The organism is Clostridium magnum DSM 2767 (assembly GCF_001623875.1).
Classification (GTDB): Bacteria; Bacillota; Clostridia; order Clostridiales; family Clostridiaceae; genus Clostridium_AM; species Clostridium_AM magnum.
Genome location: NZ_LWAE01000006.1, coordinates 115,343 through 173,013, shown reverse-complemented (window position 1 = coordinate 173,013; position 57,671 = coordinate 115,343). Strand labels below are relative to the sequence as shown.

Annotated in this window: 59 protein-coding genes (1 of these 59 cut by a window edge); 5 read left to right on the top strand and 54 right to left on the bottom strand. The window is 31.5% G+C overall.

The features are described from left to right. From atpD to CLMAG_RS21675, 21 genes are all read right to left on the bottom strand, one after another. Positions 1-1,011, bottom strand: partial view of a F0F1 ATP synthase subunit beta gene (gene atpD / locus CLMAG_RS21775; RefSeq protein WP_066627473.1) — the 5' portion only. It extends 384 nt beyond the left edge of the window; only the first 1,011 of its 1,395 coding nucleotides appear in the window; it begins with the start codon at positions 1,009-1,011; its stop codon lies off the left edge, out of view. Positions 1,012-1,023: 12 nt separating this feature from the next. After that, positions 1,024-1,875: an ATP synthase F1 subunit gamma gene (atpG, locus tag CLMAG_RS21770; protein ID WP_066627469.1), complete on the bottom strand. Its 852-nt coding sequence runs from the start codon at positions 1,873-1,875 to the stop codon at positions 1,024-1,026. 29 nt (positions 1,876-1,904) lie between these two features. Next, complete coding sequence (atpA, locus tag CLMAG_RS21765; protein ID WP_066627467.1) at positions 1,905-3,419, bottom strand: F0F1 ATP synthase subunit alpha; 1,515 nt, start codon at positions 3,417-3,419, stop codon at positions 1,905-1,907. 10 nt (positions 3,420-3,429) lie between these two features. Then, the gene (locus CLMAG_RS21760) at positions 3,430-3,969 is read right to left on the bottom strand and encodes a F0F1 ATP synthase subunit delta (RefSeq protein ID WP_066627465.1); all 540 of its coding nucleotides are present in this window, start codon (positions 3,967-3,969) and stop codon (positions 3,430-3,432) included. Between the two features lie 2 nt (positions 3,970-3,971). Further along, positions 3,972-4,451 (bottom strand): F0F1 ATP synthase subunit B, encoded by a 480-nt coding sequence (locus CLMAG_RS21755; RefSeq protein WP_066627463.1) that lies wholly within the window; start codon positions 4,449-4,451, stop codon positions 3,972-3,974. Positions 4,452-4,507: 56 nt separating this feature from the next. Continuing rightward, the gene (atpE, locus tag CLMAG_RS21750; protein ID WP_066627461.1) at positions 4,508-4,756 is read right to left on the bottom strand and encodes an ATP synthase F0 subunit C; all 249 of its coding nucleotides are present in this window, start codon (positions 4,754-4,756) and stop codon (positions 4,508-4,510) included. A 33-nt stretch (positions 4,757-4,789) separates the two neighbouring features. After that, on the bottom strand, positions 4,790-5,470 hold the full coding sequence (locus CLMAG_RS21745; protein ID WP_066627459.1) for a F0F1 ATP synthase subunit A: 681 nt from the start codon (positions 5,468-5,470) through the stop codon (positions 4,790-4,792). 4 nt (positions 5,471-5,474) lie between these two features. After that, a complete protein-coding gene (locus CLMAG_RS21740) occupies positions 5,475-5,846 on the bottom strand; it encodes an ATP synthase subunit I (protein ID WP_066627455.1) in 372 nt (123 codons plus the stop codon). Positions 5,847-6,305: 459 nt separating this feature from the next. Continuing rightward, entirely contained in the window at positions 6,306-7,454 is a 1,149-nt protein-coding gene (gene wecB, locus CLMAG_RS21735) for a non-hydrolyzing UDP-N-acetylglucosamine 2-epimerase (RefSeq protein ID WP_066627454.1), read from the bottom strand. Between the two features lie 59 nt (positions 7,455-7,513). Next, complete coding sequence (locus CLMAG_RS21730; RefSeq protein WP_066627452.1) at positions 7,514-8,542, bottom strand: MraY family glycosyltransferase; 1,029 nt, start codon at positions 8,540-8,542, stop codon at positions 7,514-7,516. A 123-nt stretch (positions 8,543-8,665) separates the two neighbouring features. Beyond that, a complete protein-coding gene (locus CLMAG_RS21725; protein ID WP_066627450.1) occupies positions 8,666-9,154 on the bottom strand; it encodes a deoxycytidylate deaminase in 489 nt (162 codons plus the stop codon). A gap of 169 nt (positions 9,155-9,323) precedes the next feature. Beyond that, entirely contained in the window at positions 9,324-9,953 is a 630-nt protein-coding gene (gene upp, locus CLMAG_RS21720) for a uracil phosphoribosyltransferase (RefSeq protein WP_066627448.1), read from the bottom strand. 202 nt (positions 9,954-10,155) lie between these two features. Then, entirely contained in the window at positions 10,156-10,605 is a 450-nt protein-coding gene (gene rpiB, locus CLMAG_RS21715; protein WP_066627445.1) for a ribose 5-phosphate isomerase B, read from the bottom strand. 114 nt (positions 10,606-10,719) lie between these two features. Next, positions 10,720-11,166: a low molecular weight protein arginine phosphatase gene (locus tag CLMAG_RS21710; protein WP_066627443.1), complete on the bottom strand. Its 447-nt coding sequence runs from the start codon at positions 11,164-11,166 to the stop codon at positions 10,720-10,722. A 20-nt stretch (positions 11,167-11,186) separates the two neighbouring features. After that, positions 11,187-12,239 carry an L-threonylcarbamoyladenylate synthase gene (locus tag CLMAG_RS21705; RefSeq protein ID WP_066627441.1) on the bottom strand — a complete coding sequence of 351 codons (1,053 nt, stop codon included), beginning with the start codon at positions 12,237-12,239 and terminating at the stop codon, positions 11,187-11,189. 170 nt (positions 12,240-12,409) lie between these two features. Beyond that, positions 12,410-13,132 carry a ZIP family metal transporter gene (locus tag CLMAG_RS21700; RefSeq protein WP_066627439.1) on the bottom strand — a complete coding sequence of 241 codons (723 nt, stop codon included), beginning with the start codon at positions 13,130-13,132 and terminating at the stop codon, positions 12,410-12,412. Positions 13,133-13,195: 63 nt separating this feature from the next. After that, entirely contained in the window at positions 13,196-13,804 is a 609-nt protein-coding gene (locus tag CLMAG_RS21695; protein ID WP_066627437.1) for a hypothetical protein, read from the bottom strand. 176 nt (positions 13,805-13,980) lie between these two features. After that, positions 13,981-15,057: a peptide chain release factor 1 gene (gene prfA / locus CLMAG_RS21690; protein ID WP_066627435.1), complete on the bottom strand. Its 1,077-nt coding sequence runs from the start codon at positions 15,055-15,057 to the stop codon at positions 13,981-13,983. Between the two features lie 63 nt (positions 15,058-15,120). Further along, positions 15,121-15,996: a peptide chain release factor N(5)-glutamine methyltransferase gene (gene prmC, locus CLMAG_RS21685; RefSeq protein WP_066627433.1), complete on the bottom strand. Its 876-nt coding sequence runs from the start codon at positions 15,994-15,996 to the stop codon at positions 15,121-15,123. Next, on the bottom strand, positions 15,996-16,907 hold the full coding sequence (locus tag CLMAG_RS21680) for a DUF1385 domain-containing protein (RefSeq protein ID WP_066627431.1): 912 nt from the start codon (positions 16,905-16,907) through the stop codon (positions 15,996-15,998). Before CLMAG_RS21680 ends, prmC begins: the two co-directional genes overlap by 1 nt. A 14-nt stretch (positions 16,908-16,921) precedes the next feature. Further along, positions 16,922-17,530, bottom strand: coding sequence for a thymidine kinase (locus CLMAG_RS21675; RefSeq protein ID WP_066627429.1), 609 nt, complete (start codon positions 17,528-17,530; stop codon positions 16,922-16,924). 204 nt (positions 17,531-17,734) lie between these two features. Here CLMAG_RS21675 and rpmE point away from each other — a divergent pair, with 204 nt between their 5' ends. Next, on the top strand, positions 17,735-17,947 hold the full coding sequence (gene rpmE / locus CLMAG_RS21670) for a 50S ribosomal protein L31 (RefSeq protein ID WP_066627427.1): 213 nt from the start codon (positions 17,735-17,737) through the stop codon (positions 17,945-17,947). Between the two features lie 201 nt (positions 17,948-18,148). Here rpmE and rho read toward each other — a convergent pair whose 3' ends face one another. The 7 genes from rho to ypeB all read right to left on the bottom strand — a co-directional run bounded on the left by rho (position 18,149) and on the right by ypeB (position 25,974). Continuing rightward, positions 18,149-19,624, bottom strand: coding sequence for a transcription termination factor Rho (gene rho / locus CLMAG_RS21665; RefSeq protein WP_066627424.1), 1,476 nt, complete (start codon positions 19,622-19,624; stop codon positions 18,149-18,151). A gap of 360 nt (positions 19,625-19,984) precedes the next feature. Beyond that, a complete protein-coding gene (locus CLMAG_RS21660; RefSeq protein WP_066627420.1) occupies positions 19,985-20,329 on the bottom strand; it encodes a hypothetical protein in 345 nt (114 codons plus the stop codon). Between the two features lie 374 nt (positions 20,330-20,703). Then, on the bottom strand, positions 20,704-22,317 hold the full coding sequence (locus CLMAG_RS21655; RefSeq protein ID WP_066627417.1) for a CTP synthase: 1,614 nt from the start codon (positions 22,315-22,317) through the stop codon (positions 20,704-20,706). 228 nt (positions 22,318-22,545) lie between these two features. Next, entirely contained in the window at positions 22,546-22,857 is a 312-nt protein-coding gene (locus tag CLMAG_RS21650) for a ribose-5-phosphate isomerase (protein ID WP_066627410.1), read from the bottom strand. 211 nt (positions 22,858-23,068) lie between these two features. Continuing rightward, on the bottom strand, positions 23,069-23,488 hold the full coding sequence (locus tag CLMAG_RS21645; protein WP_066627407.1) for a YwiB family protein: 420 nt from the start codon (positions 23,486-23,488) through the stop codon (positions 23,069-23,071). Positions 23,489-23,520: 32 nt separating this feature from the next. Continuing rightward, positions 23,521-24,507, bottom strand: a complete 987-nt coding sequence (locus CLMAG_RS21640; protein WP_066627403.1) for a queuosine synthesis — start codon at positions 24,505-24,507, stop codon at positions 23,521-23,523. A 93-nt stretch (positions 24,508-24,600) separates the two neighbouring features. After that, the gene (gene ypeB / locus CLMAG_RS21635; protein ID WP_066627400.1) at positions 24,601-25,974 is read right to left on the bottom strand and encodes a germination protein YpeB; all 1,374 of its coding nucleotides are present in this window, start codon (positions 25,972-25,974) and stop codon (positions 24,601-24,603) included. A gap of 378 nt (positions 25,975-26,352) precedes the next feature. Between ypeB and CLMAG_RS21630 the strand changes: the two genes are divergently transcribed. Beyond that, positions 26,353-27,597: an MGDG synthase family glycosyltransferase gene (locus tag CLMAG_RS21630; protein ID WP_066627391.1), complete on the top strand. Its 1,245-nt coding sequence runs from the start codon at positions 26,353-26,355 to the stop codon at positions 27,595-27,597. A 166-nt stretch (positions 27,598-27,763) separates the two neighbouring features. Here CLMAG_RS21630 and spoIIR read toward each other — a convergent pair whose 3' ends face one another. From spoIIR to CLMAG_RS21570, 12 genes are all read right to left on the bottom strand, one after another. Continuing rightward, positions 27,764-28,414, bottom strand: a complete 651-nt coding sequence (spoIIR, locus tag CLMAG_RS21625) for a stage II sporulation protein R (protein ID WP_066627389.1) — start codon at positions 28,412-28,414, stop codon at positions 27,764-27,766. Between the two features lie 89 nt (positions 28,415-28,503). After that, the gene (locus tag CLMAG_RS33075; RefSeq protein WP_066627387.1) at positions 28,504-29,679 is read right to left on the bottom strand and encodes a Ger(x)C family spore germination protein; all 1,176 of its coding nucleotides are present in this window, start codon (positions 29,677-29,679) and stop codon (positions 28,504-28,506) included. A 3-nt stretch (positions 29,680-29,682) separates the two neighbouring features. Continuing rightward, on the bottom strand, positions 29,683-30,783 hold the full coding sequence (locus CLMAG_RS33070; protein ID WP_169809812.1) for a GerAB/ArcD/ProY family transporter: 1,101 nt from the start codon (positions 30,781-30,783) through the stop codon (positions 29,683-29,685). A 16-nt stretch (positions 30,784-30,799) separates the two neighbouring features. Then, positions 30,800-32,260, bottom strand: coding sequence for a spore germination protein (locus CLMAG_RS21610; RefSeq protein WP_066627382.1), 1,461 nt, complete (start codon positions 32,258-32,260; stop codon positions 30,800-30,802). A gap of 32 nt (positions 32,261-32,292) precedes the next feature. Further along, the gene (locus CLMAG_RS21605; protein ID WP_066627804.1) at positions 32,293-32,487 is read right to left on the bottom strand and encodes a CLC_0170 family protein; all 195 of its coding nucleotides are present in this window, start codon (positions 32,485-32,487) and stop codon (positions 32,293-32,295) included. 226 nt (positions 32,488-32,713) lie between these two features. Continuing rightward, entirely contained in the window at positions 32,714-33,556 is an 843-nt protein-coding gene (ispE, locus tag CLMAG_RS21600; RefSeq protein WP_066627379.1) for a 4-(cytidine 5'-diphospho)-2-C-methyl-D-erythritol kinase, read from the bottom strand. A 195-nt stretch (positions 33,557-33,751) separates the two neighbouring features. Then, positions 33,752-36,376 carry a cyanophycin synthetase gene (gene cphA, locus CLMAG_RS21595; protein WP_066627376.1) on the bottom strand — a complete coding sequence of 875 codons (2,625 nt, stop codon included), beginning with the start codon at positions 36,374-36,376 and terminating at the stop codon, positions 33,752-33,754. A 48-nt stretch (positions 36,377-36,424) separates the two neighbouring features. Further along, entirely contained in the window at positions 36,425-37,240 is an 816-nt protein-coding gene (locus CLMAG_RS21590) for a cyanophycinase (protein WP_066627374.1), read from the bottom strand. Positions 37,241-37,471: 231 nt separating this feature from the next. Continuing rightward, on the bottom strand, positions 37,472-39,034 hold the full coding sequence (locus CLMAG_RS21585; protein WP_066627367.1) for a DUF3794 and LysM peptidoglycan-binding domain-containing protein: 1,563 nt from the start codon (positions 39,032-39,034) through the stop codon (positions 37,472-37,474). 355 nt (positions 39,035-39,389) lie between these two features. Continuing rightward, positions 39,390-39,626 (bottom strand): Veg family protein, encoded by a 237-nt coding sequence (locus CLMAG_RS21580; RefSeq protein ID WP_066627362.1) that lies wholly within the window; start codon positions 39,624-39,626, stop codon positions 39,390-39,392. A 250-nt stretch (positions 39,627-39,876) separates the two neighbouring features. Then, the gene (yabG, locus tag CLMAG_RS21575) at positions 39,877-40,740 is read right to left on the bottom strand and encodes a sporulation peptidase YabG (protein WP_066627361.1); all 864 of its coding nucleotides are present in this window, start codon (positions 40,738-40,740) and stop codon (positions 39,877-39,879) included. A 165-nt stretch (positions 40,741-40,905) separates the two neighbouring features. After that, positions 40,906-41,907: a CotS family spore coat protein gene (locus CLMAG_RS21570; RefSeq protein WP_066627359.1), complete on the bottom strand. Its 1,002-nt coding sequence runs from the start codon at positions 41,905-41,907 to the stop codon at positions 40,906-40,908. A 114-nt stretch (positions 41,908-42,021) separates the two neighbouring features. Between CLMAG_RS21570 and CLMAG_RS21565 the strand changes: the two genes are divergently transcribed. Then, positions 42,022-43,146: a glycosyltransferase family 4 protein gene (locus CLMAG_RS21565; RefSeq protein ID WP_066627356.1), complete on the top strand. Its 1,125-nt coding sequence runs from the start codon at positions 42,022-42,024 to the stop codon at positions 43,144-43,146. A gap of 151 nt (positions 43,147-43,297) precedes the next feature. Next, complete coding sequence (locus CLMAG_RS21560) at positions 43,298-43,789, top strand: YajQ family cyclic di-GMP-binding protein (RefSeq protein ID WP_066627354.1); 492 nt, start codon at positions 43,298-43,300, stop codon at positions 43,787-43,789. Positions 43,790-43,845: 56 nt separating this feature from the next. Here CLMAG_RS21560 and CLMAG_RS21555 read toward each other — a convergent pair whose 3' ends face one another. From CLMAG_RS21555 to CLMAG_RS21540, 4 genes are all read right to left on the bottom strand, one after another. Then, entirely contained in the window at positions 43,846-44,865 is a 1,020-nt protein-coding gene (locus CLMAG_RS21555; protein ID WP_066627352.1) for a CotS family spore coat protein, read from the bottom strand. A gap of 12 nt (positions 44,866-44,877) precedes the next feature. After that, the gene (locus CLMAG_RS21550; protein ID WP_066627350.1) at positions 44,878-45,639 is read right to left on the bottom strand and encodes a spore coat protein; all 762 of its coding nucleotides are present in this window, start codon (positions 45,637-45,639) and stop codon (positions 44,878-44,880) included. 22 nt (positions 45,640-45,661) lie between these two features. Further along, positions 45,662-45,847 (bottom strand): hypothetical protein, encoded by a 186-nt coding sequence (locus CLMAG_RS21545; RefSeq protein ID WP_066627348.1) that lies wholly within the window; start codon positions 45,845-45,847, stop codon positions 45,662-45,664. Positions 45,848-45,991: 144 nt separating this feature from the next. After that, complete coding sequence (locus CLMAG_RS21540) at positions 45,992-46,996, bottom strand: CotS family spore coat protein (protein WP_066627346.1); 1,005 nt, start codon at positions 46,994-46,996, stop codon at positions 45,992-45,994. Between the two features lie 162 nt (positions 46,997-47,158). Between CLMAG_RS21540 and CLMAG_RS21535 the strand changes: the two genes are divergently transcribed. Continuing rightward, positions 47,159-48,277 (top strand): glycosyltransferase family 4 protein, encoded by a 1,119-nt coding sequence (locus CLMAG_RS21535; protein WP_066627344.1) that lies wholly within the window; start codon positions 47,159-47,161, stop codon positions 48,275-48,277. Between the two features lie 199 nt (positions 48,278-48,476). Here CLMAG_RS21535 and CLMAG_RS21530 read toward each other — a convergent pair whose 3' ends face one another. From CLMAG_RS21530 to putP, 10 genes are all read right to left on the bottom strand, one after another. Then, entirely contained in the window at positions 48,477-49,754 is a 1,278-nt protein-coding gene (locus tag CLMAG_RS21530) for an ABC transporter substrate-binding protein (RefSeq protein WP_066627343.1), read from the bottom strand. Positions 49,755-49,777: 23 nt separating this feature from the next. Then, positions 49,778-50,530, bottom strand: coding sequence for a nickel pincer cofactor biosynthesis protein LarB (larB, locus tag CLMAG_RS21525; RefSeq protein ID WP_066627340.1), 753 nt, complete (start codon positions 50,528-50,530; stop codon positions 49,778-49,780). Between the two features lie 33 nt (positions 50,531-50,563). Continuing rightward, a complete protein-coding gene (gene larE / locus CLMAG_RS21520; protein ID WP_066627337.1) occupies positions 50,564-51,364 on the bottom strand; it encodes an ATP-dependent sacrificial sulfur transferase LarE in 801 nt (266 codons plus the stop codon). A gap of 41 nt (positions 51,365-51,405) precedes the next feature. Next, a complete protein-coding gene (larC, locus tag CLMAG_RS21515) occupies positions 51,406-52,659 on the bottom strand; it encodes a nickel pincer cofactor biosynthesis protein LarC (protein ID WP_066627334.1) in 1,254 nt (417 codons plus the stop codon). 198 nt (positions 52,660-52,857) lie between these two features. After that, positions 52,858-53,925, bottom strand: a complete 1,068-nt coding sequence (locus tag CLMAG_RS21510; RefSeq protein ID WP_066627332.1) for a mannose-1-phosphate guanylyltransferase — start codon at positions 53,923-53,925, stop codon at positions 52,858-52,860. Positions 53,926-54,063: 138 nt separating this feature from the next. Then, a complete protein-coding gene (locus CLMAG_RS21505; RefSeq protein WP_066627330.1) occupies positions 54,064-54,315 on the bottom strand; it encodes a GIY-YIG nuclease family protein in 252 nt (83 codons plus the stop codon). A gap of 24 nt (positions 54,316-54,339) precedes the next feature. After that, positions 54,340-54,951, bottom strand: a complete 612-nt coding sequence (locus CLMAG_RS21500) for a DNA-3-methyladenine glycosylase (RefSeq protein ID WP_066627329.1) — start codon at positions 54,949-54,951, stop codon at positions 54,340-54,342. A gap of 176 nt (positions 54,952-55,127) precedes the next feature. Then, positions 55,128-55,265, bottom strand: a complete 138-nt coding sequence (locus CLMAG_RS32635) for a hypothetical protein (protein ID WP_161487018.1) — start codon at positions 55,263-55,265, stop codon at positions 55,128-55,130. A 153-nt stretch (positions 55,266-55,418) separates the two neighbouring features. Beyond that, on the bottom strand, positions 55,419-55,553 hold the full coding sequence (locus CLMAG_RS34465; protein ID WP_278331310.1) for a hypothetical protein: 135 nt from the start codon (positions 55,551-55,553) through the stop codon (positions 55,419-55,421). 231 nt (positions 55,554-55,784) lie between these two features. Beyond that, positions 55,785-57,254 carry a sodium/proline symporter PutP gene (putP, locus tag CLMAG_RS21495; protein ID WP_066627326.1) on the bottom strand — a complete coding sequence of 490 codons (1,470 nt, stop codon included), beginning with the start codon at positions 57,252-57,254 and terminating at the stop codon, positions 55,785-55,787. Between the last annotated feature and the right edge of the window lie 417 nt (positions 57,255-57,671).

The following is a 57,671-nucleotide window of genomic DNA, read 5'->3' as shown; positions in this document are numbered from 1 at the left end:
ATCAACTGCAGGGTATATACCAAGCTCTGTTATAGCTCTTGAAAGAACTGTTGTAGCATCAAGGTGAGAGAATGTAGTTGCTGGTGCTGGGTCAGTCAAGTCATCAGCAGGTACATATACAGCCTGAACGGATGTAATAGAACCTTGCTTTGTTGATGTTATTCTTTCCTGAAGAGCACCCATCTCAGTTGCAAGTGTTGGCTGATATCCAACGGCACTTGGTATTCTTCCAAGTAGCGCTGAAACCTCAGAACCAGCCTGTGTAAATCTGAATATGTTATCTATGAATAAAAGCACGTCTTGGCCTTGATCTCTGAAATATTCAGCCATAGTAAGTCCTGTTAGCGCAACTCTCATTCTTGCTCCAGGTGGCTCATTCATCTGACCAAATACCAAAGCAGTCTTGTCGATAACTCCAGATTCCTTCATTTCATAATAAAGGTCATTACCTTCTCTTGTTCTTTCTCCAACACCTGTAAATACAGATAAACCACCATGTTCTTTAGCTATATTATTTATAAGCTCTTGGATAAGAACTGTTTTACCAACGCCGGCACCACCAAATAGTCCTATCTTTCCACCTCTTTGATATGGTGCAAGAAGGTCTATAACCTTAATACCTGTTTCAAACATTTCTGGCTTAACAGATTGATCTTCGAAACTTGGTGCTGGTCTATGAATAGGATAATACTTATCCGAAACAACTTCGCCAGCTTCATCTATTGGCTGTCCTAGCATATTAAAAAGTCTTCCTAAAACTGGTTCTCCAACTGGTACAGATATTGGATTACCTGTATCCACTGCATCCATACCTCTCTTTAAACCCTCTGTTGCTTCCATAGATATAGTTCTAACAATATCGTCTCCAATATGTTGTGCAACTTCAGTTACAAGCTTCTTGTCACCCAAAGTTATTTCTATGGAATTATATATATTAGGAAGGTGTTCTGTACTGAATTTTATATCTACTACAGGTCCTATAACCTGAACAACTTTGCCCACATTTGGCATTAGTGTCCCTCCTTACTTTTGAGCTTCGGCTCCTCCGACTATTTCGGATATTTCTTGAGTTATAGCTGCTTGCCTTTCTCTGTTGTATTTAAGATTTAGCTTATCTAATAACTCATTAGCATTCTTTGTCGCTCCATCCATTGCAGCCATTCTTGAACCTTGTTCACTGGCTTTTGCATGAAGCATATAATTTAATATTTGCTGTTTTAATTGCATGACTACTACATCATCTATCATTTCATCAATAGATGGCTCGAATTTTACAAAGCGCTTATCTACTTCAGTGTCTTTATTCTCCAATGGAAGTATTTTTTCTACGTTAACCACCTGTTTTACAGTAGTGAAAAATCTTGTATATACTATATAAACTTCTCCCACTTCATTTTTGCGGTATAAATCAAGCACCTTATATGTAATGGCCTCTGCTTCCTTTAGCGTAGGTACATCAGGTATATCTACATACTCAGCTGTAGTTTGAAATTTTAATCTATTAAAGTACATTCTACCCTTTTGTCCTACTGATACTAAAAGAGAATTTTCTCTATCCTTAGATATTAGTTCTGCAGCTGCATTTACTACGATGGCATTAAATCCTCCACAAAGTCCCGTATCAGAATTAAGTGTAATATAAAGTTTTTTCCTACCTTTATTACCATGTATGTAAATACTCTTTTCCTCAGCACCTTTAACAAATTCACTAATGATAGCACTAAAGGATTTTGAGTATTTATCATTTACCTCAAGTTTGTTTCTAACCTTCCTGAGTTTAGAGGTGGCAATAAGTCCCATGGCCTTTGTTATTTTTTGGGTACTGGTTATTGATTTAATTCTTCGCTTAATCGCAACAAGTCCTGCCCCTGCCATACTTCACCTCCCGCAAAGGGAAAATTAAATTATACCTCTGCTAAAAATATTTTTTTGTATTCTTCTATAGCATCACCAAGTCTTTTACTTAAGTCATCAGATAAAGCTTTCTTTTCTACTATCTCTTGACCTATCTCCTTATGATGCGTATCCATATATTCCATGAATCCATTTTCGAATTCTCCAATTTTTTCTACTGGAACATCTAATAAATGTTCCTTAACACCTGCAAAAAGAATCATAACTTGTTTTTCTACTGGTACTGGTTTATATTGAGGTTGTTTCAATATTTCCATTAATCTCTTACCTTTTTCAAGTCTTTTCTTTGATTCTTTATCAAGGTCTGAACCAAATTGAGCAAATGCAGCAAGTTCTCTATACTGTGCAAGGTCAAGTCTTAATGATCCTGCTACCTGCTTCATAGCTTTAATTTGTGCACTACCACCAACTCTGGATACAGATATACCAGCATTAACAGCCGGTCTCTGTCCTGCATAGAATAACTCAGACTCAAGGAATATCTGGCCATCTGTTATAGAAATAACGTTAGTTGGGATATATGCAGTAACGTCTCCTGCTTGAGTTTCTATTATTGGAAGAGCTGTAAGTGATCCTCCACCAAGCTTATCAGAAAGCTTTGCAGCTCTTTCTAGAAGTCTTGAATGTACATAGAATACATCTCCAGGATACGCTTCTCTTCCTGGTGGTCTATGAAGTAATAATGACATTGCTCTATAAGCCACTGCATGCTTAGACAAATCATCATATACAATAAGTACGTCTTTTCCCTTATTCATGAAATATTCGCCCATTGTACAGCCTGCATAAGGTGCAATAAACTGTAATGGTGCTGCTTCTGAAGCTGTAGATGATACAACTATTGTGTAATCCATAGCTCCCATTTCAGTAAGATTATTAACTATATGTGCTACTGTTGACTGTTTTTGTCCTATAGCAACATATATACATATTACATCTTTACCTTTTTGATTTATTATTGTATCTGTAGCTATAGCAGTTTTACCTGTCTGTCTATCTCCTATTATAAGCTCCCTTTGACCTTTTCCAATAGGAATCATTGAGTCTATAGCTTTAAGTCCTGTTTGTAGTGGTTGCTTAACTGATTGTCTTGTTATAACCCCAGGTGCAACAAGTTCAACTGGTTTTGTTTCTGTAGTTTTAATAGGACCTTTTCCATCTATAGGCTGACCAAGTGAGTTTACAACTCTTCCTATTATATTTTCTCCAACTGGCACTTCAACAACTCTTCCAGTTCTTTTTACTATGTCCCCTTCTTTTATACCTTTTTCAGAACCTAGAAGAACGCATCCTACATTGTCCTGTTCAAGGTTTTGAGCCATAGCATATACATCGTTTGGAAACTCTAGAAGTTCTCCAGCCATACATTCATTAAGGCCATAAACTCTGGCTATACCATCACCTATTTGGATTATTGTACCTGAATCAACTGTCTCTATTTTCTTGTCATATTTCTCAATTTCTTGTTTTATAATTGAAGTTATTTCTTCAGGTTTTATGTTCATAGGCTCACCTCTAATCTCTCTTAAGCATTAATTTTTTCATCTCATCAAGCTTGGATTTTACTGTACCATCTATTACTTCATTACCGACTTGAACGTAAACTCCACCAAGTATACTTAAATCAATTTCTTCTTCTAATAATACCTTTTTACTAAATTTTGCTTCAAGTTTTTCAACCAAGCTCTTTTTTTCCTCATCTAAAAGAGCAATAACAGTTTTTACTTTAGCAATAACTGTATTACCTTTCTCAAGATGAATTTTTTCCATTTCTCTAAGTTTTCCTTCAAGTTGCAAAATTCTTCCCTTGTCTATAAGTATAAGTAAAAATGACAATAACTCATCTTCAACTTTTCCCTTAAAAAGCTGTTCAAATAATTTCTTTTTACTTGAAGTGCTCACTTGAGGATGTTTTATAAGTTCTTGGAAATTTTCATCTCCATTTATTAGAGCCACAATATTTTTTAATTGTTCTAAATACTGCTCTACTTTTCCATTTTCTTCTGCAACCCTGTAGATTGCAAGAGCGTATCTCCTATCCAAATATTCATACATAGTTAGATACCTACCTTAGCTATAAAATCCTTTATAAGTCTCCTATGTTGTTGTTCATTTACAGACTCTTCCAAAGCCTTTGAAGATAATAAAACAGCTAAGTCAACAACTTGAGTCTTTACTTCATCAGCTGCCTTTTCTTTTTCTCTTTCAGCTTCAACTTTAGCTCTTTCAATTATTGCTTCTGCTTCTTGACGAGCTTCTTGTAAAATGTCTGAGGAAACTTTATCGGCTTTTACTTTATAATCTTCTACTATAGTTTTACCTTCTTGTTTGGCCTGTCTTAACTTATCTTCATTTTCTTTTCTAAGTTCTTCAGCTTTTATTCTATCTTCTTCTGCTTTATTTATGTTAGTGATTATTTCATTCTGTCTTGAATCGATAGCATTATTAACTGGCTTAAATAGATAATGTTTTAAAATTAAGTATAGTATACCGAAGTTTATTATAGTAGCTAAAATTTTAGAAAGATGTATCTCCATCTACACAAAAGCCTCCCTTCGGGCTTAATTTTTAACAATTCTTAAGTATTCTTTGTTTATGCTTTGAATAATAGTAATAATGCAACTAGAAGTGCGTATATTGATGTTGCTTCTGATAACGCTGCACCGATAACCATTGTACTGATTATTTTACCACTTGCTTCTGGCTGTCTTGAAACACCTTCAACAGCTTTTCCAGCAGCAGTTCCACAACCTATACCTCCACCTAAACAACCTATAGCAGCTACACCTGCTCCTAATAATGCCATTCCTTTTATAAATGCTTGTGGATCAATTGTACCCATAGTTCTTACCTCCTAAATTTTTTAATTTGTTTTTTAATGTTCTTCTACTACTTTTATATTAACCATTGTTAACATAACAAATATAAACATTTGCATTCCACCGTCAAATATGTCGAAAAATGCGTGTACTGGAACCGGAATTCCAAGCTGTGCAACCCATGCTACCTTAGCTAAACTATTATAAACAAGGTCAAGTACTACTACTGCAGCTGTCATATTACCAAAAAGTCGCAGACTCAATGATACTGGGAGCACAAATCTTTCAACTAAATTTAAAGGTAACAAGAACGCAAAAGGATGTGCATATCCTTTAAGATAATGCCCAAATCCATTTTTCTTTATAGCATTTATTTGAACTATAAAAAATGTAATTATAGCCAAGCCTAAAGCTATGTTATAATCTTTTGTTGGTGGCTCAATACCTATCAGTCCTATTAAGTTCATTAACAATATAAAAATCGCTAGTGTTCCTATGTATGGTATGTAAGCAACACATTGTTCTCCCATATTATTCTTAACAAGATTATTGATAGATTCAACAACCATCTCTACTATATTTTGCTTTCTGTTAGGAATTTTTTCTAATCTTCTAGTAGCTATGATAGCTCCTAAAACTATTATAGCTGTAATTATCCACATAACTAGATAGCTTGGCGTAACGTCAAATTTATAGCCAAATAAATTTAAATAGAATAAAGGTTCAACAGTTTCCAATTAATCACTTCCCTTCATTATTTATTTTTATTCCATATAATGTTAAAGATATGAAATGACAACTATATCCTAACATATAAGCAACCACATTAAACTGATCGATTCTATAAACAAATATCGCAATGCCACAAACTACTGCAACTCTGACAATAAGTCCTATAGAAGTGCTCAGCACATACTTATTTTTATTTTTCAATAACATATACTCTGTTATTATTCCATTTACTAAGAAGTTTATAAGAGCTAGGACTAGTCCACCTAAAAATATCAAAGAATATTTCTTAAATATTAATTGAAAGAATCCAGCACATATTACCCCTATCATTATATCAAATATTATGACTTTTCCAAATACATCCCTAAGGTCATATTTCACTTTCATTTCCTCCAGTGCCGCATACCATGATAACTTATTATATAATCTAATAGAACATAAATAAAATCTTGCTTTTTGCTTATATTGTTTGTATTTTGCTTTAATCGTTCATTTTTTAACAATAATATATACTTTTATCTTCATTACTCTAATTTTATCCGAATTGCTAAATCTGTTGATATTTAAGCTATGAAAAGTTTCTTTAGAAATATTTTGAGTGTTTTTTGAATCGTTTTCATTTCAATTTCCTGTCTCAAATTTTAACAAACTTGGATGTTACTACTTCCTTATCTATTACTTTACACTATTTGTATCAATATTTCAACTATTACTATTAATTCCATGTAAATTTTTTGGATAAATTTTCTGCGATTTTGACTAAAAACTCTTATAAACTACAAGAACCTACCACTCTTAAGGAGTCGTAGGTTCTTAATTTATTATTAAAAGATAAAAATTCTAAATAAACTCTTTGTACCCACCACTCTCAAATCCAAAATGCTCCAATATAGCGGCTACTATTCTTTGTGAAGCTTCACCATCACCATATGGATTAATAGCTCTACTCATTTTATCATATTCTGTAGAGTTTTTTATCAACTCATTAGCTGTATTTACTATTGTGTTTACATCAGTTCCTACAAGCTTCACAGTTCCTGATTTAACAGCTTCTGGTCTTTCTGTTACATCTCTTAAAACAAGCACTGGTTTTCCTAAATGTGGCGCCTCCTCCTGTAACCCACCTGAATCTGTCATGATCATATGACACTTATTCATTAAATTATGAGTCTCTTTAGTATCTAGAGGAGATAGTAAATGTACTCTTTCAACTTCTCCAAGAACTTTATGCACTACATCTTTAACTACAGGGTTTAGGTGAACAAGATATACTAGCTCTACATCTTCATTTTTTTCAACTATGGTTTTTAATGCTTTACATATATTTTCTATACCTTCTCCCCAGTTTTCTCTCCTATGGGCTGTTACCATTATAACTTTTCTTTCACTATAATCTATATCATTTAATTCCTTATTACTAAACCTATAGCTATCCTCTACAGTAAATTCCATGGCATCAATTACTGTGTTTCCAGTTACAAATATATCTTTTTCACTAATCCCTTCTCTTAACAAATTATTTTTTGATCCAGAGGTTGGTGCAAAGTGTAAATCTGCTACCGCCCCTGTAAGTTTTCTATTCATTTCTTCTGGGAAAGGGAAATACTTATCATAAGTTCTAAGTCCAGCTTCTACATGTCCGACCTTTATTTTTTGGTAAAATGCAGCTAAAGCCCCTGCAAATGTTGTTGTAGTATCTCCATGTACAAGAACTAAGTCTGGCTTCTCCTGTTCAAAGATCTCTTCAAGTCCTTCTAATACTCTTGTGGTTATTCCTGTTAAGCTCTGTTTTGCCTTCATAATATTTAGATCAAAATCAGGTTTAATATTAAAAAGTTCTAATACCTGATCCAACATTTCTCTATGCTGAGCTGTTACACAAACCTTGCTTTCTATATTTTTTTCCTCATTAAGTTTCTTTACTAAAGGTGCCATTTTTATGGCTTCAGGTCTTGTTCCAAATATCGTTATAACCTTAATTTTGTTCATTTATATTACCTCCAAATTGCTAGCCCAAATCGGACAATAAACAATTAAATTTATCTTCATTATTCTCTATGTTCAAAAAAACCAAATTTCCAAGCTACTATTACAAGTACAACCATTACCATTGCTAGTAAAAAGTATGATCTCTGTGTACTTACCTGCATAGCTATTATAGCAAAGCTGCCAAGAACTGCACTTATTAGATACATTATTATAACAGCCTGTCTTTGCGTAAGTCCCATATCTAAAAGTCTATGGTGAAGATGGCCTCTATCAGCCTGCATTATAGGCCTTCCATTCAATTTTCTTCTAATCATAGCAAATAGAATATCATATATAGGTATTCCCAGTGCAAGTATTGGCACCGCTATTGCAAAAGCTGCTGCAGATTTTATTGCTCCTTCTATGGATATAGCAGCAAGCAAAAATCCTAGGAGCTGCGCTCCCGTGTCGCCCATAAATATAGTTGCCGGATTAAAATTATAGGGTAGAAAACCTAATATAGCCCCTGATAATATGACCGTCAATACAGCCGCTTCTGACCTATTATTTAATAATGCTATAATAAAAATTGTAACTGCTGAAATAAATGCAACTCCTGCGGCTAATCCATCTAATCCGTCTATCAGATTTAAGGCATTGGTAATTCCTACGACCCATACAATGGTTAATGGTATAGAGAGTATTCCTATACTTATGTACAGCTCTGAGCTACTTATTGGATTTGTAATTAGCTGTATCCTTATTCCATATATTACTAACGACAATGCTGATGCCATCTGAATTAGTAACTTATGCCAAGGCCTTATGTCAAACTTATCATCTAAAAATCCTCCAATAACTATTATTGTAGCTCCTATTATAATACCTATTTCTGATCTGGATAGGCTACCAGACTTCAGTATCAAAGTTAAAATAAATGAAAAGTATATTGCCAATCCACCAAGAAGGGGTATAGGTTTTTTATGTATTCTTCTGTTATCCTTTGGAATATCTATAACCTTCATTTTTATAGCAAATTTTTTTACAAAAGGGGTCAGTATCGCAGAAATTGCAACTGAAATTACTGCCAAAACGTATAATTCATTCATAAGTTAACCTTCCTCAATTAATATTAAGCTATACTATAATGATCTTAAGGTAGAAATTTCTCCTAATAAAATTTTACCTAACTAACTTAGCGTTAGTCTCCAATCTGAGTTAAGATCTTGGCTTCAATAGGAAGCTCCTCCTTGAAGTGAGTCATCGGTGTCAATCCAATCCTGAATACATATTTCTCTGTAATAGTTTTTCGTATCTCTTATAATTATCTTTTCAATTCCTGCATTTATTATAAATCTTTCGCACAGCGAACATGGAGATGCATTATATACATACTCTCCTGTCTTTTTCTCCTTGCCAACAAGATACATAGTTGAACCTATCATATCCTGACGCCTTGCAGATATTATTGCGTTTTGTTCAGCATGCACAGATCTACACAACTCATATCTAGTTCCTCTAGGTACATTTAATTCTTCTCTTCTGCAATATCCTAAATCACAACAGTTCTTCCGTCCTCTAGGTGCTCCCGTATAGCCTGTGGACATTATCTCATCCTGTTTCACAATTATAGCTGCAAAATTACGTCTGATACAAGTGCCTCTTTCCAATACAGTTTCACATATATCTAAATAATAATTATTTTTGTCGATTCTCTCCATTTTTACCTCCAAGCACTACTGTATTCATTCTACATAATATTCTTAAATCACTTTATTGTTTACTACTATTTTATTCTATACTAAAAATAATGTAATTAAAAGTACTTATAAGGTTTCAAGGCAGAAAAATAAGCAGTAAAATTTTCACTGCTTATTTTGAACTTAAACTTTATTTAGTTCCATATAGTCTGTCTCCAGCATCGCCTAATCCAGGAACTATATATCCATTTTCATTTAACTTTTCATCTATAGATGCAACATATACATCAACATCAGGATGATTATCTGTAACATTTTTTACACCCTCTGGTGCAGCTATTAAACACATTAATCTTATGTTTTTAGCTCCTTTTTTCTTAAGAAGAGCTATAGCATCTACTGCAGAACCGCCTGTTGCAAGCATAGGGTCTGTAACAATTACATCTCTCTCTCCTATGTCTTGAGGAAGTTTGCAGAAATACTCTACAGGCATTAATGTTTCTTCATCCCTATAAAGGCCTATATGTCCTACCTTCGCTGCTGGAATAAGTTTAGTCATACCACCAACCATTCCAAGTCCAGCTCTTAGTATTGGAACTATAGCAACCTTCTTACCTGCAAGCATTTTACACTTAGTTGTACATATCGGTGTTTCTATTTCTACCTCTTCTGTTTGTAGATCACGAGTTACTTCATATGCCATAAGCATAGCAACTTCTTCTACAAGCTCCCTAAAATCCTTAGACCCTGTGTTTTTACTTCTTATAAATGCTAATTTATGTAATATTAATGGATGTGCTATTTGTGTTACTTTACTCATTTTAAAATTCCTCCAATATGTTTATTGTACTTGTGACAATTTTTTCACTTATTATTTCTTATATGTTTAAATTTATCCGATGACTACCTGCTCTAATACTCCCATCTTCTTCAAAGCAGGAGTAAAGATCGGCTACGTCCCTGGATTCGTTCAACTAAGAATCAGGTGGAGTTTGAAACTCCATCTAATTCAAGTTTACACTTCATTTACTATACTTTTTTTCTATTTCTGAGATCTTATCTATTCTTCTTTGGTGTCTATCACCTTCAAAATTGGAATTTATGAAAGTATCAACTATATCAATTGCAAGACCTACACCTGTAACTCTTTCACCTAATGCAAGTATATTTGCATTATTATGTTCCCTGCAAGCATGTGCACTAAAAGTATCTCCGCATACCGCTGCTCTTATTCCTGGAACTTTATTCGCAGCTATACTAATTCCAATTCCTGTTCCACAGACTAAAATACCGAGGTCATAATTCTTATTTGACACCTCTTCTGCTACCTTAAGAGCAAATTCAGGATAATCACAGGATTGTTCAGTTAAAGTACCAAAGTCATTATATTCTATTCCTTTAGCTTGTAGATGTTTAACTATTTCATTCTTTAATTTAAATCCGCCATGGTCACTTCCTATTGCAATTTTCATAAAAAATACCTCCAAAATTATAAATACTAATTATTTAATTTAAATAATTTATTTTTAAAATAAATTATAAATTCACAGCGCGTAAAAAAAGAAGATAATAACATCATCTAATGCCTATATCTTCTTCAATTTGTCCAATAGCAATAAAATACTATTCTTTAATTGCTTGTAAGTCTGTCTATAAACTTCTATATTTCCACCAAATGGGTCAACTACATCAGTTTCAAGTAACACATATTCATTTAAAGAATAAATCTTAGCTTTAAATTCTGGAAATGCGTTGACTAAAAGATCTCTTATGTATGAAGTCATAGTTAAAATCAAATCTGAATTTTCTATCATTTCTTTAGTGATTTGCTTCGACTCTCTGTCATTTAAATTTAATCCAATATTTTCTTTAACTACCAATGCTGAGTTTTCAGAGGTCTTACTATCTTTTACCACAGCAATGCCTGCAGAAATAGCTTTTATATCTTCTAAGTCGCACAAACTATTAAAAATAGCTTCTGCCATACAACTTCTACAAGTATTTCCTGTACAAACAAATAGTATATTCTTCATACTTAACCTCCTGAAAATAATTAGACCTTAATAATATCAAATCCTGCAGATTTTTTTAATCTATTCATAACAGCTACCCCTACACCTTTTTCCTCAAAGGCTTCAGATATAATGACATCAACTTTTTTGTCATCAAAACTTCTAAGTGTTTCAAATAACCCTTGGGATACACTTATCATATTCTTTCTGCTTCCTAAAGATAGCACTAGACCTTTTGGATAACTATCTTTTGTCTCCTCAGTAGCCATTATACCTACCACTTCATTTCTATCTATATAATTTTGCACCATTTCGTTAATTTTTGCAATAGTTTTTTGTAAATCTCCTTGAACAATTTTTACAGTAGCTTTTGGAGCATAATGTCTATATTTCATTCCTGGAGCTTTAGGCTTTAAATCTTCATTTGGTTTTTCCATAATAGCTGGATCAATGTATGCATTTGGATCTATCTCCCTTAGCATCTCAAGAGTTATTCCACCTGGACGCAAAACACAAGTTGGCTGTACAGTACAATCTATTATTGTAGACTCTAAGCCTATATCACAAATTTCACCACCAAGAATGTAATCCACTCTTCCACTTAAATCTTCTATACATCTCTGTACATCTGTAGGACTAGGCCTTCCCGAAATATTTGCAGATGGCGCTGCTATAGGTACCTTAGCTGCCCTTATAAGTTCTCTAGCTATTACATTTGAAGGCATTCTGATTCCCACACTTGGAAGAGATGCACTTGCAGCGTCAGGAATAATAGACGACTTAGGTAAAATCATGGTCATAGGCCCTGGCCAGAATCTATTCATAAACTTAAGTGCAATCTCAGATACTTCCTCTACTAAAGGTTTTATATCCTCAAAGTCTGCAATATGAACTATTAGCGGGTTATCTTGTGGCCTCCCCTTTGCTTCGAATATCTTTTTTACAGACTCATTGTCTAAAGCATTAGCGCCAAGACCATAAACAGTTTCTGTTGGAAATGCCACAAGGCCACCATTTCTTATTATTTCCCCTGCTTCTTTTATAGAAGCTCTATCTAAACTTCCCTCATCTAACATTACTACCTTTGTATCCATACTAAATTAGCTCCCCTTTTTTTTAATAACTTTAAAACATTAATTCATGCTTAACATTTTACAATTATAGTTTAATGGAATTCCTTTTTCAAGTATATATCCAAATACCTATTTCAAGAAAAAAAGACTGCAAAACCAGTGTAAGTTTAAACAGTCTAAATTGATTTCTATTATAATAGCCTTACTATAACCAAACCCACTATAATTCCTGTTAATATGCCTACAGTACTTGTTACCCCATCCCAGAGTTTTGATGATTCCGGAAGCATTTCTCCGCATACCACATATAACATTATTCCTGATGCAAAAGAAAGGCAAGCACCTAGTACATTCATTGATATATTAGCTATGTAAGCTCCAACCCAAGTACCTATCGCTGTAGGAAAAGCAGTTATAAAAGCATAGACTAGTATTTTAGATACTTTCACTCTAGAAGCCACCAATGGTGCAGATACAGCAATTCCCTCTGGTATATCGTGAATAGAGATAATTAACGCCATCTTTATACCAAGGGTACCTCCTGCTGCAAATCCGCATCCCATTATTATCCCTTCTGGAAAATTATGAATCATAAGCCCTAAAGCTGCCATAAATGCAACTTTTGTATGTTTATTTACATTTTCCAAATTTATTTTGTTATCTACAAGGGCAATTACTATTATGCCTATTATACAAAAACTTATAGTACCAAAAAAATTCCACTTAATAATGGCTTCAGGGATTAAGTCAAATACTACTACAGATAGCATAAGCCCTCCAGCAAAGCCTATGATACCACCCAAAAGCCTATTGGAAGGCTTTTTTACTATCACTCCTAATGAAGCTCCAACCATTGTACCCATTAACGATACCATGCTGCCTATTATTACAATTCTAATCATATTTACATCCAAAAAACCACCCTATCTATAAATTACTCATATATCATATTTATTTATATATCGTTACATATATGATTAATAATACTGAGAATTTTTACGATAAAATTTTATCTTTTCTACAGCTTCTCCTGTAAAATAAGAATAGACACAGGTTTTGTATATGATATCCAAGAGAGGATATTTATTTAACCCACCTCTTTTGATTATAGTATAGTAATAATTATTCTCTGGCTGCATAACTTTAATCCTGTTGTAGTGATGTGCTACATAAGAGTATTTTTTTAGAAAATTTATACTTACAGGGAGCATTCTATCACTTCTAAACTTAGATCCTGTAATCAAGATTATTTTAAAATCTATAACTTCGCCTTTATCAGACAAAACATCTTCAACATGAACTAAAAAAACTTTCTCTGTGATTATATTAAGTTTTTTATTAGTAATTCCCAAAGATAGTCTTAATCTATATCCATCATTTTTGAATTTTAAAGATTCATTACTTGTCCTTACAAAAATCGATACAAGTATTAGAAATTCTACAATTATCATATAAACTATATAAAATATATAAAACTTTTTAGAAAGAATTAATACAGCTGGTAATGTAAAAAAGATAAAGCACATTGAGAGCAGAAATCTTTTATAAGATTTTTTTTGCTTTCTAATGGCTTTATCTATATTCATTAGTTTACCCCTTTTCTTACGATAATTGTTATATAACTTTAGATATCAATGCTACCCGATGACTACCCACTCTAACACTTTCATTTTATTCAAAATGAAAGTGAAGAGCGGCTACGTCCCTGGATTCGTTCAACTACGAATCATATGGAATTACCCCCTATGATTCAAGTTTCACATCATTGGTTGTTTCCCATAGCCTTCATCTTTTCTGCCTGTTCTGTAGTTATCAGAACATCTATTATATCATCTATATCTCCATCAAGGAATGAATCTAATTTGTATAAAGTTACTCCTACTCTATGGTCAGTAACTCTACCTTGAGGATAGTTATAAGTTCTTATTCTTTCACTTCTATCCCCTGTTCCAACCTGACTTTTTCTATCTTCAGCTATACTTGCACTTCTTTCAGCTTGAGCTCTTTCAAATAATCTTGATTTAAGAACCTTCATAGCTTTTTCTTTATTTTTAAGCTGTGATTTTTCATCCTGGCAAGATACTACAAGACCAGTTGGTAAGTGTGTGATTCTTACAGCTGAGTCTGTAGTATTAACACACTGCCCACCATGTCCTGAAGCTCTAAATACATCTATTCTTATGTCATTTTGACTAATTTCAACTTCTACATCATCAACTTCAGGCAAAACTGCTACTGTAGCTGTAGAAGTGTGTATTCTTCCACTGGATTCAGTATCAGGAACTCTTTGTACTCTGTGAGCTCCACTTTCGTATTTTAATTTACTATAGGCACCATCACCCTTTATCATAAAGACAATTTCTTTAAATCCACCGATATCTGTAGCATTTATGCTTATAGTTTCAATCTTCCAGCCTTTACGCTCAGCATATCTTGTATACATTCTTGTTAGATTTGCTGCAAATAGAGCCGCCTCGTCTCCGCCAGCTCCTCCTCTTATTTCAACAAATACGTTCTTATCATCATTAGGATCTTTAGGTAGAAGTAATATTCTTAACTCATTTTCTGTTTCTTCAATAGTAGTAGTAAGCTCTTTTATCTCTTCTTGTGCCATTTCTCTCATATCTTTATCTGTTTCATCTTTAAGCATTTCTTTAGCAGATTCTAAATCATCTTGAGCTTTTCTATATTCTCTGTATTTTACAACTAGTATTTCTAATTCTGCATGTTCTTTACATAATTTTTGCCATTCTTTCTGGTCAGCCATAACTGTTGGGTCACTTATTTTTATGGATAGTTCTTCATATTTATTTTCTATAAAGTTAAGTCTTTCTAACATACTTTTTTATCACTCCGTATAAATATTTTCACAATAAATAATTATATCACAATTCTTTTATTTCTAGCAACAAATTTCAAGCTTTCCTTTTATAACTCTATCTTTTTCAGCTAAATCCTTTATGCATTTTATCTCACCGAATCCATTTTCTTTTAATATTTCAGTTACAGCTTCCTTTTGATCATGCCCAATTTCAAATATTAATAATCCACCTTTATTTAAAAGCTGTATACTTTGAAAAGTTATCTTTCTATAAAACTCTAATCCATCTTCTCCCCCATATAAAGCTTCATAGGGTTCATAGTCTTTTACATCTTCCATTAAAGTTTCTATAACATCTGGTCTTATATAAGGAGGGTTAGATACTATCATATCAAATTTCTGCCCATTACCTATAAAACATTCTAATAAGTCACTTTTAAAAATCTGAACCCTATCACCTACAGATAATCTATTTACATTTTCTTTTGTTACCTCATAAGCTATATCAGAAATATCACAGCTCTTAATTTTAATATTATCTACAAGCTTGGCAATAGATATTCCTATTATTCCACTTCCACAACATACATCACATATATTTTTAAACTTATTTTTCTTTATTTCTTCAATTGCAGATTCTACTAAAACTTCAGTATCCGGCCTTGGAATAAGCACCCCTTCTTTAATATAAAAGGGCATCCCCATAAATTCACATTCCCCAAGCATATATTTTATGGGCATTTTATTTTTTCTTTTTTCCACAAGTTGAAAGTATTTTTCAGCCTCTAAATCACTGACCTCATACTCTCTATTTATAAGCATAAAAAGTCTGTCTTTTTCTATAACCTTCCCCAGTAAAAGCTCACAATCTAACTGATAACTGTCTATACCTACTGATTTTAAAATTTCATACCCTTTTTTTAAAAGTTCCCCAATCTTCGACTTCACCTTTTCCATTAATCCACAATCCCTTCTGCAGATTTAAGTGCAGCTATAGCAACTTCAAGCTGCTTATAATCTGGTTCTCTTGTTGTAAGCTTTTGAAGCATAAGTCCAGGATAAGCTGTAATCTTTGATAAATTACTTCCACTTTTCCCCATCCATCTTATAATTTCATAAGTTATTCCAGATACCACCGGCAAAAGTACTATCCTATATAATATTCTTTCCCAGATATTACTCCATCCAGTCAATGAAAATAGAACTATACTAACTATCATAACTAAAAACAAAAAGTTTGTACCACATCTTGGATGAAATCTATTAAATTTTTCTGCATTTTCAGGAGTAAGTTCAATTTCATTTTCATAACAAAATATAGTTTTATGCTCTGCCCCATGATACTCAAATACTCTTTTTATATCATCCATTTTTCCTATTAAAAAAATATATGCTAGAAAGATAGCTACTCTTATAATCCCCTCAATTATATTTAGCCCTACTGTATTATAAACACCAATCTTCTTAAAGATATTAGCAGCAAATGTAGGTAATATAAAGAACAATAACGTAGCTATACCTATAGATATACAAAGGGTAATGCCCATCAAGACATCATTTGATTTATCTTTAAATATACCTTCAAACCACTTATCAAATTTAGAAGGTTCTTCCTCTTCATCCTCAAAAAATGAAGCAGAATAATTTAAGGTATTTATTCCTACTATTAAGGATTCTATTAATGATACGAAACCTCTAATAATAGGCATTCCTAGCAACTTATTTCTCTTTGTAAAAGGTATACTTTCCTTTCTATCTATAACAATTTCACCATTAGATTTTCTAACAGCTGTTGCTATTCCTTTCATTCCTCTCATCATTACACCTTCAATTACAGCTTGACCTCCAACTGTAGTCTTCCTACCCATTACATCACCCCGCCTTAATCCTTCATTTTTTGTTTATCATATTTTTCTTTATATTCAAAATAGCATTTAGGACAAAGCGCCTCATACTCAACATCATCTTCTTTATCTATTGCTATTTGTTTCCCTTTAAAAATAAACTTGCCATTTACTTTTCTTCCATTTAAAAGAGCCTTTTTTCCGCACTGGCATATAGTTTTTAACTCTTCAAGACTATGGGCTAAAAGCAACAACCTTTCACTGCCCTCAAAGCCGTTCATTTGGAAATCTGTGCGAAGACCATAACAAATTGTAGGTATATCCATAGAAACTGCTACTTTAAATAACTGATCTATTTGCTCCTTTTTGAAAAATTGAACTTCATCACCTAGAATACAGTCAATTTTTCCATGTTTGTTAATCCATTGCTCTACTTCCTCATATATATTCTTACTATCATCCAGCAGCATATCTACTTCTCTAGTTACGCCTAGTCTGGAAACCACCTTGTTTCCACCCTTTGTATCTGTTTTAGGTTTAATAATAATAATCTTCATACCTCGTTCTTCGTAATTGTATGCTACTTGAAGAAGGTTTGTAGATTTTCCACAATTCATAGCGCCATATCTAAAGTATAACTTACTCATTTATATTACTCACTCCCTATATTTTCACATTACCCTAATTACTTCCTAGGTATATAATTAACCAAACAAGTATATTCTATCAGACATAATATATATATTAAAGAGTATTTCTAATTTACTTTTATTGACTGACACTTGTCACTGTGTTATAATACAATAGTTATAAAACAGACGATATGTTTAAATTCGAAAGAGGTGAAAAATATGAAAGAAGGCATACATCCAAATTACCATCATGAGGCGGTAGTTAAGTGTGCATGTGGAAACACTTTTACAACTGGTTCAACTAAAGATGAACTTAAGGTTGAAATATGCTCTCAATGCCATCCATTCTTCACTGGTAAGCAAAAGATAATGGACGTTGGTGGAAGAGTAGATAGATTCATGAAGAAGTTCAACTTAAAATCTGAAGAATAATAGGTTTTAAAGCTTACTTTACAACTTATTACAAAACCTGTCCTTTATTTATAAAAGGGCAGGTTTTGTTGTTTTATCCGATAACTACCCGCTCTAATACTCCCACTTCTCAAAGCGTACGTTGCGAGCGGCTACGTCCCTGGATTCGTTTAACTAAGAATTAGTTAGAGTTTGAAACTCCAACTAATTCAAGTTTCCACTTCATCTATCTATACTTTTATTTATATCTGTCTTACTTGCTATGTTAATAAATTCCTCATTTGTTTCTGTTTTAGATAATAGACTTATTAGCTGTTCTGTTACACTTTGTGTATTATTTCCAGCATATAATACCTTTCTTATATTAAAGGCTACATCTTTTTCCATCTGGCTATCAAATAATAAATCATCTCTTCTAGTTCCTGATTTATATATGTCTATAGCAGGGAATATTCTTCTTTCTTGTAACTTTCTATCAAGATGTACTTCCATATTTCCTGTACCCTTAAATTCTTCAAATATCATATCGTCCATTCTGCTTCCTGTTTCAACAAGTGCAGTAGCAAGAATAGTAAGACTTCCGCCTTCTTCGATATTTCTAGCTGCACCAAAGAATTTTTTAGGCATAATTAATGCTCCTGGATCTAATCCTCCTGAAAGAGTTCTTCCTGTTGGAGTAATCGTTAAGTTATAAGCTCTTGAAAGTCTTGTAATACTATCTAAAAGAATTATAACATCTTGCCCTTGCTCCACCATTCTCTTTGCTCTTTCAAGCACCATATATGCAACTTTAGTGTGATGTTCAGGTTCTTCATCAAAAGTCGAATAAATTACCTCTCCATTTATTGATCTTTGCATATCTGTAACTTCTTCTGGTCTTTCATCTATTAATACAACTATAAGTTTTGATTCTGCATGATTTGTAGATATACTTTGAGCTATTTTCTTTAGAAGAGTAGTTTTACCTGCTTTAGGAGGTGCTACTATAATTCCTCTTTGTCCTTTACCTATAGGTGATATTATATCCATAAGTCTTGCTGATAGATCTGATTTTACTGTTTCCAATTTTAATCTTTGATCTGGATATATAGGTATGAGTGTTTCAAATGGTTTTCTTCCAACTGCTCTTTCTGGATTTTCTCCATTTACTCTTTCTACATAAAGTAAAGCCTTAAATTTTTCTCCTTCTTTTGGAGTTCTAACTTTACCTTGAACCTCATCACCTGTCTTTAGATTAAATCTTCTAATTTGAGATGGTGATACATATATATCATCAGGTCCTGTTAGATAATTTTTACCTCTCAAGAATCCATAATTATTACTTTCTATTATCTCAAGCACGCCTCTAGCGGTATCAGACTCATTTATCATTTCTTTAAGTTTTTCTCTTTTTTCTTCAGTAACTCGTTGTTCTTCAACCTTTTCTTCTTGCACCTTTACCTCTTCTTGTTTTACAACTTCTTCACTTTTTATAATTTCTTTATTTTCAACTTCCTTGGCAGTATGTACTGTCTCAATTTTAGGAGTTATTTTTTCTCTAAGTATTATACCGTCTTTTTCGATATAAGCAGGAGAAACCTTCTTTATTTGCTCAATTAACTCAGCCTTTTTATATTTCGATACATTCTTTATATCTAAATTCTTTGCTGTTTCTCTTAATTCAGCGACAGTCATGCCTTCTAAATCTTTGTTAATCAAAGAATAACACCTCACATTATTTAATTTTAATTATATACAACCTTTTGGGAATACTCGAAAGAATCTTATCCATTAGCTTTCAGCCTTAAGATTACCTCTTATCTATAGACGGTAACGACTATCGCTTAAAGGATTGGAATTTCTATCATAAGAAATTCTTCATTGAAAGGTACTGTGCACAATACATTATACCCCTTTTTTTTATTTTAATCCATATTATTATAAAAAAAATACTTACTTGAATAAATATAGGGCTTTTTCTACACTCTAAACCTATAATTCTCCTAACCCAAACCTAACTATTAGCTAATCTTCCTTAAATGTAATTAGGAGTAAAAGAAACACTCTTACTCCTAATTACTATATCATAGCATATAACTTTCTGTTAACATTTTTCAATTGATTGATTTTTTGATTTACCTTGTCATATTTGCCTATATAAAACAAAGGCTCTCCTAAAACTTCACAACCGCCAACTATTAATTTTCTTCTTACAAATTCATTTACGCTATATCTGTAATAATGATCCTTGCCACAAACAGGACATTTGACCTTTATAATAACCTCTCTGTTATTTTGAACTTTTACTTCTAGAGAGGTGAAATCTTTATTAATTCTATTTGTTTCAAACAAAGAAAATCTATTTACACTATAATAACCATAGAAGTTTTTAAGAGCTATACTGATATCTGTATTAAGTAACATTCATCTCCCCCTCCTGACTTTTAAATTTTTATATAATCTAATTACTATATTTCTATAAATATTATTAAAATCCTTCATAAAATTCTACAATTATTACTTTAATAAGTTACTTTTTTTCGACAAAACAAATTGGTATATGCAATTCAATTATTTGCATATACCAATTATGAAGTGAAAACTTGAATCAGATGGGGTTTCAAACCCCATCTGATTCTTAGTTGAACGAATCCAGGGACTTAGCCGATCTTTACTCCCAGTTAAGCAGAGAGCCCAAATCTATGATTTGGTGCCAATCGCTTACTCCTCTGACGTAGGAAGAGGAGTTTCATATAAAGCGTGGGAGTATTAGAGCGGGTAGTCATCGGATAAATATACTAAAATCCTACATTTACATTATCTAATGATGCTTTTATAAAATCTTTAAATAACGGATGCGGTCTGTTTGGTCTTGATTTAAGTTCAGGATGGAATTGAACTGCTACAAACCAAGGGTGATCTTTAATTTCAACAATTTCAACCAATCTTGAATCAGGACTTGTTCCAACTAAAGATAATCCAGCTTCAGTCAACACTTTTCTATATTCGTTACTAAATTCATATCTATGTCTATGTCTTTCGTATATAATTTCTTCTCCATATGCTGCTGAGGAATTTGTATCCTTTAATAGCTTACATGGATATACACCAAGTCTCATAGTACCGCCTTTTTCATCTATATCCTTTTGATCAGGCATTAAATCTATTACCGGATGAGTTGTGTCTGGATCTATCTCTGAAGTATTTGCATCTTTATAACCTAATACATTTCTAGCAAATTCAATAACAGCACACTGCATACCAAGGCATATTCCAAGGAAAGGAACTTTATTCTGTCTTGCCCACTTTATAGCTTCAATTTTTCCTTCTACTCCTCTATCACCAAATCCACCTGGCACTAAAACTCCATCTACATCTTTAAGATATTCACCTACATTATCACCTGTAAGTTCTACCGCATTTATCCATTTAACACTTACATTAGAATCATTAGCATAACCACCATGACTAAGTGCCTCTACTACAGATATATATGCATCGTGAAGTTCTACGTATTTTCCAACTAGACCTATAGTTACATTTCTTGAAAGATTTTTAACCTTGTTAACCATCTCAATCCACTCACTATTGTCTATTCCTTTACATTTTAGATTTAACTTCTCACATACTAAAGTATCTAAACCTTCTTTATGAAGCATTAATGGAACCTCATATAGATTTTCTGCATCTAAATTTTGAATTACTGAATTTCCATCTACATTACAGAATAATCCTATTTTTTCTTTTAAATCACTTGGAATAGGTTTTTCTGAACGGCATACTATTATATCAGGCTGTATACCTATACCTCTTAATTCCTTTACTGAATGCTGTGTAGGTTTAGTCTTTAACTCACCTGATTTTCCTAAGTATGGAACCAATGTCACATGTATAAAACATACATTTTCTCTTCCAACATCATATTTTATCTGTCTTATTGCTTCTAAGAATGGTAATGATTCAATATCTCCAATAGTTCCACCAATTTCTGTTATAACTACATCTACATCTCTTTCTTTACCAACTCTGTATACTCTTGATTTAATCTCATTAGTTATATGAGGGATTACCTGGACAGTTCCTCCTAGATAATCTCCTTTTCTTTCCTTGGATATCACTGACCAATAAATTTTACCTGTAGTAACATTGCTGTTTTTACTTAAACTCTCGTCTATAAATCTTTCGTAATGTCCTAAATCAAGGTCTGTTTCAGCACCATCGTCCGTAACAAATACTTCTCCATGTTGGTATGGACTCATTGTTCCTGGGTCAATATTTATATATGGATCAAACTTTTGAATTGATACGTTAAGTCCTCTATTCTTTAAAAGTCTTCCTAATGAAGCTGCTGTTATTCCTTTTCCTAATGAAGACACAACTCCACCAGTTACAAATATATACTTTGTACTCATAAAACTCCTGCTATTAAAGCAGTCTTCACCCCCTGTTTTGTATAGATATTTTACACTCATGTATTGCTATACTAATAATTATTGACAAATAACCTTATTAGTATTATAATAATAAATACCCTTATATTATATAATGGCATTTTTGTGTTTTAAAAACATATCTAGTATAATATCATATTTTTCTATGTTATGCTACTGTTTTTTTATCTTTTGTCGAAAATTTTAATTCTAATCTGTTTTTTCAATTAGATCTTCAGCTTCAAAATACATACTTCTTATCTTTCTATTTAATAATAGCTTTTCCTCTGCCTTTTTTAAATTATTCTTTATTCTATTTTTATTCACCGTTGGAAAATCTTTTTGAATTATTACCATGTTATCATCACAGCCATATTTCTTAATAAGTAGATAAAATAAGTATTTGCATTCTTGATCTCTTAAAATTTTAAATAGGTCCTCTCTATTTAATCCTTTGTATTTGCACAACAAACCTATTATTTTTTCATATTTCTCTTCTTTATCAGAAAAATATTTCTGCATTATAGCATTCCCCCATTTTTAATAAATATATTATTAATTTAAGTATGTCCATATTAATAATTTCTAAACAAATATAATATTGCTACAATGTACAGAAAACTTTTGGACCCAAAAGAAAGAATTAGATGATATTTAAATACCTAAACGACATCTAGCATGTAAGTCGCAGATTCGTAGACAGGCTCCATCTAATTCAAGCTTTCATTTCATTTTACTCTTGTGCTTTTATACTTATTTTTAGCATAGTATTGTATGGAGTTTGTCCCGATAAACTCATGTTATAATTTACCATAACACTCCCCCCATTATCATTTATATCTATATCTAAATCCTTTGTTTCTATTTTTAACTCTAAGGTACCGTATGGCGTGTTATACATAGATACGTTTTTTGTTTTTTTATCAAAATCCATCTTAGCACTAGTACTTCCCATTCTTATAAGTGAAAACTTATCTTTACCTATTTTTAAGGTCGTTGTAGTCCCCCTCATGCCGGATAACTCTGTTTCTTCATATACAGCATAATAGTAATTCTCTTTTTTATAAAAATTTCCCGGAGTAACCACCTCAATAAGCTCCTCTTCATCAATTGATTGTTTACTTGATACTGATATAATAGCCTTTTGTTTCACAAATCTCCCCCCTGTTTTTAAAAACCAGAACTCTAATTTTGTAGAATAAATTCATCTATCTCTTCATCTGTGGCTGGTTTTACTTCTATCTGATTACTAAAAGCTTTTTTAAAGTAGCCATACTTAATTTTAACTTTTTCCTCATCTCTTCCTTTACAATACCTTCCTGTAACTCTAGCGGCAAACTCTATATCTTCTTCTGTAGGTTCACCAACTATTATGACCATAGAGCCTTTAAAATCCTCTGCTAAAAAAATCATATCCTTTGTAGTTAAGTATTCCTTAATCTCAGCTGTTTCCTCTGCTGTTCTACAGGATATAATTTTAGCTTTATCAGAAACCCTAAAGTGTCTTCCTAATCTTAATATTTCTAAATCATTAATGCTTGGCATTTCCTTATGCTCCAAAAGTTCCTTTAGTCTTTTAGCATATCCAGGCTCTGTTAATTTACACCCTCCTGCTGGAGAAGGATAATCTACAATGCCCCATTTCTCCGCTAGTTCCATTTGAACTTTTCTAGTTCTACCGGATATGTCTAAAAGTTTTTCTCTATCTACCAATCCCTCTAATTCCATCTTTGTAGGATTAAGATTTTTAGCACATAAAGGTCTTAATATTTTATCACTAAAACCTGATTCTTTTTTTACTATGTCTAATGAAATTCTATTTTGAGACATAGGTCTCTGATTTAAAACTTCTCCTGTTATTATAAAATCTGCTTCGTATTTCTCTAAAAGCTTTCCAGTGTAGTTCAACATCATTGTATGGCAATCTATACACGGATTTATATTTTTTCCATACCCATGCTTAGGACTTTTAACAAGCTCAAAGTGCTCCTTTGAAAAATCCACTATTTCTAATGGAATATCTATTTGTTTTGTCATTTTAATAGCATTCTTAGGTCCAAAAAAATAAGATTTAAAACATATACCTATTACTTCTATTCCTTGGTCTTTTATAAGCTTCGCTGCTAGCGTACTATCAAGTCCACCAGATATCATTGCAAGTGCCTTCGTCATATTAATCACCTTTCTAAACTATTACTTAGAATAAAAACTTCTAAGTAATAGTTTAGTTAATTTTAGCTACTTTATCAACATATTTATCAAGAATTACATCGTAAGCTGACCATTTGGCGTGTTTATGATTTGAACTATTCTTTGCTCGTATCCAGTTTCTGCATTTATATATACTATATAGCTATCGTCCTTATAGCTTCCTGAAAACTCATAGCATAAGACTTCCTTATTAGTCTCTGTAGGAACTATCGCCATTCTTACACTACTAATATCTAGTCTTTTTCCAACCCTTTGTTTTGCTTGGTCTGCTGTTATCTTAGCTGCAGGTATATTTCTATTTTCTTCATGGGATGTAAGATATTTTTCAGACTCTATACCTATTATACTTCCATCATCTAGTGCAACCTTAAGCTTTATCTGATCCGGATATATCATATAGTCCTTCTGCTTATATACATAATTCACTACCGCAATATTATTTTCATAGTTTAAGGAATATGTAGGTGTCATATTATTGTATCCTATGTTTTTGAGATAGTTAGTTCCAATATCAATAGCTTTTTTTACATCTATCTTTGGACTACCTATCTGTCTATCATTAAGTAGATATAATACTTTTCCACCAGGTTTACTAATTTGGCAAATTACTCTCTGGTTTTTATCAGTTCTGCCTTTCATTGCTACCGAAAATCTAAAAGAGCTTATCTTTTCTTTTCCTTGACTAGCTTCTAATTGGATGCTTTCTATTTTATCATTACCTATAACAACTCTAGCAGTTTCTTCTGCCTGTTTTTGGGATACTTCTTTTTGGGAACTTATTTTAGGTTTTATCTCGAGAATATTATCTGAAAAAGGTCCATCATAGATTAAAGCAGGATATTGAACTACCTGTTTCTGTATTCCTTGAAATTTTTCAGCTAATGGTTGCTCTTTACCGCTAGCCAATACTCCTGTAACCTTTTTTCTTATCTCTCCCCACCTTACCCTTCCTTCATTTATATCTGAAGATACATTTTTCAATTGTTGCTCTAAAGTAAATGATTCATTTTTCAATCTATCTATTGATGCATAATCAGCGTCTGATAAATTTCTACCTTCAGAAGATACTTTCCCTAATGTATAGCAAAAGTCACCTACTTGACTAAGAAATTTACCTGTATCTCCTATGGTTTGTTGGGATATTGGAAGAGAATGAAGCTTATCATTAGCCATTGAGGCATTTCTAAATATCTCTTCAAATACAATAATGCTTTGTTCTCTAGAACCTACTATAGCAGCTTTGCCTAAATTCACCCTTATGTTTTGAACAGAATCTATCAAATCATACATACTTTTACTATATTCCGCTTGAAGATAGTTTCTATAGTCTGTTCTTTCTAGAGTCATAAGTATAGCAAAGGTGCTTGTAAAAACTACTATTAAAGTTACTAGTGCTGTATATATTATTCTTTTTCTGGCGATTTTCACAAAAATACCCCCTAATCTTTACATAGTAATACCTTTAGAATTTTGAAAACCATATGCTATATTATCTGTATTTAACTAATTGTTATTCATTGAATATAAATTTACTAAAAAATGAAAAATAATTTGCAAGTTTTCCCGATATATTAGTATACTATTTAGAGAGACAATAAATTAAATATTGGATATAATATTTCTTAATATAGAATCCTATTGTATGAATGAAATGTACTACTTAGGTCAAGATTAGTAATTAAAAAAAATTTAACATAAACAAATGATTACTTATATTAAATTTTTCTTAATTGTTTCTTAAATCGGTTTATTATTCCCATTACATTCTATATAATGGTATTACATACTTAACCAGAAGGTGATTAAATGAAAGTATTGATTCTTTCAATTTCTGCCGGTGGTGGCCACGGTCACGCTGCGCAAGCCATAAAAGATTATATAAATTTAAAAGATTCAACATCGGAAGTAAGAATCATTGATACTTTAAAACATATAAATCCGATAATAGATAAAGTGGTAATTGGCAGTTACTTAAAAACATTAAAAGTTACTCCTTCCCTTTATGGCAAGCTGTATACTCATTCTGAAGGAGATTATACAATAGCAAGTACAATAAGTTCTAAACTTATTGGCATAATGACCCATAAGCTATTGCCTTTAATTGAGGAATTTAGCCCTGATATTTTAATATGCACCCATCCTTTTTCAACGGAAATGGTGTCCGTAATGAAAAGTAAATATAATATAAACGTTCCTTCTATGTCAATAATCACAGACTATTACTCTCATAGCTCATGGCTTCATCCTTATATAGATGCATATGTTGTTTCAAACTGTGATATGATTGAGGATATGGTTTGTAAAGGTGTGCCTAGGAGTATTATTCACAATTTAGGTATTCCAGTTAATCCAAACTTTATAGATAAATATGAACCAGTCAGTACACTAAAAGAATTAAACTTATCTGAAGATAAGTTCACTATACTTGTTATGGGCGGAAGCTTAGGAATGGGTAAAATTACGGAGCTTTATCAAGAGCTAAGCAAAATCAGTAAAGATATTCAGATTATAATAATAACAGGCCGTAATAATAAGCTTTTTTCAGAACTTACAAAGCTAAAGGAAGCTTCCGAAAAAGAAACTAGAATTATAGGCTTCACAGATAAGGTTAATAAATACATGCAATCTTGTGACTTATTATTAACTAAGCCTGGAGGGCTAACAATAACAGAAGCTCTGATATGCCGATCTCCCCTTGGTCTCTTTTCTCCGATCCCAGGCCAAGAAGAGAAAAATGCTCAATTTCTATTAAAGCATAACTTAGCTGTTAATTTATCAGATGTAGACAATTGTAAAGACTTAATTGAGGATTTGCTGCGTTTTGATAACAAACTAGAAATCATGCGAGAAAATTGCGACAAATTTTCCAAACCCAATTCAGTATGTGATATTTATAATCTTATAAATACGCTTATATGTGATAAAAATATAAAAAATAATAACGTAACTTCTGAGAAGACTCTCCACGAAGATAGCTCTAATAAAAACTTTTTAAAATCTATAGAAGAATACTTCATAAAGACTGCAAATAAAATTTTTGTTGGAAATTAACAATTACATATTCATAACAATGAAGTGGAAGCTAAGAATCAGATGGAGTTTCAAACTCCATCTGATTCTTAGCTTTACTTTTCCTATTTCTAACTTAGTAACATGAAAAAATACTCTATCTATATGCCAATACATTGACTTGTTATTCCTTTTCATATAACTTATTTTAAACCATTAGTTTTTTAACATTTTGAAATATCTCTAATAGTTTAAACTGAATCCTTATATCTTTTTTGTTACTTGACTTACTCAATTGATTATTCACAATTTCATATTCTTCCGGAGATAGAACCTTTTTCATCTGATCTTCTGTTTGTTTATACGAAACTTCTCCTTTTGTTATATCTACAAAACATACAGGAGGAAACATTACACACCACCAATTCTGTCCTTCACCTGATCCTATTATTATTCTATAAGCCTCATATTTACCTTGAGGCAAAGTAATATTACCATAGGTTTTTATAGGAAAATTTTCATTGGATAAGGTACTTGTAACAGAGTAATTATATCCATTTTCCTGTATAACTTTATTTGCTATAGCTATAATTTTTTCATTATTTTGTCTAATAATTTTTCGCGATTCATCTATACTTTTGGAATTTTTAAGCTTAGGTTGCATATATTCCAAAATCTTGTCCCTTACTTTTAACTTTAAGGCTTGGTCACTTTTTGAATCACTATTAGCAATTACATGAAATCTTATAATTTTAGATGCTATATCCTTTTGAGTATCTTGCCCTTTTCCATAAGTCATATTAGTATTTAGAGCGAATATAACTAAAATACATATAATCATAAATAAAAACTTTTTCATTTTTTTATCCCCCATTCATCCAAAGTTCTTATTTACATTATTGACTAATATTCTAGTTATATTCACTCTTTCTGATTCAAGTTTTCACTTCATTTCACTACACCTATTCTTCTAATGTTTGTATCTATATTTACATTAATATCTGCATTTTTATAGGCCTCACTCCAATTATCTTTTTTTTCTCTCCATATACCCGGATGAAACTTTTCAACATATTCTCTAATTCCAATAGGATCAACTTGAAATTTTTCTTGAATAAGATTAATAACCTGTTCACATTCCATTTTTATAGATTTATTAAAGTTTTGCTGCAAATAACTTAACTGGTCCCTAGAGAAAATACCGCTATCAGTATAATAATCCTTCACTTCTCCTTCCAGCCTAATATTAATATTAAAAGAGAGATTTCCATTTTTATTATCTACACTTATTTTTCTATCTAAATCACTAATAACAAAATCTAGTGGATGATTATTTAAAAATATTACTCTTTTTCCGCCCTTTAATGTTCCACGAAGCATTTCTAGGTTTCCAGTTTCTGAAGGAGTTAAAGATCCTTTTACTTCATAGTCTTTAATTATAGATACCCCTGCTATATTAAGTTCTTTTTTGTCTTTTTCCATAACCATTCTCGGTAGTAAAGCGTTACCATTCTCACTTAATAAAATAAGAAATTCATTTAAGTTAATAGGAAGTATATTTTCGTTTCTATTACTATTCTCTATAAGGCCTGATATATATCCTTCAATGTTTTTTTCCATTGTGGGTTTATATTTTATATACTCTTCTGGCCTTCCTTCCGCTAAAACTACATACATCATTCTATTTAAAGAAGGCTCCCGCTGCAGATAGTCTATTATTTCTTTTGCAATATCGGGATATGACATTAATTCACTGCTAAGTACTAAGAGCTTTGTATGGCTGAACTTTATGTCTCTGCTACTTTTACGTGATGCCTTCGTTAGAGCATCCTGCATTGAATATCCGTCTGAGTTTATATATATACCTTCAGCTGTAGCTCCTTTATCTGGTCCTAATTTGCTTATATCAGGAGCGCCTAATGTTAAATGGATTTTTTTCATTTCTAGAGCTGTATAAGGCTCATCCGGATTGAATTTCTCCATTTCTTTTTGCTTACAAATATCCTCCCCAACATCAATTCCTATTATGGAAACGATACTTTTTTTATCTATTTCAACTTTATCCCAACATCCACCTAAAAGAATGCAAATTAATAATAAGGATATCATTCTTCTTAACTTCATTTCCTAATCACACTCCTCTACAACTCTTTTCTTTGAAGGCCTTCTCAAAATAAGTATTAGAGGAAGTATAACTAAACTATATAAGTAAAGTGGAGGTGTAACTTTGCTACTTATATCATAGACTTCAGCTATATTTTCTGGATATAACGCTATAAGATATATAAAAGGTACTATTAATACAGAGGATAACTTTATGTCACTTAATCTAAACATATCCTTTACTATATCTGAAGACAAATAATAGGAATTCACAAATGTTGTAAAGTAGAATACTACCCATAAAGCCATAACCACACCTTCCCATCTTTCTATAAAGGCACCTGGAATACTTATGGACTTTATCATAGTTATGGTAGGCCATAATAATATCTTTGTCTGAGATTTTGTAAATACAGCTAATGTAAATATAACTATAACCACATAAAAAATTGTTATAAATATAATACTTCTAAGTGCTGTTTTCGGTATTTGCTTTTTATTTTTCATAAAAGGCAGCAGCATATATATTATTTGAATACCTCCAAAACTGAATAGAGAACTTCTTATTGTTCTTATATACTCGTAGGGACTATTATTTAATATTGGAAATATATTTGTAAAATCTGTCCTATTTAATGTAAATAACAGCACTACTATTATAGGAGTAAACATTATCCAAAAAGAAATCTCATTAAATTTAACTAGGCTATCTATTTCTCCTCTTATAAGATAACTTCCTACAAGTATGGTTACTAAGAGCAAAAACTCTGTTGGAGTTTTTTCTAATAGATACATTTTTATGACTTCTATAAATATTCTCATGCCAATAGCTACCGAGAATATGTTATAGATTATAAAAATCAACGCTAAACCAGCTCCTACTATTTTTCCAAAATTTTTCTCTACAATACCATAAAACTTATTATAATCATTATTCTTCATTGCCTTATAAGCTATATATATAAGGAAGTAACTTATAATTCCACTAAGTATAGTTACAATCCAACCATCAGTTCCAACACCTGTGGCAAGTTCTCTAGGATAAGAAAAAATGCCAACACCTACAACAGTTACTACAATGGTTGTAAATAACCCATAAGGTGCAATAAACTCTTTATCCTTCATAATAGATATACCACCCCTATTTCTGTCTTACTTTATCTTCTGTTCCCATATATTCCGGTCTATTCTTAAAGTATCTCAACGGAAATCTTAAATACATATCCTTGAAATCATTTTTATTAGCATTATTCATCGGTGCTAAATAGGAAATCCCAAAGCTTTTTAGTCTTACCATATGTATAAGTGTTAATATAAGACCTATCATTATTCCGTAAAGCCCTATTATTGCTGCTGCTATTATAAGTAAAACTCTCAATATTCTAAAGGCTGATGTAATTTCATAGTTAGGTGTTGTAAAACTAGTTATAACAGTTATAGAAACTATAATTATCATTATAGGACTTACGATTCCCGCAGTTACTGCAGCCTGACCTATAATAAGACCTCCTACTATACCAATAGTAGAACCTATTGCCTTCGGCAATCTTGCTATAGCTTCAAGCAAAAAAGCCATACTTCCCTCCATAATTAAGGCTTCTACAAAAGCAGGAAAAGGAACACCTTCCCTAGATGATGCTATAAAATATGCTAACTTCGTAGGAATTATGGAAGTGTGAAAAGATGTAACCGCAACATAAAGAGCTGGAAGTATCAATGATATAAAGATAGAAAAAAACCTTATTAGCCTTATACCAGATCCATAAATCCACCTTTGATAATACTCATCAGGGGATTGAAATAAGTTAGACATAGTTGCCGGTACAATAAGGGCAAAAGGCGAGTTATCTACAAGTATAGCAACTCTTCCTTCATATAAAGCTGCAGCCACAACATCTGGCCTTTCTGTACTTTGTATTTGGGGAAAAACAGACCATTTATTATCCTCTATAAGCTGTTCTACATATCCACTATCTAAAATAGCATCTATATTTATGGTTTCTAATCTATTAAATAATTCCTCTAAAACCTCCTTATTTGCAATATCTTCTATAAACATTATTACTGAATCAGTTTTAGATCTAACTCCTAATGACTTAGGTACCAACTTAAGTCTCGTATCTCGTACTCTTCTTCTAATTAATGCAGTATTGAATCTTATAGTCTCAGTAAATCCATCTCTTGCACCTCTAATTACAGTCTCTCCTGATGGCTCTGATACTCCCCTAGCTGGCCAGGAACGACTAGCAACAACATAACAGTTCTCTAATCCTTCTATGAACATTATAGTGTCGCCTGACAGCATTGCATCAATACCTTCACTAAGTTTTTCTATTTCTCTAACATCAGTAACAGCCAAGATTCTATTCTTTATTTCACTTGCGTCTGTTATACTGTACCCCTTAAACATGACGTTTTCTAGTACATAATCATTTAATAATTTCTTGTCTCCCATTCCATCCACATATATAAGGGCAGCTTTAAAATTTCCTATATAAAATTCTCTAAAAACTATATCAGATGCATTTTTTAATAACTCCTTTATATATGCAACATTCTCTTCTGTTTTTAATGATATGGAATCCTTAACTTTCTCTTTCAAAAATCATCACTTCCTCTAGTCAAATTATGTTTTCAAGCAACATATATAGCTAACACATATAAAACAATTGAGGCTATTATAGACACCCCCCCTATTAATTTCGCCTTATCAGCTGCCCTGTTTTGGTTGGCTCTTTTAAACCCTTTCGAGTCAATAAAAGCTAATACGAAGCCCTGTATAACCATTAGTATTAAAAAATATTTACTAATCAGTCCTAATATCCTCATAACATCCTCTCCTAGCATTTTTTAGCTAACTCCTAAGAATCTTAAATTATTTTTAGCTTTATGAAAATTAATTATTCATGAAAGTGAAACTTGAATCAGATAGCAGTATTAGAGAAGGTAGTCATCAGATAAAAAAACAGTGTATAAAACCATTAAGATTTTATACACTGTTTTTTATCCTATAACTTTATCCGATGCGAAGCCCCATGTGATTCAAGTTTCCACTTCATATAGTTCTTGTTATAAAGACTTCTTTATATATTTTCTTCATTTTATCATAGCACATTTGAGCTTTTAACATATCTTCGAAAAACGCAAATATAGTAGGTCCACTTCCACTCATTAATGTCCCTATAGCACCCGCATCAAGCACTTCTTTTTTTATGTTCTTTAAGGTCATATGTTTCTTTAGTGTAACATTCTCTAAGACATTTTTCATATTTCTGCATACCCCAAGAAGATTATCCTCTTCAACATATTTAACTAAAAGATCAGTGTCTGGATGCTTTATTATTTTGTTTATATCTAAATTGCTATATACTTCTTTCGTAGATACTCCAAACGGCGGCTTAATAACCACTAATATATGATTTTTAAAAGACTTCATACTTGTTATCTTTTCTCCTATACCTTCACACAAAGCAGTTCCACCAACTATGCAATAAGGTACATCTGCACCTATCTTAAGCCCCAGTTCCATAAGCTCTTTATCCTCTAATTCAGGTTTATAAAGGGTTCTCATTGCCTTCAACACTGCTGCTGCATCCGTACTTCCCCCTGCCATTCCTGCTGCAACTGGTATATATTTTTTCAGATATATATCTATGCCGCCATCTATTTTATAAGTGTTTATAAAAAGCTCTGCTGCTTTATAAGCTAAATTCCTCTCATCTGTAGGAACATAGGGCTTATTACAAATTACTTTTATATCCCTGCATGTTTTTTTAACATTCAAAATATCATATAAATCTACAGTTTGCATTATCATTTTTAAAAGATGATATCCGTCTTCTCTTTTTCCAACAACATCTAACGATAAGTTTATTTTAGCATAAGCTTTTAGTAACATTTTTTATCCTCCAGGAAAATATTCACTTGCTTAAATTGTATATAATTAAATAGCATAATACAACTATAAATTTAAAGCTATACCCTTATAATCTAGAATTTTGGAAGATTTTACCTTCAAAATTCTAGATTATAAGGATATAGCTTCAATTATTCGAAACAGTTCATTAACTTAACAATATAGAACTAGCATTTTTTAAACCATGATAGTTGATTGATTCTTATTTTCAATATCAGTGATCTTATTCTTTACGATCTCAACTAGAGGATTATATTCTTCAAAAAAAGTTATGATTAAATCCCCTGGTCTCGCATCATCAATAGCCTTTTCTAATGCATCTCTCTCATCCAATATCGTACTTACTTTTTTATGATTAAATCCAGACTTTATTACTCCTCTTTCTAAAAGCTTAGCAATTTCGCCAATTTTTCTCCCTCTTCTATCTCTATCCTCTTTTATATATATATAATCAAAATTTTCTCCCGCTATTTTACCTACTTCTTCTACACTGCTATCAGTCCTGTCACCAGGCACTCCTATTATTCCAATCAATCTATTGTGATCTATATTTTTTGCGCCTTTCAATACAGCCTTATATCCTTCTATGTTATGACCATAATCTAAAACTACTGTAGCTCCCTTAACATTATACATATTAAATCTTCCCGGATTAAAATCCTCATCACCGTAAAAACTCATCAAGCCTTCTTTTATTATAGAGTAGTCTATCTTTAATCCAACAAGGGCCGAGCATGCTGCCATAGCATTTTCTATATTATAATCTAATTTACCTTCTAGCGTGATCTTTATGTCTTTAACTCTTACTATAGGAGCTATGCATTTATCATCTTCTACATACATAATTCCTTCATGAACGTACACACCATAGCCACCGCACTTTATATTTTTCCTTAGTATAGGATTATATTTATCCTTTGAGAACATTATCTTTTTACTTTTTACTCGCTTTATAATAGTTATGCTTACAGGATCATCCGCGTTTAATACTGCATATCCATCATCTTTTACAGCTTCTGCCACTAAGGATTTTACATAAGCAAGGTCCTCAATAGTATCTATGCCATCTATACCTAAATGATCTTCTGTAATATTTGTAATAACCGATACATCTGCCGAGTCATAAGCAAGTCCTTTTCTTATTATACCACCTCTTGCTGTTTCTAAAACAACTGCGTCTACCTCTTTATTCATTAATACGGTTTGAGCACTATAATATCCAGTAGTATCGCCTTTATAGACACACTTATCATTTATATATATTCCGCCAGTAGTAGTCATTCCAACATTCTTCCCTAGCTTTTTCAAAACATAACCTATAAGCCTTGTTGTAGTAGTTTTCCCATTAGTACCTGTTACAGATACTATTGGTATCTCCTTAGTTACATTTTTAAACATCATATCAACTATAGCTCCAGCTACGTCTCTACTATTACCCTCACTTGGATAATGGTGCATCCTAATTCCTGGTGCAGCATTTACTTCTATTATTGCACCAGCCTGAGTAATTGGTTTACTTATATCTTCACAGCATATATCTATACCACATATGTCTAATCCTATAGTTTTTGCAGTTCTCTCACATATTTCTATATTCTCTCTGCATATTATATCTGTGCAGTCTACAGCTTTACCTCCCGTAGATAAGTTTCCATTTTCCCTCAATACTATTTTTTTTCCTTTAGATACAATTGTATCTAAACCATATCCTTTTTTCATAATATATGTTTTTAGTTCATCACTTATTTTTATTTTTGTTAGAGGTTTCTCATGGCCTTCTCCCCTCATAATATCCTTATTTACTTCATCTATGAGTTCTTTTATGCTTCTTATACCATCACCAATAACATACGGTGGTATCCTTTCCGATGCTGCCACTACTTTGCCATCTACTACACAAACCCTATAGTCTCTTCCAGATATATTCTTTTCAATAATTATATTCTTAAAGTTTTTAGATAAGATTCCATAAGCTTTAATAGCCTCTTTTTCATTCTTAATGTTTATCAAGACACCCTTACCTTGGTTTCCAAACCTAGGTTTTAAGACTACAGGATATCCTATCTTTTCTGCCTTAATTAGCACATCTAAACCATTTGTTACCATACCACCTTCAGCCACAGGTAGGCATTGGTTATATAATATCTCTTTAGTTAATAATTTATCACAGGCTATATCTACAGCAATACAACTTGTATTATGTGAAATAGTTGCTTCTACTATTTTACTCTGCTTGCCATATCCCAATTGGAACAGGCTTCCTTCCCCTATTTTCATTACAGGTATTTTTCTCTTTTTAGCTTCTGTTATTATAGACAATGTACTCGGTCCAATCTCCTCCGCCTTTAGTACATTCTTTATTTTTTCCATATAATCATCCAAATTATATGTGCTTTGGTTAATCAATGAATTTATTAAACTTACTGCTAACCTTCCAATTTCTATTGCACTATTCTTATACATATATTGATATATAATATAATATTTATCTCCCTCAATTTCCCTAGACTTGCCGTAGGCAACATTTATACCCACCATATTTTGAATAGCTAATATAATATGTTCGCAAACATGGGCAAGATAGGTACCTTCTCTCAACCTTTTTTCGAAACCATGTTCTTCATCAATTCCACATCTATGCTCACTTAACACAGGAATCATCTTCAATAAATTTTCATTAAAACCCATTATGGACTTTGTTGGAATATCCATATATCCTTCTAAATCTACATACATCTTTATACATTTTTTATGGGAGTATATATTTCTTCCTTCAAAAACTATAAATTCATCTATTTTCATTTTTATATATATTGTCCTCCTATTTAAATAGCCATAGCTTATAAAATTTTAAGCTTTGGTTCCACTATATGGTGTTTTAGTATTTAAGTTAAATTTATCCCCAGACTTAAGAACATATAATTTCACGTTAAAAATAGACAGTATTTCATCTGGATGTTGTTCTGATACATTACTATAAGTTATATTACTTCCATCTATAACATATACTGCCCCCGAGCCTATTACCTTAAACTCTCCTTGATCACCTACAATAATTGCGGTATCTTCATCTATTCCTATGCCTAAGCTTTGAGGATTTTCTGCTATTCCAACAAGTAATCTTCCAATTCTGCCTCTCTGTGCAAAATGTTGATCTATAATTACATCTTTAATCATTCCTAGTCCTGGTGCCATCTTTAATGTGCATTTCTTTGGTGATTCTTCATTAGGTCCTGTAACTATCATAGTGCCACTCATAACGGATGCCCCCGCAGAAGTTCCAACAAATATACAACCTTTTTCATATACACTTTTCATTACTAAATATATTGGGGTTCCTCCTATTAAACTTGTTATTCTAAGCTGGTCTCCTCCTGTAAAGAATACTAAGGCAGCATTCTGTATAATCTGAACATTGCTTCTATCATAAGCATCTCTTCTTTCTCTTATGTTTAGTATCCTTATATTCTTAACTCCCAATTCTGTGAATATTTGTTTGTACTCATCACCTAATTCTTCTGGTAGTTCAGATGCAACTGTTGCTATAACCAGAATATCTTTTTCTTTATCTAGCTTTCCACAAACTTCCTTAAGTATTTCTTTATCACCTTTTTTATCTTCTGCTCCTCCTATTATTATTAAACTACCTTCTAACTTTTCCTCCAAATGTATACACCCCTTTTTGTGAACATTTTATATTTTTTCCACATAGCAAATTATTATACATAAACTAAACCTTGCCTTTATTCAAATTTCTTCATTTATTACTAATAATTTTTAAGAGATTATTGACTTTGAATTGAGATTTCCTTAAATATAACAGCAAAAAACTTCAGTAGAAAATTACTGAAGTTTTAAGTAACTATTATTTTTATATACGAATCCACTTATCTTATATTATATTATAGCCCTTCCTGGTATAATGAGCTTATGTCCAACCTTCACAACATCTGGGTCTTCTATATTATTTAGTTTGACTAAATCATCTATAGTTGATGCATATTTTTTAGCTATTTTCCATAACGTATCTCCATGCTGTACAGCATAAATAGTAAGACTAGCTTTCTTTTTAGGTAATTCTCCTTCTATAGACACTATATCTACCAAAAACTCTTTATGAGTAACATAGTTAACTCTAGTATAAACTTCAACTACAGCTTTTATTGCTATAGTATCAGCTTCTATAGACGCCTCTATATTTTCCAGACAAGCTTTTCCTATGCACTGCATGTCAATCTTACATCCAGGTACTTCCACAGTGCAACTAAATGGTATTTCTTCATTCACTGTATATATATTTTTTTCCTCATCAATAGTTCTATACAACACATCAACATTTAAAACTCCATCTACAATAACTTTGTCTTCTACCAACTTTTTATCCGTTATACACACTTTTCCACAAGTCATAAGTATTTGGGATATTTTAGGGCTATCTCCGTCTATCTCAATATTATATTTAACTATACTTTGACAAGTTGCATGACCATGCATTACATTTAGTTCATAATCCCTTTTATTCATCTGTAGAAGCAACGATGGAGAGTATGCATCCTGTATAATATCCATTTCTTCCTTGTACATAACTTTTGAATTTGATTTTATCAAAGCTTCTACAACAAGAGTTCTATTTTCACCTAAGTCATCCTCTTTAAAGTCAACACCTACTGTATCAACTTTAAAATCTGTATAACTATCCATAGTGGGATTTACACCCTCCAAATCCACTTCCTTGTTAACTTCTACATTATCTTCTACGTAAACTAAGTCTCTTATATCCTTTCCTCTATAAAGTATGCTAACAAGTACGTTTGCATTTATTGATATCTTTCCTTCCATAACTCTAACATCTTTTTTATGAACTTTAACATCACATTTTAGTACAGTTCCTATTTGTGGCTTATCCATAGGAATTTGTATCTGACTCTTAGCAACTAAATCTTCAGAAACGTTTCCTACTATTTTATCTACTGTAGCAGGGCTTTTTAACATTTGCATATCCTGTGAGCCTGTTACATCCTTTATAACTTCAAAATCATAATTTTTGTATACTTCTGCCTTTAATTTTACGATTCCTTCAACTGCTATCTTTCTTTCATTAACTATATTACATTCCATATGTTCAACATAACAATCAGCATCACATATCATCTTGTGTTCTGCACCTGGAATCTCTACATAATTTGAAAATTTTCCTACATAATTTACACTGTGAACCCCTATATTTTCTTCTTCCCTAGCTAAATAAAGTATAGTGTACTCTACTTGTCCTTCTACTAAAACCTTATCTTGCATAACTTCTTTAGCTATAATAATTGGTTTAGCATCGATCATTAAGACTTCATTAACATCTGGATGGGTGTCTGGTATTACATATTCGGCTTTTACTACAGTGTCAGAAAAATCTTCATGAAGAAGTTGTTCACATTCTATATTTTCTTTAATCAGCTCCATAGCCATATTATATCTCCTCCCATAAAAACCTACTATTTATTTATATAGTCGCTGACAAAAAAATATGATAACTTTTCGTATTTTTTCAAAATAAATAATGTAAATAGACAAATATCTATATTTCAACGTTCATCATTTTTTCAACATTTTTCCTGCAAATTCAACAAGTGCAGCATGTATTCATATTGACATTTGCAGAATTTTGACGTAATATTAGAAATGGTTGTTGACCATATAACCTCTCATAAATTCTCAATACCCTTTTATACCATAGTTGAAAGATGGAAACCCACCATCTTTCTTTTTATGTAACAACTCTTTTGTTAAATCTAAAAAATCGGTACTAAATTTTAGCACCGATTTATACAGCAAAAACTAATTGAACTGTCTTAGTTAAAACATCTGAATAGCTATAAGTCACTTTCCTTTGGGTGTCACTTTCTAATCTAATCACAAATATGCTAGGGTAAGCCTTTTCTATAACTCCACTGTTTACTGATACTTTTCTCCTACCACTATTTGCTCTTAATGTTACTTTATCGCCCACATGATCCTCAATATTTTTTCTTATTGAAGCCAATACATTTCCCTTTTCCACATCAAACACCCTCTTTCCACATTTCATATTATATATCTTAATATATATAATGTCAAATAAACTTTATATTTTACCAGTTAACACTTTGTTTTGTCAATATTAATTTTTTGTAAACAAAACATTTTTTTCAGTTTTCACTACCTTATATATTCTACCCTGAAGATTAATAGCATATTCAAAATATCAAAAAAATATTATAATTTATTAGATAGTTACCTCTATGGTATTCGTACTTAATCTAAATTTCACCTCATACATAAGGTGATTTTGGGAAACCTTCCCTATATTGTCCTCTTGTCTGTAGTCCTCCTATTCCCTTGGTACCAGTTATACTGTTTTCAAGGGCCTCCTGTATTGATACTATTTTCCCTATGTTTGAATATGCTATCTTCTCACATAAAAATACTGGATCTAAGCAGTGTATTAATATTCTATTTGGCGAGCTTGCAAAATTGGCTCCTGCATCTAATATTGCTTCATAGCAGGATTGACATGCTCCTGCAAATATTACTAAGTCATCATAGTTAGACTTATAATTTCTGAGTGCTGCTACAGTTTCTACATAATATCTTGAATTTTTATAATTGTCCAAATTAGTAAAATCCCTTGTGCCTTTTGTTATAGAGTCATGCCCTGTAATTACAACTATATCTGGTTTTACTTGTTTTACTAATTCAAGCACCTCTCTTGGATGATTCCTTTCTTGAATAAATTTCCCAAATACATCTAACGCTAATTGCTTATACACTTTCAAACATACATCTAAGTACTCTGGGTCTCCATCTATATGCAATATCTTTCCTGGCCTCCCAAATGTAAGTTCATTTTTTTTTGCTGGTAATTTTTCTAGTCTGTATCCTCTGCGAAATTCTCCTCTATTTATTAAGATATTTCTTATTGAATTGTTTACCTGTCTATTAAATAATTTTTCATTTTCTGTTAATGTATCTTGTGAAACAGTTTCTAAATCTTCTTCTAAAGAATCAGCAACAATTCTTAAATTTATTCCTTTTAGCACGTATATACACCCATCATCAGTATTTCTAATATCTATAATCTTAAAGGTAATATCTTTTCCATAAGACTTTCTTACAACTATATCACCTATTTTCATACCCTACATCTCCACATTCAATCTGGTAATATACATAATATGTTTATTTCTTTATTTTGTGCATTTTATTTATCATTCTTAATTATTTAAATTAAAAATAGACATATAGTACTAATAAATTAAATCAGTACTCATATGCCTATTCTTATCTTAGATAATATTATTTTACTTTTGATTATATATCTTTTTAAAACTTTCAATAAATTTAATATACTTCTCTTGTTCAGAAATCAATTCCTCCAATTTATTGTTAAAGGTGTTTGAAGGCCAGTTAATTTCATTATAATAATACCTATTTGCAAGTCTCCAAAAACGTTGAGGAAACAATAGAAAAGCGAATACGGTTCTATATTCCTCTTCCTTTAGCGAACTAACCTCATTATAGGAATTAATAATAGTCTCAGCATATTCTATATTCCAGTCAACTCTCTTTAATACCTTGATCATAAAAGCTGAAATATCATAAGTTCTTATTTCTCTCTTACAGTAATCAAAATCTATTACGTTAACGCAGTCTTCTGTATCAATTATTATATTATGATATGTGAAATCATGATGGCAGAAACCTTTTTCTTCTTCAGTAATTCTACACAAATCCACGTACTGAGAATCAGCCAATACCTCCATAGCTACTTTTCCTATATCCTTATAAAATTGCATTGTCTTCATGTAATTTAGATCAAAATTTGTTTTATTACCCTTTTTCCTAATCATATCTCTCATCTTATCAAAGGATCTAACCCTTTTCTCCATTAGATTTGGCCATCTTCCTAAATCTGTTTTTAACTTGCTATTTTCAGGTGGTTCATACCCCTTAGAAGCAATATGCAAATAAGCTAACCCTTTAGCTGCCTTAATTAAGTCATCCTTGCTTCTAAAATCACACTCTCTCCCCTCAATCCATTCTGAAAGGGTATAAATATCTTCATTTACAAGAGCATAAGGGCTTCCATCAACATTAAGACAATATCTATCTACCTTTGAAAATCCACTTTTTATCAAATGCTCTTTGGCTCCATAAACAAATAAGAGCTTTTGTGTACCATAATTTATTTTCTTTAAACATTTCGTTCCTTGATCTGTTTTTAAAAGATATACTCCTTTATTTGGTTTTATGTTTTCAATCTTTATGCCGAATTGTCTTTCTATTTCAAATTCTCTCATCATGTTAATCACCCCTATATAATTTATATGAATACATCATTAAATTTAGAAGATTATTAACACTTTTAGATTAACTTTAATATAATAATATATAACAAATTCGAAAGGAATAATCTTATGAAAATAGGAATCGACGGACGTGCAGCAAAATGGTATAGGGGAACAGGCATAGGTACTTACACTTATCAATTAATTAATTGTTTAAATAGAATCGACAATATAAATAAATACCTACTTTTTATGCCTGAAAATTCTAAGTATGATATGTCTTTAAAAGAAAATTTTCATTTAAATAGTATTACTGAAGGTAGTGAGGCTAATTTTTGGGATGAGGTAAATATCCCTAATATATTAAAAGATAAAAACATAGAACTTTATCATGTTCCTCAAAATGGAGTTGGTCTTCCTACCGATAAAAAGTGTCGTTTTGTTATAACGCTCCATGATGTAATTCCATATAAGATGCCAGAAACAGTAAGCGATAGATATCTGAAAATTTTCTCTGATCATATTCCTAAAATCATATCACATTGTGATGGAATTATTACTGTTTCTAATTATTCAAAAAAAGATATAATTGAAACCTTTAATTTTCCTGAAGATAAGGTATATGTTACTCATCTTGCAGGTGAAGATATATATAAGCCTTTGGATAAAAGAATAAGCAGGTATATCGCTAAGAAATATTATTCCATAGACAGTGACTTTATATTATATGTCGGTGGTTTTAGTCCTAGAAAAAATATTGTTGGACTTATAGAAAGCTTTAGCAAACTATTATCTGTTTATAAAAAAGATATCAAACTTGTAGTTGCCGGACAAAAGGGTAAATCATATGATATATATAAAAAACGAGCTGAAGAACTTCACATTTCAGACAAGGTATTATTTCCTGGCTTTGTTTCAATAGAACATCTTCCTTTTATTTACAATGCTTCTAACTTATTTGTTTATCCTTCTTTTTATGAAGGTTTTGGACTTCCACCAATTGAAGCTATGGCCTGTGGCGTACCTGTTATAGCTTCAAATGTTACTTCTGTACCAGAAGTTGTTGGTGACGGTGGGCTTCTTATAAACCCAAGAGATATAGACAATTTATGTGATTCCATGTTGAGAGTCTTATCAGATGAGGATCTTAGAAAAAATTTAATTTCATTAGGTCTTTCTAAAGCATCCAACTTAAGTTGGGATAAAACTGCAAGTGAAACAATCTCTGCATACAGTAAAATAATTAAAAGTTGATATATACCAATTATAGATTAGCTTTTAATAAGTTAATTTATAATTGGTGACAATTGGATATTATTCATATAGATTTGTTCCCATGTATTTACTACTTTATATTATTTAATGTATAATATCAGTTAGGAATTTATGAAAGGTGGTATTTAATATGGCGAAAGATAGCTCTTTTGATATTGTATCAGAAGTTGAAATGCAGGAGATGGATAACTCAGTTAACCAGGCGATGAAGGAAATAAGCCAACGTTATGACTTTAAAGGAAGTAAAGCTCAAATTCAACTTGAAAAGGATTCTCTTAAACTTACTGCTGAAGACGACTACAAAATTAATGCCATGCTAGAAATTTTAAAAGGAAAAATGATTAAGAGAGGTTTGTCCCCAAAATGTCTTGACTCAGGCAAAATAGAGGGTGCCTCCGGCGGAACTTTAAAACAAACTATTGAAATTCAAAAAGGTTTAAGCAAAGAAAAAGCTAAGGAAGTTACATCCCATATAAAAGAACTAAAGCTTAAAGTTCAAGCACAAATTATGGATGATAAAGTCCGAATATCTGGTTCAAAAATTGACGATCTGCAAAAGGTTATCCAATCACTTAAAGCAAAGGACTTTGGTATAGATTTGCAATTCACAAACTTAAGGTAATTCTACTTACATAAAACACTGCCACAATTTAATTACGGCAGTGTTTTTGTTACTACTTAGATTATTTTCGTCCTAAAATTACTTAAAAATTCCTCTCTGTCTTCCTTATAACCAGATTTTCTTCTTAATCTATCTAGGAAAATTGCTTCATCCCACTCTTTTCTCTTCGTATAATAATCCTTTGATATTGAATAAAAATCTTCTGGAAAAATTAACATTGCATATAGCACTTCTAGTTCTCTTTTATTCAAAGTATTCTTATCACAATAGCTTTCTAGTATAATATTAGCCTTTTCTATATCAAAAGCAAAGTTCTTTTCTACTTTATTTATGAAGTTGCACAAATCATGTACTTTTAGATCTATAATAGCATAATCAAAGTCTATGAAGTAAGCTTCTTCATTATTTATCAATATGTTGTGATGCGCTAAATCATGGTGACAAATTGTAATTTTATCTTCTTCACTGCAAAGCTTATAGTAATACGACTTCTCAAGCATATCTGTGCTTTTTTTAATTTCTTGAATGTAATAGTCTACATTTTTTAAAAATATTTCATCAAACTCTGTTTTATTAGTATGAATACTAGCTATATTCTTAAAAAAATCCATTTCCTGGACTCTTCGTTTAAAAGTATCTATTAGTTTGCCATTATTATATTTCATATATATATTAGTCTTAAATCCCTCAGAAGCACAATGAAGTTCACCAATACCTTTTGATGCAGCATTCAAATCAATGGGATTACTGAAATTACATTCCTTACCTTGTACCACATCCATAATACAATACATGTTTCCATCCCAAATTGTATATATTTCTCCAGTCTTGGCTTTAACGAAATCAACCACCCTAGCAAACTTGTTCCTAATATAACTTAAAATATTATATATAAACTTTAGTTCTTCCTTAGTATATTCCACCTTCTTTAATATTTTCTCCCCTTTATTGGTAGAGGCCATAAAAACACCTCTAAGAGGTACTACATCATATACAATTAAATCAAATCTATCGAATAATTCAACACAAAGGTCATATTGAGTTAAATGTCTTCTCTCGCTATACCTTGGTAACATCTTTACACCTCCTTAAATTAAGCTTTCACCATCTAAATTCATTGCTTTTTCTAATTTTGAAACATATTCATCCTCAGTCCACTCTTTACTTTTTTCCCTATACCTATTACAACATCTAATAAATTCATAGGGATAAGATATTACTGCTCTTATAAAGCCTATACTGTTATCATCTAAAGACTCAACTTGGCAAAACTCTCTTATCAAACTATCAAAATCTACACTCATACCCTTTTTCTTTATTTTACTTAGTAGGTATATAATATCCATTTCAAACATGTTGTAACAACAACCATCTATGCTCTTAATTTCTATACTTTCATTTTTTCTCAAGTTATTGAAATAGGTGTTGCCAAGGCACATTTCTACTTTTTTCATACTTCTCATTATTAAACTTATATAATTATTGTTGTATATACTCTCAATACAATGTTTTGCTCTTATTAAATATAAATCTCCTTTTTCTAGTAAAACTTTTTCAAATTTATTATGAATGTCTTTTTCGTTCAATTTTTCTAAATCTCTATTTAACTTTTTTATATATACTTTGTATTGTTCAACAGTTTTACCGATATTATTATCTAGTCTTTTATTCATTCTTCCAGTGTACCCCAATGTATTTCTATGAAACTCACTAATAATATAAATTTGCTCTTTTATCATAGAAGGTGTTATACTTTCATACTTTATTTCTTCATCAAAGCTATCTACTTTTTTAATCCCTTTGCTCTCCAAATACTTTATAAAATATGCAGTAAGATTATCGCAATACACATCTAAACCTCCCTATTAATCGTTACTTATGTCCGTTCTTCATCTCCTTTAATATCTTTTTCTTCTTTTTCTCAAGCTTTCTAATATCCTCTTCTCTCTTTTTTACTTTTTTCAATTCTTTTACCGACCTTTTTAGAACTTCTAACTTATCCTCATATAGTTTCAAATCTAGCTTTTCTTCTTCCTGCTTATTTTTTTTATGGCCCATACTGCCACCCCTTTCTCATATTTTTTGATAACTGACTTCCACCAATTATCCATACATACAATATATGTCACAAACTGTACTAAGTTCCTGGATTCGTTAACTAAGAATCAGATGCGGTAATCCAACTTTGCTTCAAGTCTTACTTCATATTTTTATTGATCTAAATTCATAAACAAAATCTTGTTTTTCCTTTCTATCTTTTCCTATCTTTTTTAGTTTTTTTACAAAAAATTCTTCACTCCAAGGCTGTTCCTCCCAATAATACTGTATTCCAACCTGCCAATAATCTTGAGGAAATTCCATAAATGCAGCCATTATAGGTATTTCTTCTTTTTTTAACTCATTTATTACACTATAGGCCTGAATAATAAATAGTGCATTACTGATACTCCACTTTCCATTTTTCATTCTTCTAATAAGCAAGCTAGCTAAATCATGTAAGTGAGTATCTAACATACAATAATCAAAGTCTATAATATTTACTTCTCCATCTGAATCTATTAAGACATTATGATTAGCGTAGTCATGATGACAAAAGCCCCTATTTATTATTTCTTTATTCATAACATCTAAATATGGACTTTTAATTAAGTTTTGTATTGACGTTTCAGCTCTAACTAATTCCTGTTTCATCATACTTAAATAAGTATTGTCAAACTCAGTTCTATTTTTCTTTATATATATTCTTTTTTTAAAGTCTAATATTTCATCTTTTCTTGTGTTAAATGTTTCAATCCATTTAAGCCATCCTACCCTTGGTTGCATTGTTTCATTTACTTTAAACCCCCTACTTTTCTTATGAAGTTCTGCTAATTTTGATGAGGCTATTAATATATCTACAGGATTGTCATAACTACATTCTCTACAGGTAAGCCATTTAGTTAGATATGCATAAGTTCCCCCTATATTTATATACCCCATACCTTCTTGAGTTTTTATCATTTCTGGTATATTTTTGAATCCATTATTTTGAAGATGCTCTATAGCTGATATAATAAATAAAAACTGTTTAATATTATATCTAATCGTCTTTAAGCAAAATTGATTATCTAAAGTATAAATTTTATATACATTCTTTATCTTTTCTATAAAGTTAACCTTAAGTCCATAAGCATCCTGAACTGCTTTTCGCACTTCGAGTATATCCAAGGTTACTCCTCCAATAAATTACTATATATGTAGTATATGAATTAATTTATATGTATGTGCTAAATGACACATTTTTAGCGTAATATTAATAATATATAGTAGAGTTCACCTTTCTCTTAGGATTTGGGTTGTGGTTATGTTAATGTGGAGGTAGATAATTATATGAAGATTGCTATTGATGCACGAGGAGTTAACTGGTATAAAGGTACTGGTATAGGAACCTATACAGATAAAATCCTAAAATATATGATTGAAACTCATAAAGAAAATTTTTACCAAATTTATTGGTCTGGAGAAGATTATAAAAGATTTGAAAATGATAATACAAAAATAGTAATAGCTTCCAAAAAACATCATAGATTTTTTGAGCAGCATTACTTTCCAAAGAACTTAGAAAAAGAAAAAGTAGATATATATCATATACCTCAAAACGGTATAGGAATTTGTGATAATATTACCTGCAAAAAAGTTGTGACTGTCCACGATTTAATACCATATATCTTACCTGAGACTGTAGGCCGAGGTTATCTCTCTAAATTTCTAAAAGAAATGCCTAGAATAGTGGAACTTTGTGATGGTATCATAACAGTATCTGAATGTTCTAAAAGAGATATTTTAAAATTTTTTTCTATTGATGAAGATAAGGTTTTTGTTACACCTCTAGCTGCTGATAGTAAATACAAGCCATTAAATAAAGATGAATGTCAAGAAACTTTAAGAAAGGATTATGATATAGACAAACCTTTCATACTATATATAGGTGGATTTAGTCCAAGAAAAAATGTATCTTCTCTAATGGTGGCATTTTCGAAGATATTTAAAAACTTAGATCAGGAACATGATCTAGTAATAGTTGGAGCTAATAAAGATGATGGTAATGTTTTGAAACAACTAGGCTCTGATTTGAATATAGTATCTAATATAAAGTTTACTGGTTTTGTACCAGAAGATCTATTACCAATATTCTATAACGCTTGTAAAGTCTTTGCATACCCTTCATTATATGAGGGTTTTGGACTTCCTCCTTTAGAAGCTATGAGTTGTGGAACTCCTGTAATTGCTTCTAATATTTCCTCAATACCAGAAGTAGTAGGTGATGGCGGTATCCTCATAGATCCTTTTAATATGAAAAACCTTATGTATTCACTTGAAGCATTATTAAATGATAAAGGAATAAGAGATGAGTTGACTTCTAAAGCTTTAAGAAGAGCTTCTGATTTTTCTTGGGAGAAAACTTCAGAAAAAACAATTGAAGCCTACAAGAAAATACTAAATGAATAATAAAAAAGGCCTCCTGACTATTTTCCGATCCAGTCAGGAGGTTTTACATTTTTTATAAAAAAATCCCTATGATTAATCCCCTATTTACGATTATACACTAAAACAGGTCAATTGTAAACGTTTCAGGGGTTTTTTTTATTATATGCTATTTTATACGCAGATATCCTTAAATTGATATACCTCTAGCATATAACAATTTCTACTTTTTCACAATTCTACTTTCACTTTCCTTTTGAAGCAACTCTAACAGTACTGGTATTTCCTTACTAGCTAAGTTATCTTTAGATAAATTATTTTCTACTACTTCTCCAATAGTTGAAAAATCCAGCGTATAATTTACTATAGGAGCTCCTTTTTCAACATCTCCAAACAAGTACCATATCCTACTATTAAAATAATCTATAGATTTGTTAAATTCAACAAGATTATATTGGTCTATGTTTACTGGAAATAGTCCGTATTTATTCATATTACCCATTTGCGTCTTATCATCTGTTATAGAAAATTTTATAAATTCTTTTGCTAGATTTGTATTTTCAGATGCTTTATTTATCATTAAGCTTGAGCCTCCTAAGGATATGTCTCTATTTCCTCCTGATTCAAAGGCTGGAAGTTTCATAACTGCCCATTTCCCCTTATATTCAGGTGAACTTTCCATTAAGCTACTTGCATAAGATGGATCTGCCACAAAAGAAACTATCTCATCTCTCTTTGCAGCTTCTATAACAGCCTCTTTTGAACTTAGTTCATAGAGTATGCCTTCCGTATATAAAGATTTTGCTACTTGTAAGGTTAAATTCCACTCTTTAGAGTTAAAATTCAATTTTCCATCTTTATTTAAGTATGATGTACCTAGTTCATTTGCTAAAAGCAAGTAAATATTACTATTAATATCATTACTATTGGCCATAAACCTTTTTCCCGTATCATTACTTACTTTTTTACCAACGTATATATAATCACTCCACGTTTTGATGTCATCTGGATTAATCCCTTCCTTTAAAAGTATATCACTTCTATATAAAATAACTTTAGGGGAAGTATTCCACGGGAATCCATATATTTTGCTATTAAAAGTTAAATTGTCGATTTTGCTTTTAGCTAGTTTATCTTTATAGGCACCTACATCCTCTGTTACATCTAAAAAACTATTTGGTAACTTATTTATTAAGTATTGAATATGCTCGTTATCACAATTTACAACATCTATGGGATTTTCCTTAGCATTCAAGTCATCCTTAAGCTTATCATATAAGATATTTTCAACTCTTAAGTCTATCTCTGCCTTTGGATGCAGTTTCTTAAAGTTATCTGCCGCTAATTTCAACTGCCCTTCATGTTTTTTGTCTGTTAGAACTACAATTTTGCCCTTTAAGTTGTCTTTGTTTTCTACCTTTTTCTCACTGTTGCAAGCAACTACCGATACTAATATAGCTATACAAATAAACAATGATAAAATTCTCACGTTTTTTCTCATAGAACCTCTCCTATCATAGGATTCTAAACTTGAAGTTTATTTATCATACTAGCAGTGTATCCTGCTCCAAATCCATTATCTATATTTACCACACTTACTCCACTTGCACAACTATTAAGCATAGTAAGTAATGCAGATACTCCTCCAAAACTTGCACCATATCCTACACTAGTAGGTACTCCGATTACTGGTTTATCTACTAATCCTCCAATAACGCTTGCCAATGCTCCTTCCATGCCCGCTACCACAATAACTACCTTTGCATCCCTTATCAAGTTTAATTTATCAAATAATCTATGTATTCCAGCTACTCCTACATCATATATTCTTTCCACCTTATTACCGAAAATTTCAGCTGTTTGGGCTGCTTCTTCTGCTACCGGTATATCAGAGGTTCCTGCTGTAACTATAGCTATATATGATTTTGAAACTTCCATCTCTTTGTTTTTTATAGTTATAACTTTTGCAATCTTGTTATACTCTGCTTTGGGACATATATCTTTTACCGCATTATAGGCCTCTTCTGAAGCTCTTGTACCAAGTATATTGTTTCCTTTTGTAATCATAAATTGGACTATTCCACTTATTTGCTCAGGAGTTTTTCCTGCACAGTATATGACTTCCGGATAACCAACTCTTAGTTCTCTGTGGTTGTCAATCTTTGCATAACCTAAATCTTTAAAAGGAAGATCTTGTAGTTGCTTAATTCCATCATCTATACTTATAGAACCACTTTTTATACATTCTAATAAATTCCTTGCTTCATCTAAATTCATAATTTCACCCTTTTCTTAAGTAAACCTCTAGATCTAATTATTTTTGTTAAGACTCCCCATCTTGTAGCCTTGTAAATCTAAAGTCACATATTTAAACCCTAATTCTTTAAATTTTTCACATATTTTATCCATTAATTTTTCATCGCAAATTCTTTTTCTATCCTGTCTTTGAACCTCAATTCTAGCTAAATCACCATGACTTCTTACTCTAACGCCTTTAAATCCAAGTTTCATTAAATGTATTTCTGAGTTTTCAATTTTTCTTAATTCTTCAAATTTTATTTCCTGATTATATGGAATTCTTGAAAGTAAACAAGCATAAGCTGGCTTATCCCAAGTACTTAATCCTAATTCCTTTGAAAATCTTCTAATATCATCCTTCGTTATGTTATTTTCTAAAAGAGGACTGACTACTTTTAATTCTTTAAGTGCCCTCATTCCAGGTCTATAATCTTTAGTATCATCTAAGTTAGTTCCATCTATTACACATTGGAAACCTTTTTCTTTTTGTAATTCTATAATCTTGCTAAAAACAAAGTTCTTACATAAATAGCACCTATCATCTGGATTATATTTTATATCATCTAAAATAACTGGTACTTCTATCAACTGGTGTTTTACATTAAGTTCTTTTACTATTTCCTTAGCCTCTTCTATCTCCCACTTAGGAATATATGGAGAAACTATAGTAACCGCTAGCACCTTATCTTCAAGCGCTTCTTTAGCAGCCCTCATTAAAAAAGTACTATCTACGCCACCGGAAAAAGCTATAACTACACTGCCTAAGTCTTTTAAGCTTTTTATTAAACTCTCATATTTTTTATCATTAATCATTTGCATAACCCCCATGTAATTTAAGTTTTTACTTCATACGACTAAATTAGGGATACCACTTCTTTATAAACTTCATTTATATTGATATTGTTATCTAATGCAATTCTTTTGCACTCTTCATATTCGGGTTTAGATTTTATTATCTTGCCATTATAATAAGCATTTTTCACAGTTATTTCACCATATTTAGTTTTAACTTTAGAAAACTCCCTTTTCAGCATATTCCTTTGAGCTTTATATTTTCTAAATCCTAATGTGGTAGTCTGCATCAAAACTATTTCCCTAATTATCTTCTCGTTATCAGATGTGTATAATACATTTAACTTAACACCTGGTCTTTCTTTCTTCATTATTATAGGTGTCATGTAAACATCTAATGCTCCATTTGCAAAAAGTTGCTCCATAATATACTCATACATCTCTGGGTTCATGTCATCTATATTGCATTCCATAACTTCAACTTCATCCTGAAGAAAGTCTGTATCTTTACACTCACCCTTAGATCCATCCATTAAGTTCTCTTCTCCAATGAATACCCTCAAAATATTTGGAACATCTTTATTATCTTTTGTACCTATTCCATATCCAATTCTTTTTATACTAAAATTCTTGCTATCAGTAAATTCATCAACTGCATAGGCTAAAATAGCTGCACCAGTTGGTGTTGTTGCTTCAAAAGGTATACTCGCCTTTATAGGTGTATCTTTTAATATTTCTGCTGTAGCTGGTGCAGGAATTGGTAATAACCCATGAGCACACTTAACAAATCCTAATCCTACTTCTATGGTAGAAGACCTCATTTTGTCCACCTTTAAATAATCAAGACAAATAGCAGCACCCACAATATCAACTATAGAATCAACTGCACCTACTTCATGAAAATGAACTTCTTCTATGCTTTTATTATGAACTTTTGCTTCTGCTTCAGCAACCTTTTTAAATATTTTTAAGCTTATGCTTTTTATATTTTCATTTAAACTGCTAGATTGTATTATATTTTCTATATCCTTTAAATTTCTATGTTCATGATGATGGTCATTATGTTTATGGCTGTGAAGATCTTCTCCATGGTTATGATCTTCATCATGACTATGATCATTTTCTAAAATCACATCAACCTTAGTACCGCTAATGCCATTTTTCACATCTCTTTTTATACTTAATTTATATCCAGAAATATTTAATTTTAAAAGTTCACTTATTAAATATTCCTTATCCACCCCTATATCTACTAAAGCTCCTAAATTCATATCTCCACTTATACCTGAAAAACAATCATAATAAAGTACTTTCATAAAATTTATCTCCTATAATTTATTATTATATTATTAATTTCTGCGATTTCACCCTATATTTACATTAATCTCCTCTACATTTTATCATATATTATCATATTATTTAAATTAAAGATTTATAAATTTTTGCAGATACCTAAAAATGGAAAAATCAGATGTGATCATAAACAAACCCCATCTGATTGAAACTTTATATAACTATAAATATTTATCCATATTTCCTCTATTCTTTAGCAGATCTACAAGATACTTTATTTCTTGATCCTTATTTTTGTCTAAAACTAGTATTACATCTCCTGATTCTACTATTATTAAATCTTTAACTCCAAAAGCAATGATAAGTTTATTTTCTCCAAATATAGTACATCTTTCACTAGACTCTAAAAACACATTACCTGTTACATTATTCCCTGCAGAATCCTTTAAAAATCTTCCTAATGCCGTAAAGGTACCTATATCATCCCATAAAAATTCACATTTTACTACATAAGCTTTTCTAGTTTTTTGCATAATACCAAAATCTACAGATATTCCATCTATTAGTTCGTATTCATTTTTTATTGTCTGTTCTTCTTGATTAGTATCTAGATTTTGATATATAGTCATCATATTCTTATACATCTTAGGAAGATACTTCTGCATTTCCCTTAAGTATGCATCTGCTCTCCATACAAACATACCACTGTTCCAAAGATAGGTTCCCTTTAATAATAAGTCCTTTGCTACTTCTATATTAGGCTTTTCTAGAAATCGCTCAACTTTAAAACTAGCAATATCCCCATTTACCCTCTCTCCCATTTCTATATATCCATATCCAGTTTCTGGTCTTGTGGGTGATACGCCTATAGTTACAAGCCCTCGTCTTTTTTCTGCAATCTCTTTTGCTTGAGTTATTGTATCTATAAACAATTTTTGATTTTCTATATAATGATCTGATGGCAAAATTATCATAGTTGCACTAGGATCCTTTTTTAATAATTTAACTGCAGAAAGACCAATGCATGTGGCAGTTTCCTTATTAGCCGGTTCTGCAAATATATTTATTTTATCTATATCTGGTAATTCCTCATAAACTTTATCTATATATTCCTCATTAGTAACCACATAAATATTTTCTGTGTCTACTAAAGGCTTAATTCTATCTACTGTATTCCTTAGAAAGCTCTTATTGTTTACAATTTTTATAAATTGCTTTGGATTTTTAGATCTGGAAAGAGGATAAAGTCTTGTTCCTTTTCCACCTGCAAGAATTAGTGCATATAACAATAAGCCCCACTCCTAATATTGCTTTAATGTATAATATGTATTTAATTGACTAATTGTGAAAAATTAATGGAAATTTTTATACAAAATATAAAAAGCAGCTCAAAACCTTTAAACTCCATAGCCTTAGAGACCATGGAGTTATATATTAGTATTATTTTCCGTTAATTTTATTTTACTTTCTCTTGTAAGTTGTTTTATAGCATACTCTCTTTTTGTAGCCTCGCTTTTTGTAGAATACTCTTCAAAATACACTAACTCTACAGGCAATCTACATCTTGTATATTTAGCACCCTTCCCCCTATTGTGAACCTCTAACCTTTTTTTCAAATTATTGGTATACCCGGTATATAAAGTTCCATCACTACATTTTAAAATATATACGTAATTCATTTTACCCCATCCACTATCAATACTTCATTTTACTGATACACATTTATTGCCTTCAATATAGAATCTCCAGGGATAATCCTTTGCTTCCTCTGCATAATCGATGCCTACCCGCTTTGCAGATATTATATTAAATTCTTCATTGCCTCCCTCTTCTATATATAGCTTATTACCACATAAATCTTCTCCATTTTGTGTCTTATCAATTAGTAGAGCTCCACACAACTTGCCAGGTCCATTAGTTAAGTTTTTTATTTGGCTTTTGCTTAACTGATCATATGGCTTTTTAAATCTATTTTGAGCCATTGAGTTTACTCCGTCTATTGGTTCTACAGCTCTAATCAGAACTGCTTGAGGAGTTCCTTCCTCCCTAGTGACGGTATTAAAGCAATAATACATGCCATATATAATAAAAACATATGAAAATCCTGGCTTTCCATACATAACCTCTACTCTAGGTGTTCTCCTGCCGCCATATGAGTGAGCAGCCTTGTCCGTAACTCCCATATAAGCTTCTGTTTCAACAATTCTTGCCGATAACTTTTGTCCACTAATTTCATGAACTATGATCTTTCCTAAAAGCTCTTTTGCAACAAGTACAGTATCTCTATTATAGAATTCTCTATCTAACTTTTTCATAGTAAGCATCACCTTAATTAATATTTGAGCACCTTTAAAAAATAGTTAATGAAAGATGCCACGGATATTTTCTTTCAGAGATCTTAAAACAAAATCCACAGGCAGCAACTGTGGATTTTGTTTTATATACCTAATAATTATAAGCCTATTCAGAACTTAAAGTAAACATTATTATGCTAATCTTGTGTCTTTACAATCTGCTTTCCTTCTCTTATTACTTTCCCACCGTCTAATCCATTAAATTTACTTCCAGGTTTATTATTTCTCTTTCTCATGTCATGTTGTAAATCTGTTCCTTCAACTTTATTCGTCATAGCTAACCCTTCCTTTTCTTTTTTTCATCTTTCTCCTGAGAATTACTACTCTGAGTTCTTTTTGCACCTACATTTACTTCTTGGCTATTTATTTCTGATTTTTTACCTTTACTCATAATTACACTCCTTTAAACAATTAACCTTTTTACCTTCTTATTGAATTGGCTGTCCATTAAAATTTTCATACTCTGGAGGATTTTTTCTATTTTTTCTATTACCTGATGGTCTATTTACATCATTTCTCTTATTTTCTCTATTGCTTGCCTTATGGTGTACTCTATCAGTCATTTTTTCTCTCCCCTTTCTGACATTAGTTTTTCCACTAAAGGGGCTTTTATTCTTTGCATATAAAGGGTCTTAATCTTAGTTTTCAATAATTTATCCATAACTTTCAAATTAATTATCTTAACAGGTTAAATAACCTATAACTAAAGTAATACATATTTAATGTAAAAAATAAAAAGTGCTGCCCCACATAGAAATTACTCTATTGTGAGACAGCCCTTAGTCACACCTTTACTAGTCAGTTAAGTGCTCTTCCATAGTTTTAAATTCTTTAACTATTGCTTCATCAGGTTTTTTTGTTAAAAGACTTACAACTATAATAGATATAAGTGATAAAGTAAAACCTGGAATCATTTCATATAAATAAGAAGATAATCCTGATACAATCCATATAATAACTGTTAAACCACCTACAACCATACCGGACAGTGCACCCCACTTTGTCATTCGTTTCCAGTAAAGACTTATTAGAATCAGTGGTCCAAATGCAGAACCAAATCCAGCCCATGCCTGCCCTACTATGTTAAGTATTGTTTTGTTTGGTACATATGCAAATATTATCCCGAAAGCAGCAATTATAAGTACAGATATTCTTCCTATAAACATTTGAGTCTTTTCTGATGCTTCCTTGTTAAAAAATGTGAGATAAAAATCCTTTGTTATAGAACTTGAACAAACTAAAAGCTGAGAAGAAATAGTACTCATAATTGCAGAAAGTACAGCTGAAAGTACTATTCCAGTGATAAAAGGATGAAATAGTACATCTCCTAAACGAAGAAAAACCATCTCAGGATCTTTTAGCGGTTGGTTATTAGATGTAAAAAATACAAGTCCTATAAGGCCGCTTGCCATGGCGCCTAAAAGTCCTATAGCCATCCAACCTATACCTATCCTTCTTGCCGAAATCAGTTCTTTTGCACATTTAATAGCCATAAAGCGAACTATAATATGAGGTTGGCCAAAATAACCAAGTCCCCAAGCTAAGAATCCAATAATTGTAGATAAAGTCGTTCCTCTAAGTATGTCAAATAGTGCAGGATCAATATGTTTTACTTTAGATACAAAGGTACCTGGATCTACACCTATGTTCATATATGCTACAGTAGGTACCATAACTAATACAACGAACATAAGACAACCTTGAAAAAAATCTGTGAGAGTTACAGCTAAAAATCCCCCAAAATAGGTGTAGAGTACAACTATGGTTACTGTAACCACTACTCCAGAAGTATATGTAAGTCCTAGCAAGTCCTTAAATAGCTTTCCTCCAGCTACAATACCAGAAGAAACATACAAAATAAAGAAAACAAGTATTATTACACCAGATACAAGTCTCAACATCTTAGAATCATCTTTAAATCTGTTTTCAAGATAATCTGGAACAGTTAGAGAATCACTGGCAACTTCTGTATAAATTCTAAATCTTGGAGCTAAAAGACGATAATTAAAATAAGCCCCTATGGTTAAACCAATACCAAGCCACATACTAGAAATACCTGTACTATATACAGCTCCAGGAAGACCCATAAGCATCCATCCACTCATATCACTAGCACCAGCAGATAGGGCAGTAACCATAGGGCCTAAACCTCTGCTTCCAATCATATAATCTGAAATGTCATTCGTTTTTCTGTAAGAGTGATACCCAATTAGAAGTAAAATTAGTAAGTACAGAGCGACCGCTGAAAATGAGTAATAATTCATATCCAATTCTCCTCGTATAATAAGTTTATAGCAGTTATTTACTGCCTATAAACTTATTTATTTTTTATATTTTGTATAGATTAAGAAAGCATCTCAATTTTTCTAGTGGGGATTCTCCCAATTCAGTATTGCTGATTCTTATACTTTCCGATCTATACTGTTTTAACCTACTATTTATTAAAGGATTTTCTAATGCTAAAATAGTCATAACGGAACTTTAGCGAAGGTTACTGCTGTATTCCTCCTGCAAAACACATTGTGTTATTGCCTGTAAAGCTTGCAGCCTGACCAAAGTATCATATTCTGCTTACACAAATGTTGCATCTCCTTTCGCAGCCACCAGCAAGGTTTTGCGTCTGGATGAATGCTAATTACGCGAGGTTGCAGTTAGTACTTTGGATTAGGATAATCCTTTCT

Bases quoted from the DNA above. Each gene is read 5' to 3' on its own strand.
- CLMAG_RS21545 (WP_066627348.1), bottom strand. From the start codon at position 45,847: ATGGGCCATAAAAAAAATAAGCAGGAAGAAGAAAAGCTAGATTTGAAA.
- CLMAG_RS21655 (WP_066627417.1), bottom strand. From the start codon at position 22,317: ATGAGTACAAAGTATATATTTGTAACTGGTGGAGTTGTGTCTTCATTA.
- upp (WP_066627448.1), bottom strand. From the start codon at position 9,953: ATGAGTAAAGTAACACAAATAGCACATCCATTAATATTACATAAATTA.
- atpA (WP_066627467.1), bottom strand. From the start codon at position 3,419: ATGAACATAAAACCTGAAGAAATAACTTCAATTATAAAACAAGAAATT.
- atpG (WP_066627469.1), bottom strand. From the start codon at position 1,875: ATGGCAGGGGCAGGACTTGTTGCGATTAAGCGAAGAATTAAATCAATA.
- prmC (WP_066627433.1), bottom strand. From the start codon at position 15,996: ATGGAAAAGGTGAAGTCGAAGATTGGGGAACTTTTAAAAAAAGGGTAT.
- CLMAG_RS21695 (WP_066627437.1), bottom strand. From the start codon at position 13,804: ATGAATATAGATAAAGCCATTAGAAAGCAAAAAAAATCTTATAAAAGA.
- CLMAG_RS21680 (WP_066627431.1), bottom strand. From the start codon at position 16,907: ATGGGTAGGAAGACTACAGTTGGAGGTCAAGCTGTAATTGAAGGTGTA.
- prfA (WP_066627435.1), bottom strand. From the start codon at position 15,057: ATGTTAGAAAGACTTAACTTTATAGAAAATAAATATGAAGAACTATCC.
- yabG (WP_066627361.1), bottom strand. From the start codon at position 40,740: ATGAAAATAGGTGATATAGTTGTAAGAAAGTCTTATGGAAAAGATATT.
- CLMAG_RS32635 (WP_161487018.1), bottom strand. From the start codon at position 55,265: ATGACGAATAAAGTTGAAGGAACAGATTTACAACATGACATGAGAAAG.
- CLMAG_RS21630 (WP_066627391.1), top strand. From the start codon at position 26,353: ATGAAAGTATTGATTCTTTCAATTTCTGCCGGTGGTGGCCACGGTCAC.
- wecB (WP_066627454.1), bottom strand. From the start codon at position 7,454: ATGAACAAAATTAAGGTTATAACGATATTTGGAACAAGACCTGAAGCC.
- CLMAG_RS21565 (WP_066627356.1), top strand. From the start codon at position 42,022: ATGAAAATAGGAATCGACGGACGTGCAGCAAAATGGTATAGGGGAACA.
- CLMAG_RS21705 (WP_066627441.1), bottom strand. From the start codon at position 12,239: ATGGATACAAAGGTAGTAATGTTAGATGAGGGAAGTTTAGATAGAGCT.
- CLMAG_RS21555 (WP_066627352.1), bottom strand. From the start codon at position 44,865: ATGTTACCAAGGTATAGCGAGAGAAGACATTTAACTCAATATGACCTT.
- CLMAG_RS21505 (WP_066627330.1), bottom strand. From the start codon at position 54,315: ATGAATTACGTATATATTTTAAAATGTAGTGATGGAACTTTATATACC.
- rpmE (WP_066627427.1), top strand. From the start codon at position 17,735: ATGAAAGAAGGCATACATCCAAATTACCATCATGAGGCGGTAGTTAAG.
- cphA (WP_066627376.1), bottom strand. From the start codon at position 36,376: ATGAAAATAGATGAATTTATAGTTTTTGAAGGAAGAAATATATACTCC.
- ispE (WP_066627379.1), bottom strand. From the start codon at position 33,556: ATGTTACTAAAAGCTTATGCTAAAATAAACTTATCGTTAGATGTTGTT.
- CLMAG_RS21660 (WP_066627420.1), bottom strand. From the start codon at position 20,329: ATGTTACTTAATACAGATATCAGTATAGCTCTTAAAAACTTCTATGGT.
- CLMAG_RS21500 (WP_066627329.1), bottom strand. From the start codon at position 54,951: ATGAAAAAGTTAGATAGAGAATTCTATAATAGAGATACTGTACTTGTT.
- CLMAG_RS21755 (WP_066627463.1), bottom strand. From the start codon at position 4,451: ATGGAGATACATCTTTCTAAAATTTTAGCTACTATAATAAACTTCGGT.
- CLMAG_RS21640 (WP_066627403.1), bottom strand. From the start codon at position 24,507: ATGACGAAGGCACTTGCAATGATATCTGGTGGACTTGATAGTACGCTA.
- CLMAG_RS21675 (WP_066627429.1), bottom strand. From the start codon at position 17,530: ATGAGTAAGTTATACTTTAGATATGGCGCTATGAATTGTGGAAAATCT.
- CLMAG_RS21710 (WP_066627443.1), bottom strand. From the start codon at position 11,166: ATGAAGAATATACTATTTGTTTGTACAGGAAATACTTGTAGAAGTTGT.
- CLMAG_RS21535 (WP_066627344.1), top strand. From the start codon at position 47,159: ATGAAGATTGCTATTGATGCACGAGGAGTTAACTGGTATAAAGGTACT.
- larE (WP_066627337.1), bottom strand. From the start codon at position 51,364: ATGATTAATGATAAAAAATATGAGAGTTTAATAAAAAGCTTAAAAGAC.
- CLMAG_RS21650 (WP_066627410.1), bottom strand. From the start codon at position 22,857: ATGCAGAAATATTTTTCTGATAAAGAAGAGAAATATGAAAAAATAATA.
- CLMAG_RS21725 (WP_066627450.1), bottom strand. From the start codon at position 9,154: ATGGAGAGAATCGACAAAAATAATTATTATTTAGATATATGTGAAACT.
- CLMAG_RS21560 (WP_066627354.1), top strand. From the start codon at position 43,298: ATGGCGAAAGATAGCTCTTTTGATATTGTATCAGAAGTTGAAATGCAG.
- CLMAG_RS33070 (WP_169809812.1), bottom strand. From the start codon at position 30,783: ATGAAGGATAAAGAGTTTATTGCACCTTATGGGTTATTTACAACCATT.
- larC (WP_066627334.1), bottom strand. From the start codon at position 52,659: ATGAAAGTACTTTATTATGATTGTTTTTCAGGTATAAGTGGAGATATG.
- spoIIR (WP_066627389.1), bottom strand. From the start codon at position 28,414: ATGAAAAAGTTTTTATTTATGATTATATGTATTTTAGTTATATTCGCT.
- CLMAG_RS21760 (WP_066627465.1), bottom strand. From the start codon at position 3,969: ATGTATGAATATTTGGATAGGAGATACGCTCTTGCAATCTACAGGGTT.
- CLMAG_RS33075 (WP_066627387.1), bottom strand. From the start codon at position 29,679: ATGAAGTTAAGAAGAATGATATCCTTATTATTAATTTGCATTCTTTTA.
- CLMAG_RS21730 (WP_066627452.1), bottom strand. From the start codon at position 8,542: ATGAATGAATTATACGTTTTGGCAGTAATTTCAGTTGCAATTTCTGCG.
- CLMAG_RS21605 (WP_066627804.1), bottom strand. From the start codon at position 32,487: ATGAGGATATTAGGACTGATTAGTAAATATTTTTTAATACTAATGGTT.
- putP (WP_066627326.1), bottom strand. From the start codon at position 57,254: ATGAATTATTACTCATTTTCAGCGGTCGCTCTGTACTTACTAATTTTA.
- CLMAG_RS21585 (WP_066627367.1), bottom strand. From the start codon at position 39,034: ATGGCTATGGAGCTGATTAAAGAAAATATAGAATGTGAACAACTTCTT.
- CLMAG_RS34465 (WP_278331310.1), bottom strand. From the start codon at position 55,553: ATGACTGATAGAGTACACCATAAGGCAAGCAATAGAGAAAATAAGAGA.
- larB (WP_066627340.1), bottom strand. From the start codon at position 50,530: ATGAATTTAGATGAAGCAAGGAATTTATTAGAATGTATAAAAAGTGGT.
- CLMAG_RS21530 (WP_066627343.1), bottom strand. From the start codon at position 49,754: ATGAGAAAAAACGTGAGAATTTTATCATTGTTTATTTGTATAGCTATA.
- rpiB (WP_066627445.1), bottom strand. From the start codon at position 10,605: ATGAAAATTGCAATAGGAAGTGACCATGGCGGATTTAAATTAAAGAAT.
- CLMAG_RS21570 (WP_066627359.1), bottom strand. From the start codon at position 41,907: ATGATGAGAGAATTTGAAATAGAAAGACAATTCGGCATAAAGATTGAA.
- atpE (WP_066627461.1), bottom strand. From the start codon at position 4,756: ATGGGTACAATTGATCCACAAGCATTTATAAAAGGAATGGCATTATTA.